Raw genomic sequence first — 57,671 nt, 5'->3', positions numbered from 1 at the left:
TCTGGTTGGCGGGGTACTCGCTGCCGAGCGCGACGATACGAAGAACGGCCAGGGGATCTCCGTCAGCGGCAATCGCGACCGCACGGGCGAAGTCGGCCATGCTGCGGGCGCGTGGGTCGCCTGTCGCCGTGGCGGTCGCCGTGACGAGATCCAGCTGGGCGAGGTCGACGTCGCCGATCAGTGCCCTGCACGTGACGACCAGGGCGTGCAGGCGCGCGTGGTCCGCGGTCCCGGGCTCTGCGGCATCGAGCGTCCTCAGCGCCAACTCCATCGCCTCGAGCGGGTACGGGACCATGAGTGCTTCCGCGATCGCCGCACCGAGAGCCGTTGGGTGAGTGTCGCCGAGCTTCGCGGCGTACTCCTCGATCAAGCCGGGCCGACCCGACTGGAGCTCCAACAGCACCGTCCTGGCCTCGAGCTCTCCCGCTTCGGGGAGAGTGTGCGTGGCTCGGGCGGCTCTTCGACGACACAGGTCTGCCCCGGCAAGGAAGTCAGCCTGGGCCAGCACGTCCCACAGGCGCTCGAACGTGGTGTGGTCCACGTCGTCGAGCTCACCGTCGACGAGCAGCTCGCGGAGGCGACCGACCTTCCGAGAGGCCGTGTGCGACTCGATTCCGGCCGCGACGAGACGAGCCCACGTCCCTGGCTCCTGACGACTTCGCACCGCACGCCACGCTCGGTCCGACGCGAACACCAACTCGTGCGCCTCCGCGCGCAACACGCCTGAGTCGATGCTCAGCTCGACGGCCTCGAGGAGTGTGATGGCCGGTTGCCCGAGGGACGCGGCGACCTCGTTGAGGGTGAAGCGGCGGCCGAGAGCGGCACCGGCCGCCAGGACGGTCTCCGCCCTCGGATCGTGATGTGGGGCGTCAGGTGGAGCCGTTGACGACGCGGGAGGTGTCGTCGACGAAGACTCCGCGGACGTCCCGGCCGGCGGATCTTCGATGACGACCCACAGCACCGGAACAGATCCGAGGTCGGCTGGACGCAGCTCGGCGAGGACACGAGTGGTCGCGTCGCAAAGAGACGGTTCCCGGATGCAGACGACCACAGCGCTGGCTGCGTCCGCCGCGCTGGGCTGCGTGTCCTGCACGAGCTGGTACACCGACAGCGGATGCCCGGGTGAGGCATGGACGAGGTGCACGTCGCGTCCGGTGAGGTCTTCCTCAAGCGACGCCACGTAAGCGAGCTGGGCGTCACCGGTGACCCGGGCATGGTGGACACCGCCGCTACCCCGCACCAGGTCGGCGATCTTCGCGGACACGTCATCCCCGAGTCGCAACGGCTGCCTCTCCTCCCCACCAGCGCGATACAGGTCGCATGGCATCGACGACACGTGAGGCGACCCGAACCGCCATCCTTGGCCTCTACCCTAGAAGCACGAATCTTCCGTGGGCGGCCGAACTCACGTGGCGGGGTCGGGTCATTTGACTCGTGTGAGGTCACGGTGTCGGAGGCCATGCTGCCCGCATGAATCGCATCGTGGTGGTGGGTGGGGGATATGCAGGGTTCTACGCCGCGTGGTTCCTGGAGCGTCGCCTGCGCAAGGACGAAGCCGAGATCACGGTGGTGGACCCGCGTCCCTATATGACGTACCAACCCTTCTTGCCAGAGGTGGCCGCGGGTGCCATCGAGCCGAGGCACACGGTGGTCTCCCTGAGGCGGCACCTGCGCCGGACGACGCTGGTCCCCGCGTCCGCGACACGTATCGACCACTCCTCCCGGGTGGTGGAGGCGGTCACCGACGACGGCGCTCGCATCACCGTGCCGTACGACGTCGTCGTCGTCACCGCGGGCGTGGTCACCCGGACGTTGCCCATCGAGGGCCTGCTCGAACGCGCGATCGGACTCAAGAACGTCGAGGAAGCGGTGGCAATCCGCGACCGTGTCCTCACGGCGCTCGACCGTGCGGCGGCACTCCCGCCGGGCGCGCAGCGTCGGAAGCTGCTCTCCGTCGCATTCGTTGGCGGAGGCTTCACCGGTGTTGAGGGGGTTGCTGAGGTGATGACGTTCGCGCGGGAGTCCCTGCGCTACTACCCGGAGCTCAGCGTCCACGACCTGTCGTTCCATCTCGTGGAGGGAACCGATCGAATTCTTCCCGAGGTCGGCGAGCGGACGTCTCGCTGGGTGGTCGCCTTCCTGCGCTCGCAAGGAGCCACCATCCACCTCGCCGCCCAGGTCGAGTCGCTCGCGGGCGGCTCTGTCGTCCTCTCGAACGGAGTCACGTTCGACGCGGACCTGGTCGTGTGGACTGCCGGGAATGCGCCGAACCCCGTTGTCAGCCAGCACACGGACCTGCCGCTGGACGAACGTGGGTTCGTCCGAGTCCAGCCTGACCTGCGGGTGGCCGATGACGAGGGAGTCGTCGTGGGCGCGTGGGCGGCAGGGGACGTCGCCGCGGTTCCGGACCTGACGGCCGACCACCGCATGCGGACGGTGCCCAATGCGCAGCACGCCGTACGTCAGGGTCGTCTGCTCGCCGAGAACATCGCTGCGACCCTGCGTGGCGAACCCACCAAGCCGTACGTCCACCACAATCTCGGCGTCGTCGCGACCCTCGGCCACGGTCACGGCGTCTTCCAGTACAAGCGGCTGGTCATCAAGGGCTGGCCGGCCTGGGCCATGCACCGCGGCTACCACGTCCTGGCCGTGCCCACCTGGGAGCGGAAGGTCCGGGTGATGTTCGACTGGTTCTCCGCATTCGTCGGTCGCCGAGACGTGGTGTCGATGCTCAACAACCGGAATCCGCGGGAAGCCTTCGTGACAGGGGGTGACGTCGTGCACCCTTACGGTCTCCACGAGGTCGACGCCGAGGAGCTCGGGGCGTGACGCGCCGCATCTTCACGCCGTACGAGCCGACCACCACCGCCGGAGAGATCGTCCGCGGCCTGGACCTGACCGGTCGCCGTGCCTTGATCACCGGAGGGGCTTCGGGGATCGGCCGCGAGACCAGCCGCGCACTCGCCGGATGCGGTGCGGACGTCACCATCGCCGTCCGCAACCTCGACCAGGGCACAGAGGTCGCCGCGCAGATAGCTGCCGAGACCCACAATCCGTGGGTGCGCGCCGTCCACGTCGACCTCACCGACCTCGGCTCCGTCCACGCCCTCGTCACATCCTGGGACGGACCGCTCCACGTGCTGGTGAACAACGCGGGCGTGATGGCGCTCCCGCAACGAGACCTGTCCGCCCTTGGCTTCGAGCAGCAGTTCATGGCCAACTTCCTCGGACACTTCGCACTGGCGAACGGTCTCCGACCGGCGCTCGCGCAGGAGAGTGGGCGCATCGTGTCGGTGAGCTCGTCGGCCCACCTGTTCTCGCCGGTCGTCTTCGACGACATCAACTTCGACTTCCGGCCGTACGACCCACGTCTCGCCTACGCCCAGTCGAAGACAGCAGTCGTGCTGTTCGCCATGGGCGCGCACCAGCGATGGTCACGAGATGCCATCACATCCAACGCCCTCAACCCCGGTGCCATCGCCACGCCGCTGCAACGCCATGTCGGTGGAACGCTCGCCACGCCGCCGGATCTGCAGAAGACGGTCGAGCAGGGCGCCTCGACCAGCATCCTCCTGGCAGCCAGCCCCGCGCTCGACGGAGTCGGCGGTCGCTACTTCAACGACAACCAGGAGGCCGAGACGGTCGACAGCAGGCCGGCAGACGTCCAGGACCTGAACAACGCGGTCGCGCGGTACGCCCTCGACTCCCGCAACGCGGATCGTCTGTGGGGCATGGCTGAGCGGGCAGTGGCGGCGGCCGCTACGTAAGATCCGCGCCGGCCATCAGCAGTGCTGTGTCGGCGACAGCCACCACGATCGCGGACGGACCGCAGCACACCACCTCGCCCGGGAACGCGTGGGTCACTGCGCGGCCGTCCGAGACACGAATGCGGCCGACCAGCACCTGAAGTGTCCGCAGCCCAGTGTGTTCCAGCGGCGCGGCGGTGCCGGCACGGAGCGCCACCAGGCTGTCTCCGTGTCGCGACGGCGACGGCACTCGGGCCGAGCTCAACCCGGCCGTGGAGTGCACCGCTCGTCGCAGCTCACGACGGGCCAGGCTCAACAGGCTGTACTTCACCGTTGCGACGTGGCCGTCGGCTTCCAGACCTGGAGAGGACCTCAGGGGCGAAACGTGCACGATGCTCTCCCTTCGCCTGTCGCGGACTCACTGAACCTAGAGGCCGTGTGACCGCACACGCCCAAGTCGATCGACCGGCGATGATGCAGGTCGAACGACCCTCAGCCCCTTGCCGCCGCAGACGCCACCATCGCCGCATGCAGACCTTTCCGATCGTGATCGCGTACGACGAATCGCCCGACGCTCGCAGGGCACTCATCTGGGCAGCAACCGAAGCCGTCGACTCGAAGCGACCACTCCTCGTGCTGATGATCGAGGACGTCCAGGAGACACCGACAGCTCCCGGCGTGGCCGGGAAGGTGCCCAGCCTGGTGCCGCACGCGCTGGAGGAAGCACGCACCCTCATCGCTGATCTCGGGGTGCCGTCAGTGCAGTTCGAGCACCGCCTCGGCCGCGTCGTGAGCGTCCTTCTGGGCATCGCGGACTCGGCTGCCTGCGTCGTGATGGGAAGCCACGGGCACGGACCATTCGGAGAAGCGATGCTGGGCTCGGTGAGCAACAACGTGGCCCGTCACGCGACCTGCCCGGTCGTCGTCGTCCGGCAACCGCGTGTCACCGGAGCCAGACGCATCGTGGTGGGAGTGGACGGCTCACCGCACAGCAACGCGGCGCTCGAGTACGCATGCGCGCGAGCCGAACGGACCTTGGAGAAGGTCTTCGCCGTCCACGCCACCCATCACGACGACCTGTCGGCTCTGGGAGAGCGGTACGAGTCGCTTCACGCCGACCAGGATCGGCTGCAGGAGACGATCCACGAAGCTGCCGCCTCGGCGCGGCGCAAGCATCCAGACGTCCACGTCGAGGTGGAGGAATGGCCCGGCGCGCCCGCACGAGCACTCGCCGATGCTTCGAGGAATGCCTCACTGCTCGTCGTCGGATCCCGGGGTCGCGGGTACGTCAACGGTCTGCTGCTGGGCTCCGTGAGCCAGGCCGCCCTGCACCGTGCGCAGTGCCCGGTGGCTGTCGTTCGCTAGACCTCGTCTCAGGACGTGTGCCACCGCCTGCGTGGCAACGCCGAACCTCCGCGTGAAAGGAACCACGAATGCTTCGCCATCTGCTCGCCCCGACCGTCGAGGTCTCCGCCCACTGCGACCTTCCCTGCGGCGTCTACGACCCCGCCCAGGCACGCATCGAGGCCGAGTCGATCAAGGCCGTCATCGCCAAGGTCAACGACAGCGACGACCCCGACTTTCGCACCCGCGCGATCCTTATCAAGGAGCAGCGCTCCGAGCTCGTCAAGCACCACCTGTGGGTGCTGTGGACCGACTACTTCAAGCCCCCGCACTTCGAGAAGTACCCCCAGCTCCACACGCTGCTCAACGAGGCCACCAAGCTCGCCGGCGCCACCGGCGCCAAGGGCACGATGGACGCCGAGGTCGCCGACCAGCTCCTCGCCAAGATCGACGAGATCGCGGAAATCTTCTGGGAGACGAAGAGGGCCTGAGTTGGTGTCTGGTCACGACACGCTTCTCCTACACCCGGTTTGACAGGCTGACTGCATGCGCGTCGTAGCACTCGACCAGGCTGTGCGGAATGTCGCCGAGCACACCTCAGCCCTTGGGGGCGGCCCTACGCCGAGGATCATCGCGAGCGGCAACTTCGCGACCCCGGTCTCTTTGCTCGAGCCGTTGATCATGGAGATGCCTCACGTCCGGCTGCACGCACTCAACGCTCAGCCCGATATCCCGCTCCACGATGGCGTCATCCCCGAGACGACGTTCGTTGGACCCGGGTTCCGGGGACACCCACGGTTGTCGTACGTCCCGTGCCGACTGTCGATGGTGCCGCGTCTCTTCCGTGGGCCGCTCGCGCCCGACGTTGTTGTCGTGCACACCACGGCGCCTCGCAACGGGCAGGTGTCGCTCGGGCTGGAGGTCAACGTGTTGCCAGCCGCGATCGAGGCGGCCAGGCAGCGGGGCACGCTCGTCGTGGCACAACTCAACCCCCGTATGCCGTGGACCTACGGCGACGCGGTGATCTCGGTCGACGACATCGATCTCGGCGTCGAGGTCGACGCACCACTGACGACCCACACGGCCCGGCCGCCCGGGGACGACTCGCGGCTCATCGGGTCGCGAGTCGCCACCGAGATCGGGGACGGCGCCACGCTCCAAGCCGGCATCGGCGAGGTGCCGGACGCCACCATCGCAGGCGTGCTCGAGCGGCGAGGGCTGAAGGTGTGGACGGAGATGTTCAGCGACAGCGTCCTCGCCCTGGAACAGGCAGGTGCACTGGACCGCGGCACCCCGGTGCGTACGTCCTTCGTGTTCGGCAGCCATGAGCTCTACGACTGGGTCAACGACAACCCGCGGGTGCAGATGCTGCGGACCGAGACCACCAACGCACCGGCCAAGATCGCCCAGCAGCCCGGTATGACGTCGATCAACACCGCCCTACAGGTCGACCTGTTCGACCAGGCAAACGCGTCACGCATCAGCGCCCGGATCTACAGCGGATTCGGAGGGCAGACCGATTTCACAGTGGGCGCGAGCCACGCGCCGGGTGGCCGGGCATTCATGGCGCTGCGCAGCTGGCATCCACGAGCGGACGTGTCGACGATCGTGCCGCTGATCGACGAGCCGGTGACCTCCTTCCAGCACAGCGCCGTCGTCACCGAGCAGGGGGTCGCGTGGATCTGGGGACGTGACGAACGGGCCCAGGCCCGCAACCTCATCGAGCACGCCGCCCACCCCAGCGTGCGCGACGACCTCTGGGAGGAAGCGCGGGCGCTCGGGCTTGCCTGAGCGCAGCAGGCTGGAATGTCCTCGTGCGTGGCACGCGTGGGTGGCCCACTGCAGCCACTCGAGTCGGTCCAGTCTCAGGGTCGTTCGACCGACCTCCGGGGTCGTGGCTGCACTCCGGCGCGCCGCCTACGACGCGCTGATGGCGAGACCCATACGGGCGATAGCCTCAGACGACGTCCTCGCAGGGCGAGCGACTTGAGTCGTGGCACGCTTATGGACCGTAAACCCCGGCAAAGTGCATCTAGTGTCGCCACTCGTCGACAGAGGGTGCGCGTTGGCCCGTGGCGCCGATCAGGTCCTTTGCGCAGGTCAGAGCCCTAGCCAGCGCGACATCACAAAGCCGGAGCCCGTGGCTGGAACCGCTCGATGAATATCAGGGGGTCGCAGGTTCAAATCCTGTCAGCCCGACCGAATCGAAGCCCCTGACCTGCGGAGACGCGGGTCAGGGGCTTCGTCGTGCTCGGACCGGACATCCGGGGTGCTCTGAGCCGTTACTCGATGGGTCACCGTGGACGGACGGTTGGTCCGGTCGCTCGCGTCATCGGCTATGCGGCTCGCCTCGACCTCGGGTGCTCGAACCTGCCGCGCTGTACACGTTCGACGACACGACGGGTGGCGGCGATCACCGCAGCGCGTCGTGCCGCACGGACCGGGTCGAGGCGACGAGCTGTCATCGCTGGTTCCGCATCACGAACTGGACCCGATCGCCTTCCCCGGCCACGGCGTCGAGGAGGTGTCCGTCGAGACGCGGCTCGGCCTCGGGGTCGACGTACACGCGTGCGCCGTCGGTCTCCGCGACACGGTCACCGGCTTCGGGTGCAGCGACAGCGCGAACTGAGAGCCGGCCGGCACGAGACTCCCGACCGGCGATCCGCAGGCCCGACCGGTGCCCGATCCGAGGGTTCGCCGTGATGCGTCGTACGACGTCACGTGCGCGGGAAGTCATGGTGATCATGTCATCTCCTGTCGCTCCTGATGGACGTGGTCGCGGCCCGTGCGCCGCGTTACGTCCATCAAGACACCCGCCTCCCGGCCGGCACAAGGAAGTCGACGGACGTGGACGAGAACGGGCGCGGCGTTGTCACCCGCCGGTCACAGGACCGTCATGTTCATCCGTCCGGGCATCCCAAGGAGGCGGAGCCCGTGCCTCCGGGCCGAAGTTGTTGCGGCAGCAGCTCGACGTAGTCGTCCGGACTCACGACGCCGCTCGCGAGAGCACCTCCGGGCAGGGGAACATCGACGTCTCGCGCCGAGGTGACGAACCTGACGGAGTCGACGTCAGGCGTCGAGGTGATCGAGAGCACCACCTGTCCGACCGCGAGAGGCAGCCGTTCGGCGTCCACGTCGTCCAGCGGGTCCAGCCCGACGACGGCTACGCCGCCCTCGATGCCGACGAGGGTGAGCTGAGCGGTCGACGGCACGGCCGAGGCGAGGCCCTCGCCGCGTGGCGCGCTGTCGGGAGAGGCCGAGAGCAGGCGCAGGAGGGTGCGGATGACGTCGGCTGTCGCCTGGTCGCAGGACAGGTCTGTCACCGCGGGCACCAACCGGTCGTCGGGGCGCAACCAGAACACGACCGGAACCATCCGGGCCACCTCGGGGCTGTCGGACGTCGGTTCCGAGCTGCGGTCGTCCGGGCGCAGCAGGTTGTAGGGCACGGTGGCGTCGTCGATCTCCCGGGCCCGCCCCTCGTCGGGAAGCCCGCAGCCACCGACGCCCAGCCCCAGGCCGAGCAGGATGCCCAGCGCGGTCGTCCTCCGTGAAGTCGTCCGGCCTGCCCGGCGAAGCGACCGCGTCACGAGGTCGGCTCCCGCTCAGGCTGCCGTGGCAGGCGTACGACGAACTGCGCGCCTCCGAGCTCGGCGTCCTCGCACCAGACCTGGCCTCCGTGCCTGCCGACGGTCTCCGCGACGATGCTGAGTCCGAGACCGCTCCCGGTGCCCACCTTCGTCCCACCCGCACGCGCGAACCGTTCGAAGATGCGTCGACGCTCGTGCGGCGCGACCCCGGGGCCTGCGTCGCTCACGACGATGTCGACGTGGTGCGGCGTGGCGCTGACGTCGACATGCGAGAGGCCTCCACCGTGCAGGTCCGCGTTGCGGAGGAGGTTGACCAGCGCGCGCACCATCTGCGGCCGGTCGACGACCACCCGTGCGATTGCGGCATCGCGCTCCCCGCCCACCGAACCGGGGGAGGTGCCCGCCGTCGCCAGCGCGTGCCTCACCAGGTCGCCGACCTCGGTCGGGACGAGAGCGGACTCGTTGATTCCGGCATCGAGCCTCCCCAGCGCGAGCAGGTCCTCCAGAGCCATGCGGAACCGAGCCAGCTCGTCCGACATCAGGGCTACGGCGCTGCGAGCCTGTGGGTCGAGGTTCCGGCCGCGCTGGAGGAGGGCCAGGCTGGTGGTCAGGGTCGTCAGCGGGGTGCGCAGCTCGTGGCTCACGTCCGAGGCGAAGCGCGCGTCCCGCTCGATGCGCTCGCGGAGCGCGTCCACCATGTTGTTGAAGGAGGCGACGAGCTCTGAGAGGTCCGGGTCGTCGGTATCGCGCAGCCTCCGTTCGAGGTCTCCGGCCGAGATGGCCACGGCGGCACCGGTGACGTCGCGCAGGGGCGCGAGCACGCGTCTGCTGGCCGCGCGACCCAGGGCAGCACCCGCGACCGTGGTCAGGGCCGCCCCGATCGCGAGCGCCAGCGCCAGCGTGTGCAGGGTCGCGTCCAGCTCGTCGGCCACCGCCACCTCGAAGTACTCGGCGTCGACAGTCGGCAGGGGAATACCCACCACCACGGCGTGCGGGTCTGTCCGGTCGGTCCACCCGAGACCGACGGACCCGCCTGCGACCACCTCCCGAACCACCGCGGTGAGTCCTTCGCCGGACTGGTCGAGGGTCGAGGAGTACCACTGACCTCCGCTGCGGACGTACATGGAGGCACCCGCAGGCGGCGACACCGCGCCGAGGGCTTCGCTCACACCCTTGTCGGACGTGGCCAGCCCGTCACGGACGAGGGCCGCATCGGCGTACGCCTGACGAAGGGCGGTGCGCTCACGCTGCTCGACGAGCAGCTGCCTCGCAGAGACGTAGGTCCCGACGGAGAGGGCGATCGAGAGGAGCAGGGCGCCGAGCGCGAAGGCGGCGGTCACCGACGACCGCAGGCCATGGCGGCCGAGCTTGAAGATCACCGGACGTCGAGTCGGTAGCCCAGCCCCCGGACCGTGACCAGGGTCCGGGGCTCGCCGGGGTCGAGCTCAAGCTTCTTGCGCAGCCGTCGTACGTGCACGTCGACGATCCGGTCGTCGCCGAAGAATCCCCGCTCCCACACGTGATCCAGCAGGGACGTGCGACTGAGCACGCGGCCGACGTTGTCGGACAGCACCGTGAGCAGCTTGTACTCGGTCATCGTCAGGTGGATCTCGCGATCGCCGCGCCGCAGGTGTGCCGCAGCCCGGTCGAAGACGAGCGGACCGTCCACGGAATCGAGCACGACCACCTCACCGGCCAGCTCGTCACCCTCGCTCGCAGGACCAGCGCCGGTGCCCGTCGCCAGGGCGGGCCGGCGCAACAACGCGCGTAGTCGTGCCTGGACCTCCGCGACGTCGAACGGCTTGGTCACGTAGTCGTCTGCGCCCGCCTCGAGGGCTGCCACGATGTCCTCGACCCCGTCCCGCGCACTCATGACCACGATCGGCGCGTCGGTGAGCGGTCGGGCTCGACGGATGAAGGTGAAGCCGTCCACGCCTCCCAGCATCAGGTCCACCAGCATGATGTCCAGCCGTGTCGCCCGAACCACGTCGAGGGCGGACTCAGCGTCACCAGCCTCGTGCACGCCGTAGCCGTCGTCCTCCAGCAGCAGCCGCAGGGACGCGCGCAGTCCCACGTCGTCCTCGAGGACGAGCACCTGTGCACTGATACCGACCATGTGGCCATCGTGTCCGAGGACCGGGTGGCGGTGGTAGTGCCGAGCCCATTGTCACGCAACTGCAATGGCAGCGCGGAGCGATCGTCATGTCCGGCTGGCAGCGTCGTCGGCTCCAGCAACGGGACATGGAGGGGAGCGGGATGGTGTCCATCACACACGAGCTTGTGCCTCTGGGAGCGGGCTCGCTCGGCCTGGCTCGGGAAGAGGACGACGTACGCGGGATGGCCGTCCTGGACGTCCGCGACCACCGCGTGGGCGAGGTGGAGGAGATCCTCGTCGACCCCGTGGAGCGGCGCGCTCGCCTGCTGGTCGTGTCGTCGGGTGGGATCCTCGGACTGGACGACCACCATCGGCTCGTGCCGGTGGACGCCGTCTCACGTGTGCGCGCACACGTCAGGCTCGAGCGCAGCGACCTGCACGTCGAAGCGGGGTTCGAGTACCAGCCGGAGCCGCAGGGCCCGGTGGACTACTCGCCCGTGTACAGCTACTTCGGCTACGCGCCGTTCTGGGAGCACGGCTACCAGGAGCCGTACTTCCACGACCGTCGCCGGTGATCTGCTCGCCGCGTGAGAAGCGGCGAGCACGGGGGAAGAAGCCCTCGGGTTGGGGAACCCGAGGGCTTCGCCCCGCTGGGCCCGGACAGCCTTGACGCACCGCTCAGCGCAGTCCGTCGTCGGTCGGCTCGGGAGCTGTCCCGGGACCGAGGCTGGTCCGGTCAGCGGAGAAGGACGCGAGTGCTCGGCCAACGACCTCCCGGTGGACGGGCAGAGCGGCGAGGTACAGGTCCCGCAGCATGACGCCGAGCCGCCGCTGCACCCGGTCGACGTCCGCGCCCCAGTGTGCGATCTCGTCGACGGCCAGACCGATGAGGTCCGCGAGCCCCGGCTGTGGGACGTGCACCGCCAGTCGACCCGATGAGTCAACCGTCTGCCGTGGCGCGAGCGGTCGAGTCACGAGCCGGCGCAGGAGGTCGTGCAGCTGATCGATGACCTGGACTGCGGTGGTCGGGTCGTTGATCCCTGGAGAGAGTGCACGCTCGGCGATGTCGACGAGCTGACGCAGCCCGAACCCCACGTCCTCGTCGAGTGCGCGCTCCTCTCCGAGGTGGACAGCCGACCTGAGTGCGCCGTCGTCGGGTGGACGACCACCATGAACTTCCAAGAGCGGCGCCCCTCCGGGCACGAACTCGCCCACCGCGCGCAGCAGGCAGATGGTCGTCCCGTCCTTCTCGGCGAGGACGGCCAGCGCTTCGTCGTCGACCTGCTGGACCACTCCGGGTCGATTCGCGGTCACGCGGTGGGACGCGGTGCGAGGCACCGGCCGCAGAGCCCGTGACTCCGCGTCCTGGGGGTACCGGCTCTCGAGCACCGCACGGGTCTCCTCACCGATGCGGTCCACTATGGAGGCCGCGCGGATCGACTGGGCCACGTGGTCGATGTAGAAGAGGAAGACCACCACGCTGGCCAGCACGAACCCGAACGCCACCGTGACCGAGATCTGTGGCACCGACGCCTCGGTCTGGGCGGTGCCGCGCACGGAGCGAAGCACGACCAAGGCGTAGACGAACGTGGCGACGAAGACGCCGAGTGCGATCTGGATGATCCAGTCGCGCAGGAGCGTGCGGAGGACACGTGGGGAGAACTGGCTGCTCGTCAGTTGGAGCACCACGATGGTGATCGAGAACACCAAGCCGGTGAACGAGATCATCGACGTGATGATGGCCGAGAGCAGTGCTCGTGCCCCTTCGGGCCCTCCGGCAAAGAGGAACGGCACCGTCAGCGAGGTGTCGAACCAGTCATCCAATGCCGTGAGGGAGAGCCCGAGGGCTCCGGCGAGGGCGGCGCACAGGAGCGGCACCGCCCAGAACTTGTCCCGCAAGCGTCTCAAGCTGCGCATCATCTGCTTCTCTCCTGGTGCCGGCACCCTCGCCGAGGAGGGTCGAGGTCCCGGCGCTGTGGGACGCAACAAGAACTGTACCGACGAGCTCGTGCGCAGCCCGCCTCTCGCTCCGCAAAACGTGCGTCGGTCGCGCGACAATTGGACGTCAAGGCTGTGACAGACGTTGCAATCCGAAACTGGTCATTGATTGCATCGGCAGACGGCCCCGACGCGAACGTGGTGAAACCTCATGGCGACCAGTGACCAGTGGCAGTGGCTCTCGACCATCGAAGAAGCGATCAACTCAGCCTTCGACCCGATCGCCGACGCCGTCGCCTCCGTGATCTTCTACGCGCCCACGGTCGGCGGGGTCACCTTCCCGCTGATCGTCCTCTGGCTCGTCGTCGCAGCCGGCGTCTTCACGGTGTACTTCAAGGGGATCCAGTTCGTCTCGTGGAGCACCAGCTTCGGCCTGGTGCGCGGGAAGTTCTCGCGAGCGAGCGATCCCGGCGAGGTCACGCACTTCCAGGCGCTGTCCTCGGCGGTCTCGGGAACGGTGGGCCTCGGCAACATCGCCGGCGTTGGAGCCGCAGTCACGCTCGGCGGGCCCGGAGCGACGTTCTGGATGATCATGGCAGGGCTTCTCGGCATGTGCACGAAGTTCGTCGAGTGCACGCTCGGCGTGAAGTATCGCGAGGTGCACGAGGACGGGACGGTTACCGGCGGGCCCTTCCGCTACCTGCCGGTCGCATTCGAACGCTTCGGCCGGACTGCATCGCGCACGCTGACGATCATCTTCGCCGTGGCCCTGTTCTTGTTCGGCGCCGTTGGCGGCAACATGTTCCAGGCCAACCAGACCTACGCCCAGGCACGCGAGGTGACCGGTGGCGATGATGGCTACCTCGGGTCCTCGGGCTCGGCACTCATCTTCGGTCTCGTCCTGGCGTTCCTCGTGGGCGCCGTGATCATCGGCGGCATCTCCTCCATCGCTCAGGTGACCTCGCGACTTGTGCCGGCCATGGGTCTGTTGTACCTGGGCACCTGCGTCCTGGTCATCGCCGCCAACATCGTCAACGTGCCGGCGGCCTTCGGGGAGATCTTCTCCGGAGCCTTCGCACCTAAGGGCGTCGCTGGCGGCGCGATCGGCGTCCTCATCATCGGCTTCCAGCGGGCGGCCTTCTCCAACGAGGCCGGCGTGGGTTCGGCGCCGATCGCCCACGCTGCCGTGAAGACCAAGCACCCGGTGAGCGAGGGCTTCGTCGCCCTCCTCGAGCCGTTCATCGACACCGTCATCATCTGCACGCTCACCGCGCTGACGATCGTGATCGCAGACGCGCCCTACTACGCCGAGCAGCGTGAGGTGGTGGCCGGCGGCGGGCCCACTCCGGACGGAGTGGTGGTGACCTCGCGGGCGTTCGAGACGTTCCTGCCCCAGTTCCCGGTGATCCTCGCGATCGCGGTGGCGCTCTTCGCCTTCTCGACACTCATCACATGGTCCTACTACACGATGAAGGCGTGGACGGAGATCTTCGGTCGCTCGAAGCGGAGCGAGGCGACCTTCAAGGTCGTGTTCTGCACGTTCACCGTGATCGGCAGCGTGATCACCTTCACCTCGGTGCTCACGTTCGCCGACTCCATGCTCTTCGTGTGCGCGATCGTCAACCTGCTGGCCTGCTACCTCCTGCTGCCCAAGGTGCGTGAGGAGCTGCGGTCCTTCCGTGCGGGCAGGCGCAACGGCTCCATCACCGAGGTCCCGGTCGAGGAGCGAGCGACGACGTGAGGCCGTCAGGCTTCGGGGACGGTTCGTCCGCCGACCGCACCGACGTCCGCGGCGGCCGTCACGGGGCCTGCCAGCTGGGCGTAGGTGGTGACCGCCAGCGCGGACGCGAGGCCGATCCCGGCAAGCACGACGCCAGCGTCGAGGAAGCCGTCCCAACCACCATCGGGTCGGACTCCGGCCGCAACGAGCCCGGCGGAGGCCAGCACGACGCCGGTCGTGGCGAAGATTCGGTGCGGCCTCGCGGACTCAACACCCGGCATCCCGCCCCTGAGCGCGCCCCACACGGCCAGTACCGCGGTGCCCCACGCCAAGGACACCAGCAAGGAGCCGATGATGTCGGCGGGTCGGTGCCAGCTCGCCACGAGCATGGCGGCAGCGGTGACCGTGATGGCGGCTAAACCGACGAGGGAGACCGTCGTGCGAGACGCGTCCGGCGCCACGAGCAAGGCCGCGAGGACCAGCGAGGCGACGACGGTCGCATGACCGCTCGGGAAGCTTTCGACCGTCAGGTAGCCGAAGTCCGCACGGTCCGACAGCGCCTTGATCGCCTGGGTCGTGAGGTTGGCGCCCACGACCAGCGCCACGGCCGCGCCAGCAGCGGCATACCGCTGGCGGACCGTTGCCACACCGACCAGCAGCAGCACGGCAACGGCGATCGAGCCCAACGAGACGTAGCCCAGCACGCCCACCAGCCCACGCGTGGTGGCCTCGTCGCCGACGACCACGTCCATCCCGGCCTGGTCGAGCGACTGGCCCAGTCGGGTCTGCTGGCTTCGGCTGCCGAGCCAGACCAGTCCTGTCGTGGAGATGAGGGACACCCCGACGCACGCCGCTGTGCTCCGCCACCGGTGCCAGTGCCTGCGCAGGGGCGCGAGGTCCGGCCGCATGCCGACCATCATGACACCTCGTACGTCGGACGAGGACGCGGACGAGCTGGCTGCTCGAGCTTCCTGGTCAGACCTCGAGGTGATCTCACCTGCGACCCGTGGGTGGTCGCCCCTAGGGAGGCGGTCGCCCCCTGGGCCGCCGTGGCAGTGTGGAACGCGGCGGCGACGTCCATCGCGCCGCGGAGCCTCGTCATTCCGAGCTGGTGGACAGAGTCGTCAGGAGGTAGCCGTTGCTGCGGTTCTTCGTGATCGGGTTGCTGACGGCGGTGGCAGTCCTGACCACCATCGCCGGCGTCATCGGAGGCATGGCGTGGTGGGTCCTCGCTGTGGGCGCTCTGGGTCTGCTGGTCGTGGCGGTCCACGACGTCGCCCAGCGCCGTCACTCCATCTTGCGCAACTACCCGGTACTGGGGCACATGCGCTTCCTGATGGAGGACATGCGTCCTGAGCTCCAGCAGTACTTCATCGAGCGCAACTACGACGGCAGGCCCTTCGACCGGGACACGAGGTCGTCGATCTACCAACGCGCCAAGGGCATCAAGGAGGAGCAGCCGTTCGGAACCGAGCGGGACGTCTACCAGGTCGGCTACGAGTACCTCGTCCACTCGGTTGGCCCGGCGGAGGTGATGAGCTCTCCGCCACGGGTGCGCATCGGGGGCGCGGCGTGCGCCCAGCCGTACGACGTCGCGCTGATGAATGTCTCCTCGATGAGCTTCGGCGCGCTCAGCGCCAACGCCATCGAGGCCCTCAACAGGGGCGCAGCCATGGGCGGGTTCGCCCACGAGACCGGCGAGGGCGGGCTCAGCAAGTACCACCGCAATGGCGGTGACCTCGTCTGGGAGATCGGCTCAGGCTACTTCGGTTGCCGCACGCAGGGCGGGCGCTTCGACGCGTCGAAGTTCGCCGAGACCGCGGCCGACCCGCAGGTCAAGATGACCAGCATCAAGCTGAGCCAGGGCGCCAAGCCCGGCATCGGTGGGGTTCTGCCCGGTGCGAAGGTCACGGCCGAGATCGCCGAGGCCCGCGGTGTGCCCGTTGGGGAGAAGTGCGTGTCGCCGCCGTTCCACACCGCCTTCACGACGCCTCGCGAGCTGCTCCACTTCGTCGCGCGGATGCGCGAGCTCACGGACGCCCGCCCCGTGGGCTTCAAGCTGTGCGTCGGGTCGCGCACCGACTTCCTGGCCATCTGCAAGGCCATGCTCGAGGAAGACATCCAGCCGGACTTCATCATCGTGGACGGTGCAGAAGGCGGCACGGGCGCCGCACCTCTCGAGTACGAGGACCACGTGGGCATGTCGCTCACCGAAGGTCTGATGACCGTCCACGATGCCCTGGTGGGCGCCGGGCTCCGCGACAAGGTTCGCATCGGTGCCAGTGGGAAGGTCACGAACGGCGTCGACATCGTCAAGCGCATCGTCCAGGGCGCCGACTACACCAACTCCGCACGCGCGATGATGATGGCTGTCGGCTGCATCCAGGCACAGAAGTGCCACACCAACCACTGTCCGGTCGGTGTCACGACGCAGGATCCGAAGCGCATGCGGGCTCTCGACGTGCCGAGCAAGGCCGAGCGCGTGCGCAACTACCAGCGCGCGGTGGTCGACCAGGCGACCCAGGTGATCGCATCGATGGGGCTGACCTCGTTCGACCAGCTCGAGCCGCACATGCTGCGCCGACGACTCGCCGACGACCGGGTGGTGAGCTACGAGGAGCTCTACCCACGCCTCGAGCCCGGCGAGCTGCTCGCGGACCCCCCGCCCACCTGGGCGCGCGACTGGAGCGCTGCGGATCCGGACCGCTTCGTCCCCTGAGACCGACCAACCACAGGAGAGTGAGTGCATGACGACCGTCGCCGAGCTGATCATCGAGGCCCTGGCCGAAGAGGGGGTGTCGAGCGTGTGGGGTGTCGTCGGCGACGCCCTGAACCCGGTGACCGATGCGATCCGGCGTGAGGACCGCATCGAGTGGGTGGGCGTCCGGCACGAGGAGGCCGCCGCCTTCGCCGCGAGTGCGCAGGCCCAGCTCACGGACGAGCTCGCGGTGTGCATGGGCACGGTCGGACCCGGTGCCATTCACCTGCTCAACGGCCTCTACGACGCGAAGAAGTCGCACGCGCCCGTCCTCGCGATCGTCGGGCAGGTGCCGCGCGAGGACATCGGCACGGACTTCTTCCAGGAGGTCGACAACGATGCGCTGTTCGCCGACGTGTCGGTGTGGTGCCGCACGCTGACCGACGTCGCCCAGATGCCGCACCTGCTCGAGGAGGCGGTCAATACCGCACTGTCGGAGCGTGGCGTGGCGGTCCTGTCGATCCCCGGGGACGTGGGCGGGCTCGACCTCCCGTCGTCGACCGCGGTGCCGCGATTCGTGCGGCCAGCTCCTCCCGCTGCGGCCGACCCGGACCTCGTCGGGGAGGCGGCGCGTGCCCTGGACCAGGCCGATCGGGTCACCCTGCTGGTGGGGCAGGGCGCACGCCACGCCCGCAGCGAGGTGCTCGCCCTCGCCGAGCGGCTGCACGCGCCCATGGTGCTGTCGCTGAAGGCCAAGGACGGCTTCGAGGACGCCAACCCCTACGAGGTCGGGCAGTCCGGGTTGATCGGCAATCCCGCCACGGCGGAGGCGTTCGCCGCGTGCGACGCCCTGTTCATGATCGGCACCGACTTCCCCTACCGCGAGTTCCTGCCTCAGGGGAAGGTCGTCATCCAGCTCGACGTGCGGAGCACGCACGTCGGACGACGCACGCCGGTCGACCATGCTCTCGTCGGCGACAGCGCTCTCACGCTCCAGGCACTGCTGCCGCTGGTGGCCGAGAAGGAGAGCACCAAGCACCTCGACGCTGCTCGCACGGTCTACGAGGAGTGGGGGAAGGCGCAGGCGAGGCTGGCCGACCCCAGCCACGACAAGAAGCTTCTCGGCCGGCTGCGGGGAAAGGTCGACAACCCCGAGGGCCGCGTGCGTCCCGAGCAGCTCGCGGCGGCCGTCGAGCGGCATGCCGCCGATGACGCTGTCTTCACCACCGACACCGGGATGTCGACCGTGTGGCTCTCGAGGTTCGTCCGGATGACAGGTGGGCGGCGCCTCCTCGGGTCCTACAACCTCGGCTCGATGGCCAACGCGATGCCGCAGGCGTTGGGCGTGCAGTCGCTCGACCGCCGCAGGCAGGTGATCTCGTTCTCCGGCGACGGCGGCCTGACGATGCTCCTCGGAGACCTCATCACCGCCGTCACCCACGACCTTCCCGTGAAGATCATCGTCTTCGACAACGGCCGTCTCGGCATGGTCAAGCTCGAGATGGAGCAGGTCGGACTGGCCGAGTTCGGGACCGTCCTCCACAACCCCGATCTCGCCCAGGTGGCCCGCGCTCTCGGCCTGCACGGCGTGCGTGTCACCGATCCCGCAGACGTCGACGACGCCGTGCGCGAGGCTCTCGCGCACCCGGGACCGGTGCTGCTCGACGTGCTCACGAACCCGGACGAGGTCGCCGTGCCCGGCAAGCCGACGCTGGCGCAGGGGTGGGGCTTCGCGATCGCCAAGACCAAGGAGTTCATCGTCAGCCCGGAGTAGCCGGACATGACCCATCGCCACCACCCCGTCCTGCCGCACACGTCACCGACGCGGCTGAGTCGCACAAGGAGAGACACATGAGCAGGTTCACCAACCGGGTCGCCATCGTCACGGGAGGCGGTTCCGGCATCGGCGCGGCCACCGCACGGCTCCTCGCCATGGAGGGCGCGACCGTCGTGATCGCCGGCCGCCGGGTCGAGAAGCTCGAGGAGGTGGCTGCTTCCGTTGACGGCACCGTCGTTCCGCGCGGTCTCGACGTGACCGATCGCGCGGCCGTCACCGCTGCCGTCGACGAGGTCGCTGCCGAGCACGGGCGGCTCGACGTCCTGGTCAACAACGCCGGGATTGGGCCGTCGGGGTCCGTCGACGAGGTCGGTGACGACGACTGGGACCGGATGATGGCGACGGTCCTCAGCGGGGCGTTCGTCGCCTCGCGCGCGGCCCTGCCCCATCTGGCGCAAGGTGGGGGCAACATCGTCAACGTCTGCTCGGTGTCCGGGATCGGGGGTGACTGGGGAGGCGCTGCGTACAACGCCGCCAAGGGCGGTCTGGCCAACCTGACCCGGGCCATGGCGCTGGACCACGCCGGCGACGGCGTCCGGGTCAACGCCGTCGCGCCCACCTTCACCGAGACGGAGATGACGTCGGGGATGGGCGAGGACGATGACCTGATGAACCGGTTCGTGGACCGGCTGCCGATGGGTCGAGGCGGTGCTGAGCACGATCGTCACGTCGCTGGTCACGCTGATCACCCTCGTCCTGACGGCGATAACAGTGGCCGTGCAACTGGCGATGGCACAGTTCTCACCTCGGATCGTGGGAGCGTTGCTTCGAGACCGTTGGAGCCAGCCCACCCACGGCCTGTTCGCGGCCACCCTCGTCTACGCATCGCTCGCGACCCCGCAGATCGACGACGTGGCCGCCGGCGGCGACGGCTACATGCCCGGGCCGACGATGCTGATCGCCTACCTGTTGATGCTGGTCAGCATCGTCGCCCTGGTGCTGTACGTCCACCACGCCGGTCAGACGCTGCGGGTCGCCGGGCTGATCGACCTGGTCGGTGACCACCTGCACGAGGAGCCGGCGGAGGAAGTCGACGCCCTGGACATCGTCCATCGTCACGGTGTGGAGAGGACCCGGGTGCCTCCCAGGTGCATCACGGTCACGTCGATCTCGCGATGCCGCGCGTGGATGTCGCTGATGTGGCTCCCGGTCAGCGTGTCGCCACTGAGGTAGACGGTGCGCTGAACACCGTCGCGACGACGTGTCAGCAGGCTGCCCATGACGGGCGGGAGAAGGGCACCCATGACTCCGCGCGCGTGCAGTCCGGGCAGTGCCTCGATGGTCAACGTCTCGTCACCCCGAGTGAGCGTCTCCTGTTGCATGGTCTGCAGCCCGTGCGCGGCAAAGTTCCACGTCCGCAGCCGTCGCGCTGCGTTCGGGGTGGTGAACACGGGCTGGTCGCGTCCCAGGCCCGCTCGAGCGACTCGATCGAAGTGGTCGCCGTGGAGGTGGACCAGCACGATGGCGTCAAGGAGCGGGAGGTCGGCCGGTTGCATCGACGGTTCGGTCAGTCGCCGCGACCAGAGTCCCTTGCCGAGATAGGCACGTTGACCTCGGTGCAGGAAGTTGGGGTCGGTGAGCAGCGTGAAGCTGCCCAGCTTGATGATGGTGGTGGCTGTGCCGATGAAGGTCAGGGTGTCCACAAGGTGCCCTCCTTGGTCTCGCGACTCTTGAGCTGGCACGTTCGGGCGCGGGGTGAGCCCGCGGCCTGCGCCCGTCGATCTCGCCGGGGCGTGCCGGCGCCCCTGCGGCCGAGTCAGCCTCGGGTGCGCGGCCGGCGCGTGAGACGGTCCTCGGCCCGGGACTGCGCCCGGCTCCAGTGGGCCTGACCGTGGTGGACCGGTCTCATCAACATCTGTGACACATTCATGTGGCAGACCTGGAGGTCGGACGACGCCACTGCTCGGGTCTCAGATCGCCCGCAGCGCGGCAGTGACAAGGACTGCCACCACGGCGGACAACACTAGTGAGCAGCGACGCCAGAGCATCACCGCGGCCACTCCGACACCCACGGTGTGTGCACCCACAGACCATGAGCGCCCGGTGGCGAACACCGAAGTCACGACCAGCGCGCTAAGAAGCGCGGGTGCCATCAGCACGATGACGCGGGAGAACCAGGGTGGTAGCTCCCGGCCGCCGAGTAGCAACGGGCCGAGCGCCTTGATCAGCACGGTCAGTGTGGCCAGGCCTAGGATCAGGACCCAGACCTGGGTGTAGGTCAGGGTCACTTCGACCTCCGCACCAGTCCGACGAGGGTGACGGTGCTCGCCGCCAGGATTGGCACACCCGGAGGGCTGATCGGCATCAGAGCGAGCGCGAGAAGGCCGCCGCAGACGGCCACCCAGCGAGAATTCGGGTTCCGGAGTTCCGCGAGCAGGAGCGACAGGAAGAACACTGGATAGATCGCGTCCAGGCCCAGCCGGTGCGTGTCACCGAGAGCGTCTCCGAACAGCGCGCCCACGACCGCGCCCACCGACCAGGTCACGTACTGCGGGACCGTCGTACCGAACAACACCCACCGGTCGAAGGTGCCGTCCCCGCGATTGGCGAGCGCCCACGAGGAGTCGACGACGGCTTGTCCCTGCGCTGCGCGCTTCATCGGGCCGCCCGGCAAGGATGGCGCCAGCGCGATACCCATGGCTAGGAATCGCGCGTTCATCAGGCTCCCGGCGGTCAAGGCCGCGGGAATGCCGCCTCCGACAGTGATCACAGACAACGCGGCAAACTGCGCCGAGCCAGCGAAGACAATCATCGCCGTGACGATGGCCTGGGCCACGCTGAATCCTGCCTGTCGGGCCAGCACACCGAATGACGCGCTGAGGAATAAGCCGACCACCCCGAACGGGACGCCCAGCCTGAGGCCACGAAGGAACGCTTCTCGCGCTCCGTCGTCTCTCTCCAATGCCACCGGCGCAGGCTAACAACGCAGGCAGATCCCACCGCCGGCGCACACTCCTGTCTCACACATCGCCCGCAGGCGCGCACGGCTGGGCTCCGCAGGTTCCCCATGTCCCCGGCACGCGGAGGAATGTCGCATGTGGTCCGGTCCAGCGTTGTCGGGACTGAAGGAGACGACGGACAGGAGTCTGCTTCGCTCCGTTATCTGATGCGGACCATGACGGTGCCCGGGCGCCGGACGCCGTGGCTCGAGCTGGCCAGGATACTTGTCGTCGGCACCCTCAGCCGCAGGGTGAGCGAGTGGTTCCCCGACGTCAGCGTGTGGTCCGACTATGGCATCGGGTACGGCTTCGTGCCCCTCGTGCTGCCGCTCGCCGGGCTGATGTGGCTGCGCTCGCGCCGTCAGACCGGGTCGTAGACAGCACAGACAAAGCCCCGGTCGGCGGCGTTCTGGTTCGGGTCGTAGGTGAATACCGTCAGCCTCCCCAGGTTGCTGCCGATCGAGACTGTGCCCCGGGCGCCCTGCCCCAAGGTGCACACGGCGATGTCGTCGGCGTCGTAGACGACGCCCGGCACGGCGATGTCGTAGACGCCCGCAAAGGACCTGGTGACGGTCGGGGTGCCGGTGGCGGGTGCTCGGAACCTCGACCCGGGTCGCAACACCCCAGCGGCGTCCACCCGCACCACCGCGACGGGCACCAGGGCGGAGCTGGCCGCGGGGAACGTGCCGGCCGGACCGGCCGGACCGGCCGGACCGGCCGGACCGGACGGGCCCGCCTGACCGGCCGCGCCCGCCGGACCACGCAGGCGGGCAAGCTCGGTGGCCTTGACGTCCTTGACCTTGAGCGAGCCGTCCTTGACCTGGGCGGAGGTCACGCTGTTCCTGGGCAGGGCGCCGGCGGCGTAGCCGGTGCCACTCAGGGCGACGACTAGAGCGAGGGTGCTGGTGACGTTGGCGTACTTCACGAGGGCTCCTTGGCTCGGGGGCGTCCAGCGACACGCCGGTCGCCGGCTCGAGGGGGTGGGCTGCTCGGGCCGCACGGCCCGCGATCCGATCGTCTCGTAGAGTCGCCGCGATGTCACCGAGCGAGCCCGGCAGCGCCACAGCGCACGCCGTCTCGCCCGACTCCGGGGAGCACTGGACCGCACCGGAAGCGTGGCCGGTGGCCGAGGGCATCCACCGCATCCCGCTGCCTAACGACGGCCTGCGCTCCGTCAACGTCTACCTGGTGGCGACCGACGACGAGCGCGGCCGACGTCGAGTGCGCACGATGTGGCATTGCGCCGCCCAGATAGCCGCCGAGTCCGGCGGTGCCCATTCCGATCATGCCGAGACCGGCGTCGGGCGTCGGGCTGTGGGGCGTCGCTGGTCGCACGTATCGTTGCGGCGCCACGTGCGCGTGGGGCGTTCTACGCTGCCGCACTCACGGGGTGGGCGTGTTGGGTGGCGTGGCTCGGTGACTGCGCGCGGCGTACTCGGTGATCGCGATGAGGGCGACGATGGTTGCTGGTCCGGTGATGTTGGTGATGACGACGGCTGCGGTGATGGGCGCGAGGAGCGAGACGAGGATCGAGGTGGTGGCCTCGACCGCCAGGCCGGCCGCCCACATCAGGGTCAGACGTGCGTGCAGACGCCGCTGGGCGGGGTCAGTGTCGAGGCGCTCGTCGAATGCGTGGCGGTCGGCGGACAGGTCGCGGCGGATGCGTGCGATGAGGGGACGGCTCCAGGTCAGCGACCACAGGGCGAACGCTGCGATGACGAGCGTGATGACGCCGTCCTTGACGAGGAGGATGCGCGCGTTGCCGGTGAGCCACGCCAACGCGAACGACAGCCCGAACCGCAGCAGGACCAGGCCACCGAGCGCGTTGAACGGTTCCCCGCGGAGCCGGTCGACGGCCAGTGCCAGCACACTGACAGCAGCAGAACCGGCCAGCGCCCAGACCGGTGACCACCCGGCAGCCACCAGCAGCAGGTAGGAGGCGATGGGCAGGACGACGTTCTGCCCGACGCCCACCGCGGTGCCGACCCACTCCGGCCGACGGCTCACGGTTCTGAGCCAGACTCGGGCTCGTGTTCTGTCCCAGGCTCTTGCCCGACGAGGGCGCTACGTAGCTTGGCGAGCAGGTGGTGCAGCTGGGCTGTCTCGTCCGTGTCGAGGCCGGTCACTTCCTCGCTAGCGAGGCTGGCGACCAAGGGGCGTACGCGGGCCAGCACGTCGTGACCGTCGCGGGTGAGTCGGATGGGTGCCCGGCGGCCTCGCCCTCGAGGGCCGTGACGCTCGACGAGTCCGCGCTGGACGAGCGAGTCGATGAGCGCGGCCATGGACTGGGGGCGGACGAGGATGGCACGGGCGAGGTCGGACGAGCTCAGGTCGTCGCCGTCGGCCAGTGCGCTCAGCACACCGAACTGCTGACCGTTGAGTCCCTCAACAGCGAAGATGGTGTCGAAGCGGCGGCGTGCCAGGTGCCCGATCTGGACGACCGGCCACAGCACCGGCGGCCAGACCGCGGACGGCCGGGCCGTTGACTGCGCCGCGGGTCGGGACTGTCCGGTCACGTGGTGCTCCGGGTCAGGGTGCGGTAGCCGTGGATGAGGTTCGTCGCGGCGGTGAGTGCCATCCCGGCGGCTGGTCCGCTGGTGCGGGCCACCCACGTGGCCGGTCCGAGGGATTCGCGGATCCGGGGGCGTGCGCGCCGATCCACCACGTGGTGGTAATCCGCCAGAGCGACCGGGAGGGTCACCGCGCCAGACGTGACCCGGTCCACGGCACCAAGGAGGTCGGCGGCGTCCTCGATGGCGGTCGCGGCGGACTGGCCAGCGGTGGGTGGCATGGCGTGGACCGCGTCGCCGAGGGCGGTGACGTTCGACGCCGGCCACCCGAACGTCGGCGCGGTCGGGTCGGAGGCGTGGAAGCGGTAGGTGCCGATCTGGTCGGGCGGGGTGGTGGACATCAGGTGCCGTGCCCACGGCGCCCACCCGCGAGTGCGTGCTGAGGCCTCGACCAGGTCTGGCAGCCGGCGCTCGGACGCGGCCCGGGTCAGGATGAGACCCCAGATCCAGGACGGCTCCTCGATGTGTGCCGGGCCCGCTCCTGGATCGACGTCTGCTGTCGCGGGGTCATGGCGGCTGAGGAACAGCCCGACGCCCCGCGGACCGAACGCAAGAGCGGGCCCCGCGGTGAGGTACGGCGGCGCCTTGCGGTCAATGGCTGCGACGTCGAGATGGCGGCCGGCCAGGCCCACGAGACCGATCGGTGCAGACGTGGGGCGGCCGGCAGCCTGGCTGGCGATCGCCGAGCCGACCCCGTCAGCAGCGACCACCAAGTCGCAGGCGACCTCCGTGCCGGACCGCGTGAGCACGCGGACCGACGAACCCTCTCGGACGAAGCCGGTGGCTTCCTCACCAAGCCTCACGTGGGCGCCCAGGCCTGTCGCGAGCGTGACACGCAACGGGCGTCGGCCAACCAGCATGTGCCGGCCCCCCTCAGGCCTCACGCGCCCGAGCAGGCGCAGCTGCCGATCCGCGAGGTGCATCGCCGTGAACGACTCCGGCCCCGCGCTGGCAGCGCGCAGGGACTGCCACACCATGGGCGGCAGCTCGCGCGCGAGAGAATCGACTGCGCTCGTGCCCAGATGCAGGCGATAGCCACCCGTGTGCGCGAGGTCGGTGTCCCGCTCGAGCACGACAACGTCGAGTCCGCGCCTGACAAGCCCCTGCGCGAGCGCAAGCCCACCGATGCCGGCACCGACCACGACGACTCGCATCCTCGCACGATAGTTTCAGTATGCTGAAACTGTCGAGAGCGCTTCAGATCGCCACAAGTCGCGACTCACCGCCCACAGCCGTCGCGGCGCACGTACATCCGGACATCGGCTGCTTGTTTCATTGACGTAGGACCGGTGTCTGGCGAGGCTCGGTCCAGGCGCCCGGGTCGTCGCTCTCATTTCGGCTGCCCACGCTGGTCGTGTGGCTCTCATTTGGCCTGCGCGGTCCCGGGCGTCGCCAGGGCCAGGAGAGGCTCAAGAGGGGATTGCCCAGCTCGAAGCAGCGTTGCCCTCCCGACTCGACAACCAGTGATGGAGCGAGCATCGGAGGAGCTGATGAAGGACGAGAGCAGTCGTGTGGTGATCGGGATGGACCCGCACAAACGGTCGGTGACGATCGAGGTGATGACAGCCGACGAGACCGTCCTCGGTGGCGGTCGGTTCGGCACTGACGAGGTCGGGTTCGCCGAGATGGGGCGCTATATCAGCCAGTTCCCTGACCACGTCTGGGCGATCGAAGGATGCTCGGGGATCGGTCATCACGTCGCGGTCAGGCTGCTCGCCGCGGGCGAGGAGGTCGTCGATGTGCCGCCGAAGCTGACGGCGCGAGCCCGGGTGTTTTCCACCGGTCAGGGGCGCAAGACCGACGCCACCGACGCGCACTCCGTCGCCCTGGTCGGGACCCGGATGGCCGGACTGCGTCCGGTCGTCGACGACGAGCAGCTCGCAGTGCTGCGGCTCCTGGTCGATCGGCGTCGCTCGCTGGGCGAGGAGCACACCCGCAAGACGTCGCAGCTGCACCAGCTGCTGCTCGAGTTGATCCCCGGTGGCGCGAAGCGCGACCTGTCTGCGGCTCAGGCCAAGGCGCTGCTGGCCAAGATCCGACCACGCGATGTCGTCGGCAAGACCCGCCGCCGCGTGGCCGCCGAGCTCGTCGCGGACCTCGAGCGGATCTACGCCCGGAAGAAGGAAGCGAACAAGGAGCTCACCGAGCTCGTGAAGGACACCGGAACCACGCTGTTGGACCTGCACGGCATCGGACCCACCGGCGCAGCACGGCTGCTGGTCGAGGTCGGAGACATCACCCGGTTCCCGAACAAGGCCCACTTCGCGTCCTGGAACGGCACCGCACCCATCGACGCGTCCTCCGGTGACCAGACCCGGCACCGGCTGTCCCGCAAAGGCAACCGGCAGATCAACCGGGTCCTGCACACGATGGCCCGCGTGCAACTGCGCAATCCCACCCAGGGCAGGGCCTACTACGACCGCAAGAAGGCCGACGGGAAAGCACCCATGGAAGCCATGCGGTGCGTGAAGCGCCGACTGTCCGACATCGTCTTCCAGACCATGCTCAACGACGCCGTCCGCACCACCAGGACACCAACGAGGACGGGCCCGGGAGGGCAACGGAGCAACGACTCTGACTCCAGCGCGGCTGGCTCACAGCCCCACACCAACTCTTCGGACAAGCCACTTCCCGGACCCGCCAGAACCCAGCCTAAGACAACACTCCCGGCAGCTTCTTGACACAGAGGGGTGCCAGATCTGGTCGCTCGCCCAGGTGCAAGGCGGTGAGCCCACCCTGGCCCGGCTCGAACGGGCAGCCTCCCTCTCCGCGTGCTGGGCGGCGCTGTGGGGTGCAGCCACCGCCTAGGGCAAGGTCTGGTGGAAGGTAGCTCGGCGGGCGCGGGAGAGGCCACCGCGTTTCCGCAATTGGAGGATGCGGACGTTCATCGCGGTCACGGACAGGAGCGCGGTGATTGGCGACGTTGGCGGGTCCGCGGGCGTCGCGCGGGGCCTTCGTACGACCCCCCGCCTTGCACCTGCCGGTGGTCGAGTTCGACCTGGATCGGAACCGACAGCGGGATGAGTAGCGGGGGAGCGCGTGCGACGTGAGTCGTGGACCGTTTATGGACCGTAAACACTCTCGAAAATGCTCAAACTGCGACCGATTCAGTCAACGCAAACGGGCCGCCCTGACGCCGGCGTTCCGTGTCTTCGCAGGTCAGGGCCCTCTCCTGCAAGAGAAGTCAAAAGATGGACGGCCGTCGAAAGTGCGCGTTGAGTGTCAGGGGGTCGCAGGTTCAAATCCTGTCAGCCCGACCGAAATGAAGCCCCTGACCTGCGGAAACGCAGGTCAGGGGCTTCGTCGGATTTGAGCCAAATGCCCCGGATAGCCCGTTTATGGACCATAAACGCTTCGCGGCCGTCACAGTGCATCAGGTTGGGTCAAGATCGCGAAGGCCCCCGATTCGTGAGAAGAGCAGCGTTTGCGCAGGTCAGAGGTCTGTGCGGAAGATGAGCACCATCGTCGTGCAGGGACGATCTGACCCGTTGAGGTCTCGGGGTCGCAGGTTCAAGTCTGTTCGGCCCGACCGAGAAGAACCTTCTTGACCTGTGGAAACGCAGATCAGGAACCGTGGGTAGATTTGAACTGCAAAGCCCCGTGTTCTCGTCGATGTCTCTGGGACGACGCTGGTCCCCCTGAAGCCGTCCGCGGGTAGCAGGGGAGCGGCGCGGCTGGTGGGGGCTGTCGCTACTTCAGCGCGGTCGTCACCACGGCAATCACTACGACGGCGCGATGTGTCGCGGGTGTGCGGCGCTCGGCGCTCGGCGCGTGTGCCAACCGGCCCTGAATGAAGTCGCCCAACTCAGTGTCAGGTCTTTCGTGACCCTGGCGCTCGGTCCATCTGGTGCGCGGTGCGCAGGGCGCTTGCCCGCCGTGGGAGCGATCGTGGTCGTCCGAGGTGAGACGGTCAGTTTGGCTGGCTGGTCACCCCGCGATGTGGAGTCCGGCGAGCCCGTACGGAACGGAAGCAGCCTGCCCCTCTGTTGCGGGTGCGCCTTGATCGCTCAACACGCGGGCAACCCTGTGTAGGTGTCCCCGATGGAGGAGGTGGGTGAGGATGAATGGGCAGACCAGTCGACGAATTCGCTCGTCGAGACGCTCGCACTGTCGCGTCGCAGCGCCGCGCGTCACTGCTGAGGCGCGGCAAGAGACTCGAGAATCTAGCGGTCGACGTCATCAGCGCATTGGCGGAACGAGATTCGGCTGTGGCTCAAGCAGAACTCAGAGCTGGCGAGGCGATCCGTCAGATGACGCACGTCGAGGGCCTGAACGTCCGTGACGTCGTGGACTGGTGCGGGGGGAAGCTGAGCCTCCGCGAGGCCAGAAGGCTGCGTGGACTAGCAGCGTCCGGCGAGGAAGATCAGCCGGCACCCTGAGATGACGACATCCCTCTGCACCGGTTGGAGCCCGCGCCGAGGGCGACGATCTGACCATGATCAAGTTGCTTGATGTGGCGTGGTGGCTTCCGGTCTTGCCTCGCGAAGTTCAGCGTGCCTCGAGATCGAAGAAGAGGAAGCCGAGGAACTGGCCTCCGGGCTCGACGCCGCGAGGCAGCACCTCGACGGGGGTGTCGGGATCGGCCGGGGGTTCGTGGATTCCGACGATCCGGAAGCCACCCTCAGCGAATGATGTCGCCATGGTGCTCAGCGGCCGGTGGAAGAACGTCAGGTCGACGCTGCGGCCAGCGAACTCGTAGTCCTCTGTGTACTTGGTGACCCCGAAGTACTCGAGATCCGGGTGGACGATAGGGAACGCGCCTGGATGGTTCACCGAGATCAGCAGACGTCCCCTCGGTCCGAGAACCCGGTTGAACTCGGACAACGGGTCGGACCAATTCGGTAGGTAGTGCAGCACCAGTGACGCCACCACGATGTCAAAAGTGTCGTCGTCCCAGGGCAGCGGCTCGGCCAGATCGTGCACGCGCAGGTCCGCATCCGGCAGGTTGCGCCGCGCGATCTCGATCATTGCGGCACTGAGGTCGAACCCGCTGACCTCGCCGCCGGCTTCAGTCAAAGACACACTGGCGGGACCGGACCCGCACCCGGCGTCGAGGATCCGTTTCCCGCGGACATCGCCCAACAGGCGGAGCATCGCCGGTTTCTCGTACCAGGCATTGAAGAAGCCGCTAGCGTTTGCAGAGGCATAGGCCTCGGCGAACTGGTCGTAGTCGCTGTCCACCATGACCTTCAGCCTGCCATCTCTGCCAGATGGGCATCGACGGCGTCGGGGGGTATACACTCCTTCGGATCCGGCAATCCGTGGATGTGTCCATGTCTCAGCAGACCAAGAAGAGGTGGACAGTCGACCAGGACAGCATGAGCGAGCTCTTGCACGACATCAATCACCGCGATCGAAACATGAGCGGCAATCGCGACCACTCTTGAGGGGCAGCCCTCGTTAACACATGGCGGGTCCCAGCGCGACGCGCGTGCCTCGATCCGGGCATCCCTCGTCACGCTTCCGGCTTCGGCTCACCGCTACATGTTGATCCCATGTCGTGGCCAGGCACCGACCTCGGACGACTCGTCGTACGTGTTCGTGTTCGCGTGCCGCGCCGCATCGTCGGTAGCGGCAGCCGTTTCACTGAAGACCCGGTCCGCGAATTGTGCCTCTTGCACACCCAGTCAGGTCGATGGGGTCGGCGCGCACGCCGCTCGATCCCGCATTGTGTTGACCAGGTCCGGGTAGTCCGTCGATGTGGCCGACTCTGCGACGACTGGAGACGCGGCAATGAGGTGAATCTGGCCTGCTGAACGGGCCAGTCGAGTTGCCTCGAGTTGCAACATGTGTAGGCAACCGGCGTCGATTGATGTCACGCCTTGGGCGTCAACGTCGACGACATTGCAGTTGCGGCGTCTGAGGAAGGTGAATACGTCAGAGAGACGTTCGGTGGCGCCATCATCGAAGTCGCCGGCCAATATCAGACGAGCGCCAGAACGCAGAAGGATGCAATTCAGTACGGGTCGCATGCGAGACCCCCCGTTCAGGACAAAGACGCCTGGTCCCGACGCCATCAGTGCTGAATCTACATGCAATAGAGGAAGCGCTCCCTCGGTCGTCAACCATCGACGTGCCAAACGACAGCGGAACTGCAGCGTTCACAGCTCTTGGCAGATGGCCCTACAAAGGACACGCTGAGGCTGCAGAGTCGTGAGTCGCGGGTCGATCGTGAAACGTAGCTGTGAGGTCGCTGACCGCCGCGCGCAGCCAAGGGCGTAGATGTTCCACGCCTTGACCGCGGCGTCGGGTCGGATGTCCGTACAGGGTCTGCGACAAGCGGCTCATCGCGACGCCAGGAAGATCGCATCGAGACGGTCGCGCTGTGCTCGTTGGCCGCGCCTGTGGGCATGGCGAGACGCCTTGCTCGTTCGCGCTGTGGTGCAGCGGAGGTTGGCAGTCGGGTGACCGTCTCATCGGCAGCAGCCTCATCACTCTTCCGTCGTGAGTCGCGGGCGTCGGTGGGCGGGGGGCACTCGCCAGCCTTCATGCATGGGGCTGCGCATGGTGGGCTCATCCGGGGGTACTTCGCCGCAGGCTCCCGTGACGTCGCGACGTCACCGGGGCTCAGGCCCGGGTGGTCATGAAGCGGCCACCCGGGCTGTCTAGAGCGTTCGGAGTGTCTACGATGCTCAGCATCGCTTCACATGGGAGGGCAACAGATGTCGGATCGAGGCAACTTCGCCGAACGTGTGGCAGAGGCCTCGCGAAAGTTGACTGGCAGGTCGGGCAAGGACGACACGCTGCTCGGGATCGCCGAGGCGGCTGTCGAACTCGTCTCCGGCTGTGACGTCGCCGCGGTGTGCGTGCTCCGGCACGGCCGCCACGACACGTGTGCCCACACGGACTCGTCGGTCCAGCAGCTCGATGACCTTCAGCGTGAGCTGGGAGAGGGTCCGTCCATCACGGAGCTGAACTCGATGGATGTCATCTACGTGCCCGACCTGATGGCTCCGCTACCGTGGCCCAACTGGGGCAAGAAGGTGGCAGGCGAGGCGGGAATCCGCTCGTACCTGGGGTTTCGTCTGTTCACGGATGCAGACAGCATCGGAACGCTGAACCTGTACGCGTACGAGATCGATGCGTTCAGCTATCAGGACCGTCTCGACGGAATGGTGGTGGCCGCGCACTCGGCTGTGGCCCTGGACTCATCGGTCGAGAAGGAGCAGCTCCACACCGCACTGACGAGTCGCCAGCTGATCGGTGAGGCCACCGGCATGCTTCGGGTCCAGTACTCGCTCACGACGGAACAGGCATTCGGCGTCTTGAAGCGGATCTCCTCCGAGCAGAACATCAAGCTGTTCTCGGTGGCCGAGCAAGTCGTCGAGACGGGGTCGTTGCCCGGCTCCCCGGTGTGAGCTCGAAGCCGCCGCAGCTCTTGGCGTCGCGGTCAGAAGACGCTACAGGCTCACCCGGGCAGACCTCTCCAGGGGTGAGGTGCACTGGCGGCGCTCACGCGATGCTGAAGTTCAGCAACGATCACAGATCGGGGCCTGTGAACCTCCACACCTGATCGAAGTTGGGAACTGATGGCCCTGCACCTCGCCGCTGCGTCCGATCGGTCCCGGGTGGTGCTGGTCGTCGGCGGCACGTCCGGGATAGGTCTGGCGACAAGCGCCCTACTGGCGGATTCGGACGTCCGTCTCGCGATCGCGGCCCGAGACGAAGTGGCGTTGGCGCGCGCGGCCGCCGCCTTGTCGGGCGATCCATTGCTGGTGCAGGTTGACCTGACCGATGATGCGTCGGTCGCGGCCGGTCTCGACGCCGTGATGACGACGTACGGACGCATCGACGGCGTGGTCTCCACAGCCCAGGTGATGGCCTATGGACGGGTCGAGAAGATCCCCGCTGATGTCTTCGACGTGGTCGTGCAGACGGCGATCCAGGGAACGGCGCACCTGGCACGTGAGGTCCTTCCGATCTTCCGGCGACAGGGCCGTGGAACGTTGGTCGTGGTCAGCTCGCTCCTCGCACACATTGCCGTGCCTGAGATGGGTGCCTACAACGCCGCGAAGTGGGGCCAGTTGGGGCTGGTCCGCGCGCTTCAGATGGAGCTTCGAGGCGAACGCGACATTCATGTCTGCCTGGTGTCTCCGGGTGCCGTCGACACCCCGATCTACGATCAGGCGGGTTCGTATGCGGGCAGCGCGGGTTCGGCTCCGCCTCCTGTTGTGCCTGCAGCGCGGGTGGCCACAGCGGTGGTGGAATGTCTCGAGCGTCCGCGGCGCCATGTCCACGTCGGTCCCGCCAATGTGGCCGCTATCGGAGCGTTCCGTTTCCTCACCCCGTTGTACGACCGCGTCGCGGGATCGCTCGTACGGCGAGTGGTGCTGCGAGGGCCAGCGGTGGACAGGCACAGCGGGAATGTTCTGGCGGCTGTTCCCGAGCAAGAGTCCGAGTCGGCGGGCTGGACTTTCGGCGGTCGTCGACGAGGCGCCAACGGACGTCCTCGCTGGCGCCGAGGTGCGTTGCGGTGACGAGTCCCGCCGGCCCTCAGGTCGTCCTGGTCACGGGCGCCTCGAGCGGCATCGGTCGTGCCACAGCACTCGAGGCAGCGCGTCACGGTGACCACGTGACACTCCTCGCCCGCGGTGAGACCGACCTGCTGGGTCTGATGGACGAGTGCCTCGGCGCCGGAGCTGCGTCCGCCTCTGTGGCCGCGGCAGATGTCACCGACGACGATCGCATCGCCGAGGTAGTCGCGGACTTGGTGGCAGCCCATGACCGAATCGACGCCGTGTTCCACTGCGCAGGCGTCGTGACCTACGGTCGCGCCGAAGAGGTCCCGCACGAGGACTTCGCTGCTGTCGTATCCACCAATCTCATCGGGTCTGCAGTCGTGGCCCGACACGTCGTACGCGCCTTCCGCCGACAAGAACACGGGGTCTTGGTGCTGGTCGGTTCACTGCTGGGGCACATCACGATCCCGGAGATGACGCCCTACGTGGTCTCCAAGTGGGGCGTACGTGCGCTGGCGAAGCAGCTCTCGCTGGAGAACCTCGATCTTCCGCACATCCACGTCGCACACGTCGCGCCCGGCAGCGTCGACACCCCGATCTACGACAACGCGCTCGACTCTGCCGGGGCGGTCAATGCTCCGCCGCCACCCGTCATCAGCCCGGAGCGGGCGGCACAGGTCGTGTACCGCCAACTTCGGTCGCCGCGAGCCCAGTCGCAGACGGCGATGACCAACTATGCGCTCATCTGGTCGCACGATCTACTGCCCTTCGTGTGGCGGCGCTTGGTCGGCCCTGTGTTCCATGCCGTGTCTCGTCGTCACACCGAAGTGAAGGACAGGCAGTAGTCGTGCCTGTGCTCCCGCCGCTGCCCGACGTCGACGACACCCTTGGGATGAGAGCCTGGGTGGGCGCGCACCTGGGTCATCTCCTGTTGGAGGGACCTGATGACGTCCGAGGTGGTGGGCACCGGGGAGGCCAGGCCGCGGCCGATGCCGCCCTCGCGGCGTTCGACGTGACCGCCTACGCGCGCTCACGTTCGACGGTGCTGCCTGAGCGCCGTCGCGGTGCCAGCCGGCTCTCGCCGTACGTCCGGCACGGGCTCCTGAGCCTGCCGGAGGTCTGGGACGCCGTGGCCGACGGACCGCCGCAGGACCGCCGGCGGTACCGCGACGAGTTACTGTGGCAGGAGTTCGCTCGCCACCTCTACGCCCGCCTCGGACCGGCCCTGGCCGAGCCGCTGCGCTTCCATCCTCCCGAGCGGCTCGTCGAGCAGGAGTGGGACGAGGACATGGCCTGCGTGTCGTGGGTGCGGGCCGAGCTCGAGAACGACGGCTGGCTTGTGAACCAGACCCGCATGTGGTGGTCCTCGCACTGGACGGTCCGACACGGACGCAGCTGGCGGGAGGGGGAGGACGACTTCTTCCGCCACCTGCTCGACGGGTCACGCGCGGCCAATCGACTCGGCTGGCAGTGGACGATCGGTTCGGGGACGGGCAAGCCGTACGGTTTCAGCCGCTGGCAGGTCGAGAAGCGTGCGCCACAGCTGTGCCGCTCGTGCCCGTTGAGTCACGCCTGCCCGATCCAGGACTGGCCCGATGCGCCACGAGGCCCCGCGGTCGAGCGCAGCCTCGTGTCCGAACGGACGGAGGTCGCGGTGCCGGGCGCCGGACCGGACGCTCCCGTTGTGCGAGGCGACCCGGAGGCGGTCTGGGTGACCGCCGAGTCACTGGGCGACCGCGATCCTGCGCTGGCTGCACACCCCGACCTGCCGGTGGTATTCGTGTTCGACGAACCGCTGCTGTACTCGCTGCGGCTGTCGGGCAAACGACTCGTGTTCATCGCCGAGTCCTTGGCTGACCTGTCCGGGCGCCGCGACGTCGAGGTTCGACTCGGCCAGGTGCCGCAGGAGCTGGCCGGCACGCCACTCGCGACCACCTTCGCCCCCGTGCCCGGGTTCGCGCGGCACTCGTCGGCGATGACGCTCGCAGGCTTGTACCCCTGGCCGTGGCTGGCCGCGCCCCGCAACCAACGACTCAGCTCGTACAGCGCGTGGCGCAAGGGTGTGGACCGGTGACGGTGGCGACCTCGACGAGAGCCTTGAGGAAGCCGAGAAACAGTCTCGAGGGTCACGTGAACATTGCCCCGTGAGGAACGGGTATCCGCGAAGTGGCGGAACGTCCGTCACTTGAACCGCGGAGACCTGTGCTTTCACTGACCTACCTGAGCTCGACCGACCACACGTTCACCAAGGACAAGCTCGACGACCTCGTGCGGGTGTCTCGCGCCAGGAACGAACGACTCGGCGTGACGGGGATGATGCTGTACTCGGGCGGCATCTTCCTGCAGACCCTCGAGGGACCCGATGACTCGGTCGACGCCCTGTTCACGCTCATCGACGCCGATCCTCGTCACCGAGACCTGTTCATCGTGCGCCGAGAGAGGATCGAGACGAGACGCTTCACTGCGTGGTTCATGGGGTGCCGCGTCATCGCGAGGGATAAGGCGGCGATCATCCCCGGCTTCACCGACTACCTGCGCACGGGTGAGATCGAAGAAGTGGCTGCTCGTCAGTCATCGGGTGACTCTGACGTCTCGGCGCGTCTTCGACGAGCTCGTCGCCTAGGACGTCCCGCACTGAGGGCACACGTCCGTAGGGGGGAGCACACGCTTCGACCGCGGGTGGCAAGGTGGAGGAACGTCCTTGCTGGAGACCACGGTGAGCACCAGACGATCGGCAGGAGTAGTGCCGTGGTCCCCGTCTCTCTCGTCTGCGAGCCGCAGACTCCCTCCGCATCGCTGACCGCGCGCCAACATCGCCAGCAGCGCACCGACGCCATCGCCGCGGAGCTTCGACATAGTTGTCATGAGTCAGTTGACCGCGCGCAGCTGGTCGATGACCTGATCTCGACCAACATCCCGATGGCGCGTGCCCTGGCAGCGCGGTACCGGAACCGTGGGGTGGACCTCGACGACCTGGAGCAGGTTGCCATGATCGGACTCGTCAAGGCAGCGCGGCGCTTCGACGCAGACGCCGGACACGACTTCATGTCGTTCGCCGTTCCCACCGTGCGAGGGGAGCTCCGTCGGCACTTCCGGGACTTCGGCTGGACGATCCGTCCACCCCGCCGGATCCAGGAGCTCCAGTCCACGATCGGACGCGCTCGTCTCGTTCTCGAACAGCGTTGGGGTCGCGCGCCGCGCCCGAGCGAGCTGGCTGCGCATCTTGACGTCGACGTGCGTGACGTCGAGGAGGCGCTCGCGGTGGATGGGTGCTTCACGCCGACGTCGCTGGACGGAGCCTCCGGTTCGACTGCTCCGGGCGATGTGGTGGGGGACTGGGACGGTGCATTCGATGCGGTAGACGCACGGGTGGTGCTGGCTCCCGTCATGGGGCGGATCTCCGCCCGGGACCGGCGAATACTCCTGCTGCGGTTCTACGAGCAGCGCTCCCAGCAGGAGATCGCCGATGCGGTCGGCCTGACGCAGACGAGCGTCTCTCGAGTCCTGACTCGCATCCTGCGCGACCTGCACCGGTACCTGGTCGAGAACGACGCGGCCGCATGAGGTGCGTTCACCGACGAGCCATCGGACGGACGCATGCCGCGTCCAGGTCGGGGCACTGGCAGGCACGAGCGCAACGCTCGGAGGAGACGGATGAGAGCAAGATGGTGAAGTCGGAGTTGAGATCATGAGGATGCCGAAGCCGCGCGGCCCACTGAGCGATTGGGTCGCGGCGCGGCTCAGCGAGTCCTCCGACCGGGAGATAGCGCCCGCCGCACCCGCAGCGGGGTCGTGGGACGACGAGTGCCTGGCGCTGTGGACGCTGCACGAGCTGTCCTACCGCGGCTTCGAGGACGCCGTCGACGACGCAGAGGAGGTCGTCGACGTCCTCGTCGTGCGCCGCGCGCTCGAGGTGGCGCTCGAGCAGCGCCTGCGCGGGCGATGGTCGTCAACCGACGACGTCGAGCCGGCCGGCGTGCCCGCAGCGCTCCAGTCGATGGTCGCCGACGACGACGGTCCCTCGCTCGCCGACCACGTCCGGCGGCACGCCGATGTCGAGGAGGTGCTCGAGCTGCTGCGGCAGCGCTCGGTCTACCAGCTCAAGGAGGCCGACCCCACCACGTGGGCGATCCCGCGCCTGCCGACACGCGCCAAGGCTGCGCTCGTCCAGCTGCAGTACGACGAGTACGGCGACGGTGACCCGAACCGGATGCACGCGCACCTCTTCGCGCGCGGGATGCTCGACGTGGGACTCCGCCCGGAGTACGGCGCCTACCTAGACGACGCGTTGCCCGAGACCCTCGAGCTCAACAACGCGCTGTCGATGTTCGGCATGGTGCGCCGCTTACGGGGAGCCGCGGTGGGCCACCTGGCGGCGTTCGAGATGACAAGCTCCCTCCCTGCCCGGAAGATGGTCCAGGGTCTCCAGCGACTCGAGCTGACCGGTGCGATGGTGGGCTACTTCGACGAGCACGTCGAGGCCGACGCCATCCACGAGGTTTTGGCCGCGCGCGAGATCTGCGGGTCGCTCGCGGCTGACGAGCCGGCGCTGGTCGGGGACATCCTCTTCGGCGCCTTCACCTGCCTCGACCTAGAGGCGAGGTTCGCCGGTGCACTGTTGCGGCAGTGGGGAGTCGAGGCGTGACCGAGCGCGACTTCCCCCACCCCGACGTGGTGCTCGAGCCGCACGGCCCCATGCTGGTGCGGGGAGCGACCTCGATCGAGGACGAGGAGGGCACGGTGCACGCCGTCGACCGTCCCGTGGTGGCGCTGTGCAGGTGCGCCAAGTCGAGCCGGTTGCCGTGGTGCGACGGGACGCACAAGGTCCTCCGGCGCAACAGGTCCTGACGGGGTCCTGACGGGGTCCCGACGGGGTTCCGACGGGGTTCAGGGCGGCGGGGCCGGTGTGGCAGCGGTGCTGATGGTGGAGGCGGTGGTGCGCGCCCACCCGTGCGGCACCCGTCGCACGAGTCCCAGCCGTTCGAACTCCTGCAGCCACCCCGCCATCGGCCACTGGCCCCAGCGCTCCGCGTAGATGCGTCCGTTCCTCAGGATGTCGTTGAGGTGCTCGACGGGCGGGCTGCTGACCGGATGGTGCTGGTGGTAGGCGCGGGCATCCCCGATCCAGCCGAGACCCACCCCGGCGGCGATCGCGGTCCGGGCGAAGTCGGTGTCCTCTCCGCCGTAACCGACGTAGTCCTCGCAGAACCCGCCCGTGCGTTCCCAGGTCGCGCGGTGCGTCGCGAACGACAGTGACCAGAAGAGGTCGGGGTCCGTCGCGTCCAGGTGCTGGCCACGGTCCGGCATCGGGCGCGCAGGGTGTGGGTCGTCCCAGTCCTCGAGCTCCCGCGGGTCGTCGGGGTAGCCATCGGGGGGCGGTGGAGGAAGGTAGGTCACCGGCCCGGACCAGATCGACTCCGGCCTGCGCCCCACGACGTCTGCGTAGGCCGCCACCAGCTCGGCGCCGGGGAGGCAGTCCACGTCCAGGAGGACGACGACATCCGCGCCACCCTCGATCGCCCTCCGGACGCCGAGGTTGCGCGCGGCGGCCAGGGGCAGGCCACCGTGAGCCGTAGGGCCGTGGTGGACGACCGTGCGGTGCAGCGATCCGACGGAGTGCTCGGTGATGCCGGGATCGTCCATGGCGACCACGACGTAGGAGTCCGGGAGCTCGGTCCCTGACGCCAGTCCGAGGTGCTGCGCCGCGAGGTGCTCGTGGCGTCCGTGGGCGATCGTCACGACGGCGACGCCACTCATCCGGAACCGCCGCCGCGGACGCGCTGGCGGGTGGCCAGGACGACGTCCGCGAACCGATCGGCGGCACCGCCGTCGCACCAGCCTGCCCAGCCGCCTGCGTCCAGGGAGGCAGCCCGGGCGAGGACGGCGGGCCACTGCCCGGTGGGCCAGGTCCGGCAGACCACGGCGGGCCAGTCCGCCGCCAGGCAGTCGGCCGTCACGTGTTGCTCGTGGTGCGGACGCGACTGAGGGATGACGACTGCCGGCCTCCTGGCGGCTGCCGTCTCGGCGATCGCGTTCTGACCGGCATGGGTGACCACGACGTCCACCCGGTCCAACGTCGGCGACGGGTCCTCGACCCAGGTGTGCTCGTCAGCACCGAGGACGTGCCACTGCCAGTCGGGGGTCGCTGCTCGCGCTGCAGCGACGTCCTCGGCTCTCACCTGGTGTCCGCCGGAGCCGAGCATCAGCGCGACGGAGCGCGGGGCCACCGTCCTGGGGCGGGCGCGCGGCTCGCGCACCGGGTGGCGGGAGAGCGCGCCGACCGGCACGAGGCGCCGGGCGACGGCTTCCGGCAGCCCGGGGGACATACCGCGCGCGTCGGCGGGCCAGAACGCGACGAGCGCCTCCGCGGTTCCGAAGCCCAGGAGGTGGGCAGCGTCGTCGCGCTGTCCGGGCAGCACCACCGCGATGGTCGGCACTCCGTGCAGCCGCGCCAGGAGGAGGACCTCCACCGACACGTCCACGACGACCAGCTCCGGGCGCGCGGACTCGATCCAGGACGAGATCGCCGCGGCGCGAGCCCGGGCTCCGTCGTGCAGCAGTGGAGCCCAGTGGAGGTGGCCGTTCGCACCAGTGTCTCGAGGGTCGCCGTCGTCGTCGCGGGGGAGCTCGACCCAGTCACCGATCCATCGGGCCGGTCGCGGGAGGGTCGACAGTCCGGTCACGGCGACGCCGTCGCGGGACAGCCGGGCGGCGAGCACCTCGGCGCGTCGTCGGTGCCCCTCACCGACGTGGTGCACGTAGTAGCCGATCCGGTCGGTCACGCCGCGTCCTGCTGGCGGCCGAGATCTGCGTAGAGGTCGAGGTAGCGCGCGATCATGCGGTCGGCGCTGCACGTCGCCTCTGCGTGTGCGCGTACGGCCCCTCGGTCGAGCTGCACGGCGCTCGCCACGGCGTGGGTCAGCGCATCCACGTCGCCCGGTGCGGCCAGCACCCCTGCCTCGGGTGCCACCACCTGGGCGAGTCCTCCTCGCGCGAAGGCTGCCACCGGCGTCCCGCTGGCCATGGCTTCTGCTGCCACGAGGCCGTAGGGCTCGTCCCACACGGGCGTCACGACGGCTACCGACGAGCGACGCAGCAGGGCGGACAGTGCCTGCCCGTCCAGGTGGCCGGCATACCTCGCGCGTTGGCCGAGGCGTGGCGCGACCTCGCGCCGGAAGTACTCCTGGTCCTGGACGGGCCCCGCCAGCACGAGGGGTACGCCTGCGGCGCGGCACGCCTCGATCGCCAGGTGTGGTGCCTTCTCGGGGACGATCCGGCCCGACCAGACCGCAGGTCCGCCTCCTTCGCCCGGGGGCCAGTCGCGCAGGTCGAGGCCGTTGAGCACCACCTCGCTGTCGACCACGTGACGCCAGGCGTCCGCGGTCCACCCGCTCACCGCGACGAACCGCCCTGGCCGCGGGGACAGCGCGAGCGCGGACTCGAGCATCGGCAGCGGGGGAGTGTGCAACGTGGTCAGGAGCGGCACGTCGAGCGCGGAGGCCATCGCCACCGGAAGGTGGTGGAGGCTGTTGTTGTGGACGACGTCGTAGTCGTCCGTCCCGGTGCGGGACAGGGTCAGCATGAGGTCGAGGTAGGCGTGGTGGTCGGCGATCCACTCCGGGTGCGGTGCGTTCACGTCCGCCAGAGCAGCCGCGCTCAGCTCGACGGTCGCGAGCGGGAGCACGCGAACCGAGGGGTGCGAGGTGGATCCCGGACCGGCGAACAGGGTCACCTCGTGGCCGCGCTCGGACAGTCCGCGCGCCATGGTGTGCGTCATGGACTCCAACCCGCCGGCGAACGGCTCGGTGATGGGGTAGCGGCTGGACGCGATGAGGCAGATCCTCACCGCGCACCGTCGATCAGCGACTGGTAGATGCGGGCGTGCGCCGATGCGAGCTCGGTGCGCTGCCTGCGTCGTTGCTCGACGCTCGGCCCGGGGGCAACCCGACCGTCGTACGCCTCCTGCACGGCGGCGGCGAGGCTGTCGGCGTCGAGGTGGTGCTCGTCGTGCCCGTAATCGAGGACCGGTGCCTGGTCGGCGTAGTAGCCGCAGCTGGGGGCGATGACTGCGGTCCCGAGGTCGCGACACGCCTCCAGCCATCCGCTGTGGGTGCCGAACCTGTAGGGGAGGACCGACACGTCGAGCGAGGCGAGGTAGGCCCACAGCTCGTCGTCGCCGAGGTAGTCGTGGACGCGGAGGTCGATCCGACCCTGGTCGGCGTGCTCCCGCAACATGGACGCGAGCCCGGCGTCGTACCTGGCACCGTCGGGGTGCAGGACGTCGTGGTGTCCGTTCACCTGGAGCACGGCGTCCGGGAGGTCCCGTATCGCGTCGAGCAGGACCGGCACCAGGGGCTGCGGGTCCATGGCTGCCCTGAGGCTCTTGACGTGCAGGCCGACCCGGAACTGTCGAGCTCGGGAACCGCTGCGGCGTACGTTCCGCATCGTGGCTGCACGCCGCATGACGTCCAGCGGGACGACGTGCGGGTGCGGCAGCACGTGGGCTGTCCGGCCCCATCGCCGCTGGATCTCGTCGGCGGCGCCGCGCGTCAGGGTGATCAGTGCGTCGGCCGCCGGGACGAGGACGTCGAGGTGCCGGTCGTGGGCCGCCCGGTCGGCGTGGTGCGGGTTGCGCAGGTCGTGGATTGTGAAGACGAGGGGCTTGCGACGGCGCTTCAGCGTCGCGACCAGCTCGCGCAGGTCTGCCTCACTGCGCGCGTCGAAGCCGAAGTGCAGGTGGAACACGTCGAACTCGTGGGAATCAGCCCAGGACGGCTGCAGCATCACCGGCGGCCACCAACGCTGGGAAGCCGCGGCCCGGCCGTCAGGGTCGGGGTCGGGGAGCCTGATCGGCCCTGGTCCGTCCTCCGGGGACAGGTGGCGGACATAGACGTGGTTCGCCGGCACCGAGGCCACGACCGGCTGGTGCGCGCGCCGGCGACGTGGGGCAGGGGGGACGACCGCCTCCGTCCCGGTGCGGAGGCTTGCTTCAGACGTGGTCACGGCCGCAGGTACCCCGTGGCGAGCACCTCATGCTGGTCCGGCCGGACTTCTTGGTGGCCATCGACGCGCGGCCGACATCTCACGGTCGATGCGCGCTGCGGTTGGCTTCCACGGGCGCGTGGAGTCCGTGTGTCAGCGCCCACAGCACTGCCTTCGTACGGCTCTCGACACCGATCGCTCGGTAGGCTCCCCGGATGTAGGACTTCACCGAGTTGATGCTCAGGTTGTAGCGGTCGGCGATCTCGTGGTTGCTCATGCCGGCTGCGATCAGGGTCAGTACGTCCGACTCGCGCGCGGTGAGCCCGGAGAGTTGTCCCGGCCACTGCTCGCGTGGACGATCGTTCTCCGGTGCGACGACGTGGTCGCCGCGGTGGATGGCGTGCAACGCCGTGACCAGGTCGCGGCGCGGCAGGGCGGTGCTGAGGTAGCCGGCGTACCCGCGGGCGAGGAACGCTCCAGCGGTCCGTCGTCGGAACGCGCCGGTGAGCACCGCGACCCGGTGGACCTGGGGGTCGGCCAAGAGGCGGGAGAGGCGTGCGGGCTCATCGTGCGGTTGGTGCGCTGGGTCGACAAACATCACGTCGATCGCGCTGTGTGCGCGTGAGGGACCAGGCACGACCTGGATGTCGGAGCCCTCTCGGCCGACGATCGATGAGACACCCGCGACGACCACGTCGGAGTGGTTGAGCAAAGCGATGCGCATGATGGAGATCGTCCTTCCGAGGAACATCAGCTGGAGGACGCGAGGCGGGGGTCAAAGGCGCGCGAGGACTCCAACTTATCGGGCGGCGGGGGCGCTGCAGGCGTCGGCCCCGTTGCACGACGACGCGCCCTGCGAGCGGGACCCGTCTTCCGGACGGACCGGACCGCGAGGTCTGGGCGGTCCGGTCCTCGACGTTCGAACCGGCAGGGGACCGGTCGACGTCGTGCGCTGGAGTACCCGGTTGTGGGGCGTTGACCCTGCGGAGTGGTGGGCGCGTGATGAGTCGATAGACCCACCCGCGAGGGCGATTTGCCGAAGATGCTTGACAGGTACATTCTTCGCCGTCTTCGAGTGACCTCACCACTACCGGGTGGTGGTTCCACCCGCGATGGGTGATCGTTGACAGTGCGACCTGGCCCCGGAAGAAGGCCAGGTCGCACCCATGCCTTCAGGACGCTACGGCGTGCCACCGACAGTGGGCCGCAGTCGAGATCCGCGGCGCCTGTGGTCAGCGTGCGGGTTGCGGGAGCCACAGCGTGTGCGGCCCCCGCTCCCCGGATGGTGGGATCAGACGTGGGCGGAGCTGCGGCGCTGCGTCATCTGCCAGATGACCAGGGCGATGACCGCACCGAGGATCGAGCCGATGATTCCGGCGGGCTGGAGGAAGCCGTCGCCGGCGTCCTTGCCGAAGAGCAGGTAGCCGAGGAAACCGCCGACCAGCGAGCCGACGATGCCGAGCCCGATGGTCGCCACGATCGACATGTCCTGGCGTCCGGGTACGAGCAGCCGGGCCACGAAGCCGGCAATGGCACCGACCACGAGGATGGTGAGGATGAGTCCGAGCATGTGAGTGCCTTCCGTTCGAGGGCCGCTGTGGCGGCCCTTGGGGTACACGAAAACACCCCAGGGGGAGGTCAAACACACCCCGGGGTGGGTTAGGCTCACCTCTGTGACCCCGCCTGCCCGTCCCATCCAGGTCGCGATCGTCGATGACTACGACGTCGTGGTCGTCGGTGTCGCGAACATGCTCGAGCCCTACCGCGAGCGTGTGGTCGTGGCCGAGCTCGACACCAACAAGCCGCTGGTCGACGAGGTGGACGTCGCGCTCTACGACTCCTTCGCCCAGCCGGAGTCCGACCACGACGAGGTCAGGACGCTCATCGACAACCCGCGTGCCCACAAGGTGGTGATCTACACGTGGAACTTCCACCCCGACCTCCTCGACATGGCACGCGAGCTCGGCGTGGACGGATACCTCTCCAAGGCGCTGTCGGCTCGTGAGCTGGTGGCGGCGCTCGAGGCCGTCCACAGCGGCGAGACCGTGATCAACGAGCCCTCCACGAGGACCATCCGCACCACCGCCGGCGACTGGCCCGGACGCAGTGAGGGCCTGTCCGACCGCGAGGCCGAGATCCTCGCCCTGATCACCCAGGGCAAGAACAACGCCGAGGTGGCGGCGCTGACCTACCTCAGTCCCAACACGGTCAAGTCCTACATCCGCGGGCTCTACCGCAAGATCGACGTCGAGAGCCGCACCCAGGCCGTGCTGTGGGGCGTACGCCACGGGTTCATGCCCGACCACCGCCGCATCGACCACTGGCGCGGCGGCCCGTGAGCGCCAACCGTTGGCTGCAATCGCGATCCTGCGAGGCGGAACCTCGACCGGAAGCTCTCGCCGTCTGCTGCGTCGATGCGCCCAACCATTCGACAAACGGCGAGTTCACCCGGATCGTCACCCCTGGGTCGGCCCGGCCACGCCGCCGTGCAGCCGGGTGATGCGATGCCGACTGCCGCTGCGGACGCCGACGAGCGTCAGGCCGACGTCTCCACCTTCGTGCCCAAGTTGGCGTTGAGGACGAACGCGGTTGCCGACAGGCGCGGTGGGGCGAATCAGCCGATGCGGACGGTTGCGGTGCCGGTACGTTGCGTGGACCGTCCGGTGACCCTGATGCGCGCCTCTCCGGGCTCGAGGGTGCGGGGAAGCTTGACCCGCAGCACGAGGGTGCTGGCGTCGGCGCGCACGTCAGTGCGGCTGAGGCGCTGACCGGCGACCGTGACCACGTAACGTTCGCCGAACCCGAGCCCGTCCACCCGGAGTCGGATCGTCTTCCCGGGTGTGGCGCGCGACGGTGCCTGGACCGTGAGCTGGGCGGGTGCTCGCACGGCGACGACCGATGTGCTCGCGCTCGTGGAGCCGAGCTCGTTCGACGCGATCATCCGGAAGGTGTGCAGCCCGGCGCGGTCGAGCCTGACCTTGATGGACCCGTTCGCAGGGATGGGCGCGGTGCCGTACGCGTCGCTCAGCAGCTTCTGCAGCGCGCCGGTCGCACGCAGGGTCGCGTCTCCTTGGCTGGTCCAGCTCACGGTGGCCGTGCGGCCGCGCCTGATGGTGGGCTCGCCGTCAGGGGTCAACGCGGCCTCGCGGGAGCCGTTCGGGACCTGGATCGACAGCTCGACGGAGGGGGCTTGGTTGGTGGCCACGGCCGCGGTGCTGCTCGAGCGAGTCGACGCGTCGGTGTAGCCAGGCCTCGTGGCGACCACCATGACGCTGATGCGCTGGCCTCGGTGGGCGGGGGTGAGGAGCAGGGACTCGCCGGTGGCTGCAGCGATCGGGGTGTCGTCGGCGAACCAGGCGAAGCGATACGTCGTGGCTGCGGGCGTGGTGGGCCCGGTGGTCGCGGTGAGCACCTGCCCGACCCGTGCCGTACCGCTGATCGCGGCCGACGGAGCGGTGGCAAAGGACGCAGGCGCGACGGTTGCAGTGGCCGCGGAGGAGGCAGTGATGTCGACGTAACCGTCGCGGGACGCGGTCACCTTCAGGGTGATCTGCTTGCCGACCAGGTCCGGGCTCAGCACGAGCTGGTCACGGTCAGCAGCCACGACCGGGCTGCCGTCTGCGAACCAGCTGTAGGCGTAGGTGTCGGCGGCCGGCGAGGGCGCGGAGACGACCGCCTTCAGAACGGCGTCCACCACGGCGTTGCCGCTGAGTGCGACGGCAGGCGCCGTCGTGAAGACAGCGCCGGTCACTGCCTCGGTGGGCTCGGAGGTGTCGGTGGCGTCGGTGTAGCCGTCGCGGACCGCGGTCACGGTGACGGTGATGGTCTTGCCCACCATGGCCGGGGTGAGGTCGAGGGTCCGGGCGGTGGCGTCGGCGATGGGGGTGCCGTCGGCGGACCAGGTGTAGGTGAACGACTCAGCGGACGGGGTCGTCGTACCGAGCTGTGCGGGCCCGGGGGAGGCCGTCAGGGTGCCGCCCACCACGGGCGTGCCGGTGATCATGGCGTTCGGGCCGGTGGCGAAGGCGGCCTTCGCGACGGCAGCGGTGGGGTCGGAGGTGTCGGCGGCGTCGACGTAGCCGTCGCGGACTGCGGTCACGGTGACGATGATGGTCTTGCCGGCCATGGCAGGGGTGAGGTCGAGGGTGCGGGCGGTGGCGGCGGCGATCGTCGTGCCGTCGGCAGCCCATGTGTAGGTGAACGAATCAGCAGCAGGCGTCGTCGAACCCAGCTGCGCCGGGCCCGGCGTGGCGGTCAGCGTGCCGCCCACCACGGGCGTGCCGGTGATGGCCGCGGTGGGGCCGGTGGTGAAGGTCGGCTTCGCGATGACGTCGAGCGTGACCGGCCCGTCCACCCGGCGGACCACGTTGTTGCTGGAGTCTGCGAGGTAGAGGTTGCCGGCTGCGTCGATGGCCAGGCCCTCGGTGTCGTTCAACTGGGCGGACCTCGACGGTCCGCCGTCCCCGGTGTAGCCCGCCGTACCAGTACCAGCGACGGTCGAGATGACCCCGTCAGGGGCGACCTTGCGCACCTGGTTGGTGCCGAACTGGTTGAAGAAGACGTTGCCCGAGGCGTCCACCGCCATCCCGCCCGGGGTGCTCAACCGGGCGAGGGTTGCCTGACCCCCGTCGCCGGTGGATCCGGCAACTCCGGTCCCCGCGTAGGTGGAGATGATCCCCTGTGGCGTGACCTTGCGGATCACGTGGTTGGAGATCTCGGCGAAGTAGACGTTGCCCGCCGCGTCGACCCCCACGCCGTAGGGCGACCGAATCTGCGCCGAGGTGCCCGGGCCCCCGTCGCCGCTGTAGCCCGACGTGCCGGTGCCGGCGATCGTGGTGATGATCCCGTCCGGGGTGATCTTGCGGACGTAGCCGTTGCCCTGATCGGTGAAGTAGACCGTGCCGGCCGCGTCGATGGCCATGCTCGCCACGCGCAGCCTGGCCAGGGTTGCCGGACCCCCGTCGCCGCTGAACCCGCTGATGCCGGTCCCTCCGTAGGTGGTGATCGTCCCCTGGAGGTCGACCTTGCGGATCCGGTTGTTGCCGTCGTCGCCGATGTAGAGGGTGCCTGCCGCGTCGACGGCGATGCTGTAGGGATTGTTGAGCTGGGCCGAGGTCGCCGGTCCGCCGTCCCCGCTGAATCCGCCGGTCCCGTTCCCGGCGACGGTGGTGATGGTGCCGTCAGTGGCCACCTTGCGGATCCGGTTGTTGCCGTTGTCGACGACGTAGACGTTGCCCGCTCCATCCACGGCCAGGTTGGACGGGTAGATCAGTCTGGCCGAGGTCGCGGCGCCCCCGTCGCCGGAGAAGCCCGGCGTGCCGGTACCGGCGATCGTGCGGATCGGGGTGGTGCCGTTGTCCCCCGACGCGCTCGGCATCAGGTCATTGGTGCCCGAAAAGGCCGCTCTCACCCGGTACCTGCCGATGGCGAGCGTCGACACCGACAGCACGGCCTTGCCGTTGACGACGGCGGCTGAGCCCAGCACCGTGGATCCGGCCCGGAACTCCACGGTCCCGCCGTCGATCGCCGGCCCGGTGCTAGAGACGGTCGCGGTGAACTCCACCGGCTCTCCGACGTAGACCTGGGATGCCGATACGACCAGCTTCGTGGCGGTTGGCACCTGAGCCATCACCGCAGCCGCGACAACCTGGCTGGACGGTCGCACCACCGCGGCCTGCGCCGAAGCTCCTGGCCCTCCCACCGCGAGACCGGCGGCGACCACCGCGACGACGGACAGCACTGCGGTGCGAGGCGCAGACGACATGAAAGAACTCCCCGGGGTACGGCTGCACGCGCAGCGGCGTCACATTAAGCGGCGGGAAACACCCTCCGCAGGCAAACCGACAAGCCCGTCCAGGCCACGGTTGGCAATGGGCCGCGGGTAGTGGCGGAGGTCATGTGCGACGACCCGGGCCAGAGAGGCCACGTGGCGGGGGTGGCCCCCGGCATCGTCCTGGGGATGCCGGGTACCCCCAGGTCCATGACGGGACGGGTGAGGCTGGTGGCGCGCATCCTGGCCAGGGCCACGCGCCTCGTGGGATCCGTCGTGCGGATGTCCTCGCACGCGAGGAGCGCCGCCCGCCGACGACGCGCTCCGGGCCCGGACTCCGGGACGGGGCTCGGCCGACTCACCGATCGCGAGCTCGTCCGCGCGTGGGAGCACACGTCGCGCTACCTCGCCACGGACCTCGAGCCCACGCGACGCCTGACCCTGGTGATCACTCGTCAGCACCTGCTGGACGAGCTGCGGGAGAGACGCCTGGACGCCGTGGCGCGGTCCGGTCGGCGGCCCGGTCGGCGGTGAGCAGCTCGCGCAGCGGGCCGATGCGCGCGAGGGCGGCGTCCAGCATCTCGGGGCGTGCGCGGTACCACGCCAGGTGCGCCGCCTCCACCGTCCCGGGCGCGATCCGGCGCCACTCGACGGTCCAGTCGGCAGTGGGTGGGACGTCGAGCCCGTGGGCGGCCACCACCTCGGGGTGGAGCGGCGCGTGGATGGAGGTCAGCAAGGGGCGCTCGACCGCTGGTGCACACGCGTCGAGGCCGAGCGCTGCGCGCAACCTCGCCGCGACCGGCTCGAGCAGCGCGTTGCCGGGATGGTTGATCGTCCGCATCGTGTCCGCCGTGGGCCGGGTGAGCAGGTCGCTCACCACGACGGTCCCGTGGGCGCGCTCGCGGCGCGACAGCTCCCCGACCGACGCCGCCGCCACCGCGTGCACGGCAGCGGAGGTGAGCCCGAGCGGGGCGCGTGCCGTCCGTCCCGCGCGCAGGTCGTCAGCGGCGAGCACCGTGCGGATGTCGTGGTACGGCACCACTGGAGGGTCCGGGCGGTCGAGGTCCGGCGGGTGCACGAGCAGGTGGAACGGGTGCAGTCCGGCGTACCTCAGGCTCGGGACCAGGGCGACGCGTGCACTCGGCGGGAGGACGGCACGCAGCTGCGAGGTGCCGAGGGGCAGGCCGCGGTAGTCGTCCGACGTCGGTTGAGCGACCAGCAGGTCCGCTCGTGACAGGAGCCCATGCAGCGCGACGACGTCTGCGGAGGTCATCTCGTGCAGTGCCGGGAGCCTCAGCGTGCGGACGTCGCCGGCGTCGAGCAGCAGGCGGAGCGACTCGGCCTGGCAGTTGCCCACGATGACCAGGAGCGGTCGGTCGTCGCTCACGGGCGCCACCCGCCCAGCCACGACTCCAACGTGTGGTCGGCGGCCCACGGTCGGAGCCCGGTGCGGACCGGCGGCCCGGCGGGCGCGAGCGCGGGCCGGCCCCAGCGAGCGGCCCGGCGCAGGAGGCGCAGGTCGTGCAGCTCGGCGCAGCCGTCAGCGACCGCTGCGCGTGCCGAGGAGCCGTCCAGGGCGGTGAGCAGTGCACCCCAGGCCGCGGCGTCACCGGCGAGGCCCCGTCGGACGACCAGGTGCAGGCGAGCGGTGTCGGGGACGGCCTGCCCGGCCGGCAGGAGGCGCGGGTCGTCACCCACGACGGCCCGGTGGTGCGCACCGAGCCGCACCGCGGCCCGGGGGAGCGCGGCGAGCACCGAGTCGAGGGTGACGAGCAGCTCGGTGTCGGTGAGCCCGGGCTCGCAGGTCACCACCAGGTCGGCCGGGCCGCGCGCGAGCCCGCGCCAGGTCGTCCCGGCAGCCGAGGTCCGGTCGGCGACCGCCACGGTCTCCTCCAGGTGGGCATCGGGATGGCGGCCGCGTGCTCCCGCGTCGGGGCCGTCGTGCCAGGCGACGGCGTCGGGGCAGTGGGCGAGCAGGCCTCCGGCCGTCCACGACCGGTGCGCGAGCTCCCAGTCCTCGCCGCCGTAGGCGCGGAACGTCTCGTCGAAGCCGCCGACCTCGTCGAACCACCACCGGCTGCAGGCGAGCACCGCCCCGATGACGAACCGGTGTGCGGTCGCGTCGGCGTCGAGCAGGTCGCGGGTCTCGGCGTAGGCCGCGCGGAGCCACTCCGGCTCGGGCAGCTCGGTCAGCGGCGCCACGTCCTCGACCGGGTCACCGGGAGGCACGCGGGACAGGTCGGCGTGGCGACGGCGGCCCACCACGAGGGCCTCCGGGACCGACTCGGGCAGCCGCACCATGCGCTCGACGAACCCGGGCTCGGGCGTGGTGTCCGCATCGAGCAGCACCACCACCTCGCCGGTGCTCGCGGCCACCCCCAGGTTGCGCACGGCCGCGGCCCGGAAGCCCTCGTCGGCCTGTCGCACCAGCTGCACCCCGGCCGGGACCGTCGGGCGCCGCCGCGAGCCGTCGTCGGCGACGACGACCTCGTCCGGTGGGCGAGTCTGCCGGCGCAGCGCTGCGAGGGTGCGGTCGAGCGCCGCCTGCTGCTCGTAGTGCGCCACCACGACCGACACGGTCCGGCGAGGTGCTCGTCGTGGTGCGAGGTCCCACCGGTTGCCGACCACGCTCGTCCCGTAGGGCGGCGTCGTCACCCGTTCACCGAGAGCCACCAGGCACGATAGGCCGCCGCCGTGTCCTCGAGCCCCGGCCCGAGATCGGTCCCGGGCGGGGTCCACGTCGAGGCCGGGCTCTGCAGCGCAGCCTCCAGGGCGGGGACGAGCGACCCGTCGTCGAAGATGGTCGTCGTCCCGGGTCGCAGCTCTGCCATCTCGCGTGCGTAGGCCCCGTCACGGACGAGGGGCCGGCGTCCGGCGGCGATCCACGAGTTGAGGCTCCCGGACGCCGACACGTTGCGGTGCGCCACCACCGGCACCGTCACGCGTCGCAGAGCACGCCGCAGGTCGTCCTCCCGGACGCGGCCGGTGACGTCGACGGGCACGCCCCGGGCGCGGCTGGTCCGCAGGAGCGCCTCGACCTCGTCGTCGTGCCCGGGGGCGGCTCCACCGAGGACCCGCACCTGCACCGATCGGCCGGAGCGCCGCAGCGCCGCTGCCGCACGGACCACCTGGCGGTGCCCCTTGCCGGGGTACACGAAGCCGAAGACGCCGAGCACCGGGTCGACGTCGCGCTCGATGGTGTCCGGCTCCTGTGCGGGCCCGCGGAAGACCGGGAGCGGGATGACGGACCCACGCGGATCGTCGCTGCACCACCGACCGACCAGCGAGTGCTCGTGCCAGGAGTTCGTGACCCAGGCGCGAGTGGCCCGGACCATGCGGCCGTACGCCGCGGCGCGGGCCCGGAACACCGGCCCGTCCGTGGGCTGGGGGACGTCGTGGAGCGTCAGCGTCAGCGTCACCCGCCGCGCCAGGAGCTCGACCGCGGACGCTGCCTCCGCCGGGTCGCGGGAGAGCAGGCGGTCCGTGACGTGCAGGTGGACGGGAGCACCGGGTGCCAGCTCGTCGACGTGGCGCGCCACGGGAGCACCGGCGGCGCCGGCCACCTCGCCGGCGTAACGCGTCACGCCGTGGGTGTCGGGGCCCAGCAGGAGGTGGTGGGGCGTCACGTGGTCGTGTGCGCGGAGGGCGGGGGACTGCAGCACCCCGGCATCCTTCCCGTTCGCGGGCGGACCGGGCTCCCCCCAAAGCGTAGGAGGGGGCGCAGGTGCCGGCGGATCCTCAGACCCCGAGCGTCGCCGGGTCGGTGTTGGCGCCGCAGACCACGACGGCGACCCGCTCGCCGGGTGCCGGCACGTAGGCACCCGAGAGGAGGGCGGCGTACGCAGTGGCGGCGCCATGCTCGGAGGCGATGCGGTAGTCGCGCCACAGCGCCTCTCGCGCCGCGACGATGTCGTCGTCGGGCACGAGCACGGAGACGGGCGGCTCGGCCACCTGCGCGGCGAAGGCGAGGTCGCCGACGCGCCGCGCTCCGAGGGAGTCCGCCGCCACCCCGGAGACCTGGACGTCGACGGGGGCACCCGCGGCCATGGCGGCGTGCAGGGTCGGGATCGTCGCCGGCTCGACGGCGACGACCTGCGCGCGACCGCGCGCGGCCGCAGCCACACCGGCGTAGAGCCCACCGCCCCCGACGGCCACCACGATCGTGTCGATGCCCGGCTCGTCCTCGAGCACCTCCTCGGCCAGCGTGCCGGCGCCGGCCACCACGTCGGGCTGGTCGTAGGCGTGTGCGAAGACGGCTCCCTCGGCCTCCGCGAACGCGACGGCGGCCTCGTAGGCCTCGGCGTACTCCTGGCCCACCCGTCGCACCAGTGCGCCGTAGGCCTCGATCCGGGCGACCTTCACCACCGGCGCGGTCTCCGGCACGATCACGGTCGCGCGGATGCCGAGCGCGCGGGCGGCGTAGGCCTGGGCGAGGCCGGCGTTGCCGCCCGAGGCGACCACGATCCCGGCGTCGCCGAGCTCTCCTCGCTCGAGCGCGCCGAGCTGCCGGTTGAAGGCGCCGCGCGTCTTGAAGACCCCGCAGTGCTGGAGGTGCTCGCACTTGAGCCAGACGTCGTCCGAGCCGGCCGGGGCGAGCAGAGGAGTACGTCGCACACGTCCCGCGATCCGGTCACGGGCGGCCAGCACGTCGTCGCGGGTGATCAGCACGGGGCCAGTATTCGCGACGGTCGGCAACCGGATCAGCGCAGGGTCAGGGTCGCCGACACGACGCACAGCGTGGCGCAGATGGAGCCCCAGCCGGCGAGCTTGAGCAAGGGGATCCGGAGGCCCGCCGAGCGGCAGCGCTGGAGCCACAGGAGGGTGGCCAGGGAGGCCCACGGCGTGATGAGCGCGCCTGCGTTGACGCCGATCAGGGTGGCCACGAGCCGGCGCACGTCGTCTGCGGCCGACGGCTCGACGAGGAGGTAGGCCGGAAGGTTGTTGACGAGGTTGGCGATGAGCGCGGAGGCTCCCGAGAGGTGCAGGAGGTCGAGCGTGCGAGTGCCGGTGCCGACCGCGGGCGCGAGCCAGTCGAGCAGGCCCTCGGACTGGGCGATCCGCAGCAGTCCGGCGACGAGGACGAACACCCCGGCCATCAGCCAGGGCGGGCTGACCTCGCGGAGCAGCGACGGCGCCCGCCACGCGGTCGCGGCGAGCAGGACGCCGGCGGACGCGAGGGAGACGACCGCGGGCTCGAGGCCGATCGCGAAGAGCGGTCCGATGGCCAGGCACACGACGCCGCTGATCACGAGCAGCGCACGGTCGTGGGGCTCGGCCGGCGGGTCGACGTCGTAGGTCCCGCGCAGCGCCCGCCGCTGGAGAACGGCGATCAGGACGAGCGTCACCACGATTGCGGTCACCGCCGGCAGGGCCGCGGTCCGGACGTAGTCGGCATGTCCGGCTCCGAGGTCCTCGAACCGGTGGACCGCGAGCAGGTTGGTGAGGTTCGAGACAGGGAGCAGGAGCGAGCCGGTGTTGGCGATCCAGAGCGTCGTGAGCGCGAACGGCATCGGCGCGATGCCGGTCTGCTGGGCGATCGCCAGGCCGACCGGGGTCAGCAGGACCGCGGTCGTGTCGAGGCTCAGCACGATCGTGCAGACGACCGCCAGCGCCGCGAAGGTGAGCCACAGGAGCAGGACCCGGTGGCGGGCACGACGAGCCATCGCGTGCGCCGCGACGTCGAACACTCCGGCCAGCTGGGCGATCTCGGCGGTCACCGTGATGGCGACGAGGAAGATCGCGACCGGGAGGACCTGCACGACGACAGGGTGGAGGGCGTCTGTCACGGGGATCAGGATGACGGATCGGGCTCGGGGAGGGGCCCGAACACCTGGTTGCAGGTCCAGCCGGCGCAGGTCACGAGCTGCGCACGCCGTTGCTCGAGCGCGGCGACGACGTCGGCGTAGCGCGGGTCGTCCACGACGTTGACCATCCCGTCGGGGTCGGTGAGGCGGTCGTAGAGGAACGCGTCGGTCCCGTCGGTGCCGTAGAGGTAGCGCTCGGTCCGCACGCCGCGGTGGGACCAGCCGTCGCCGAGGGTGCGCCCGGTCTGGATGAGCGTGGTGTCGCGGAAGGGCTGCTCGTCGCCCATCAGCGTCGGGACCAGCGAGGTGCCGTCGATCGTCCACTGGGGTTGTACGCCGGTGAGGTCGGCGAAGGTCGCCGGGAGGTCGACCAGCGTGACCGGCAGGTCGGAGGTGGTGCCGGCCGGGATGCCCGGGCCGCGGACGACGAGCGGCACCTGGAGCGCCTCGTCGGTCAGCACGTCCTTGCCCGTGTAGCGGTGCTCGCCGAGGGAGTAGCCGTTGTCGGAGGAGAAGACGATGTAGGTGTCGTCGAGCACGCCGGCCTCGTCGAGGGTCTGCACGAGCGACCCGACGGCCCGGTCGACGGCCTGCAGCGACTCGAGCCGGGCGGAGTTCTCGGCGTGGACCTCCTCCCGGTCGACCGGCGGGAGGTTGCGCAGGTAGCGGGGCTGGTCCGAGACGTCGGCCTCGTCGAAGGCCGGGTCGTCGAAGGACGCCGGGCGCTGGTCGGCGAAGGTGCCGCGGTCCTGCGGCATCGGCGGCGGCAGGCTGCGTCCGCCCTCCGGCGTGATCCGGTAGTGGGGCGCGAGGTGCCAGGCGTAGACCACGAAGGGGTCACCGGTCGCGGCGAAGTCGCGGATCGAGGTGTCGGTGTGGTCCTCGATCACGGTCGTGATGTAGCTGTCCGTGTAGCGCGTCGGGGTGCCGTCGCCGGTCATCGAGAAGTTCACGTAGTCGTAGGTGCCGCGGGTCAGCGCGTCCCACCGCCCCCAGCCCGCGGGGCGGACGCTGCTCGGGTGGTAGCCGTTGAGGAACTTGCCGGCGAAGCCGGTCTGGTATCCCGCGTCGCGGAACCACACGCTCGCCTCGCGGGTCGGGTCGAGCGCCTGGAAGCCGCCGTGCTCACCGCGGTTGTGCTGCACGCCGTTGTTTTGCGCGTACTGGCCGGTGGCCAGCTGCGCGCGAGCGGGGCAGCAGAGCGGGTGCGGCGAGATGGCGTCGGTGAACTCCATGCCCTGGTCGGCGAGCAGGCGGCGGGTGATCGGCATGTGGTCGAGGTCGTCGTCGCGCATGTCGTCGGTGAGGACGAAGACGATGTTGGGCCTCGACGGGACTGCCGCGTCCGTGGGCGTCTGCGTGCCCTGCGCCAGGCTCACCGATCCCGCACCGGAGGTGCCCGACCCGTCGGTGATCGTCACGGTCGCCAGGGTGGCCACGAGGACGACCAGCAGAGCAGCCGCGATTGACTGTGCCCACGCTCGCATCTACGCATTCCTCGCCGGGCCCGTGAAGGACCTGTGTCTCGCCCTGTGTCGGCGCAACAGTAGGCGGGTCGCGGGCCCTTCCCAAGACGACACGACGACTGGGGGAAGGTCGTCGGAACCGTTACGCTTTGACCTCGCCGACGCCTGCGACCCACGACCAGAAAGAGCACCAGCGCCGACCATGGACGACAGTCAAAGTCCCCGCACGACCGCACTGATCCTCGGGTGCGCGTCGTGACCCCCCTCCTGCTGCTGCTCGTCTCGCTGGCCCTCGTGGCCGCCTGTGGACTCTTCGTCGCGGCCGAGTTCTCGTTCGTCACCGTCGACCGGCCGAGCGTCGAGCGCGCCGCCGCATCCGGTGACGAGGGCGCGCGCGGAGTCCAGCTCGCGCTGCGCTCGCTGTCCACCCAGCTCTCCGGCGCCCAGGTCGGCATCACCGTCACCAACCTCGCCATCGGCTTCCTGGCCGAGCCGGCGATCTCCGACCTCGTCCGCGGCCCCCTGACGTCCGCCGGGGTCCCCGAGGGCGTCGTCACCCCGCTGTCGCTGTTCCTCGGCCTGGCCCTCGGCACGGTGATGACGATGATCTTCGGCGAGATGGTGCCGAAGAACATCGCGATCGCGAAGCCGCTCGAGACCGCCCGGACGACGCAGGGCTTCATGCGCGGCTTCACGGCGCTCACCAAGCGCCCGATCCGGATCCTCAACGGCTCCGCCAACGCGATCGTGCGCCGCCTCGGGATCGAGCCGCAGGAAGAGCTCCGCTCGGCCCGCAGCTCCCAGGAGCTGTCCTCGCTCGTCCAGCGCTCGGCCGACCAGGGCACCCTCGACGCCGACACCGCCGAGCTCGTCGAGCGCTCGGTCGAGTTCGGCACCCGCACCGCCGGCGAGATCATGACGCCGCGCGTGCGCACGACGACCGTCGAGGACGGCGACCGCGTCTCCTCGGTCATCGACCTGGCCCGCCAGACCGGCCACTCGCGCTTCCCCGTCCTCGACGCGGAGGACACCGTCGTCGGCACGGTCCACGTCAAGCACGCCGTCGCCGTCCCGGTGCACGAGCGGGCCACGACCCGGATCAGGCACGTCATGGTCAAGCCCGTCGTCGTGCCCGACAGCCTCCGGCTCGACCCCCTGCTCGCCCTGCTGCGCCAGGACGGCTTCCAGATGGCCATCGTGCTCGACGAGTACGGCGGCCACGCCGGCATCGTGACGCTCGAGGACGTGGTCGAGGAGATCGTCGGCGACATCTCCGACGAGCACGACCGGCTGGGGGCCCGCATCCGGCAGCGCCGCGACGGCAGCTGGACGCTGTCCGGGCTGCTGCGTCCCGACGAGGTCGAGGACGTCACCGACGTCGAGCTGCCCGACCACGAGGACTACGACACCGTGGCCGGCCTCGTCATGCGCGAGCTCGGCAAGATCCCGGCGCCCGGCGACCGGATCGAGCTCGCGGTCCCGGACCGCAGCGACCCCCACGAGCCCCGGCAGCGCCTCGTGACGCTCACGGTGGAGCGGATGGACGGCCTGCGCATCGACCGCCTCGACCTGCGCGTCGTGGCCACGACCCCGGTGGGAGGCTCCGATGAACGGTGACCTCTTCGGCGTCGTCCTCGCCGTCGTCCTGCTCGCTCTCAACGCCTTCTTCGTGGGCGCCGAGTTCGCCCTGCTCGCCGCCCGGCGCAGCCAGATCGAGCCACGCGCCCAGGAGGGCTCCCGCTCAGCCCGCACGACGCTCCGCGCGATGGAGAACGTCTCGCTCGTCATGGCCGGCGCCCAGCTCGGCATCACCGTCTGCTCGCTCGGCCTCGGTGCGATCGGTGAGCCCGCGGTCGCCCACCTGCTCGAACCGCTCTTCCACCAGGCGCGCCTGCCCGACGACCTGCTCCACCCGGTGTCGTTCGTGGTGGCCATGTCGATCGTGGTCTACCTCCACGTCGTGCTCGGCGAGATGGTCCCCAAGAACATCGCGCTGGCCGGCGCCGACCGCGCCGCGATGGTGCTGAGCCCCCCGATGATGGTGATCGTGACCGTGCTGCGCCCGGTCATCGCCGTGATGAACATGATCGCCAACGGCGTCCTGCGCCTGCTCCGGATCGAGCCCAAGGACGAGGTCCACTCGAGCTTCACGCGCGAGGAGGTCGCCGCCCTCGTGGAGGAGTCGCGCGGCGAGGGCCTGATCGAGGCCGAGGAGTACGACCGCCTCGCCGGCGCCCTGGGCTTCACCGAGAAGGCCGTGTCGTCGATCCTCATGACGCCCGACACCCTGGCGACCGTGGCCCCCGGCTCGACGGTGGCGGACGTCGAGGCCGTGTGCGCCTCGACCGGGTTCAGCAGGTTCCCCGTCGCGACCGCCGACGGGTCGCTGCTCGGCTACCTCCACATCAAGGACGCCCTGGAGTCCGACGACGACAGGCGATCACGGGTCATCGAGGACAAGTGGATCCGGCCCTTCGCGACCGTCCACCCCGACGACCTGCTCCACGACGCCCTGGAGAGCCTCCAGGTCAAGGGCGCCCACATGGCCCGGGTGGTGCAGCGTGACGGGGAGGTCGTCGGCCTGGTGACGCTCGAGGACGTGCTCGAGGAGCTCGTCGGCGAGATCCGCGACGCGGCGCACCACGACGTGGCGCCGCTGGACGCCTAGTCCCTCGGTAGGGTTCGACCGTGCCAGAGGAAGCGTCCCGCGTCTGGA

The 57,671-nt window shown here is 69.5% G+C and carries 52 protein-coding genes and 1 pseudogene (2 of these 53 cut by a window edge); 24 read left to right on the top strand and 29 right to left on the bottom strand.

What is annotated here, in order from left to right:
• On the bottom strand, positions 1–1,264 hold the 5' portion of the coding sequence (locus BLV76_RS18660) for a helix-turn-helix domain-containing protein (protein ID WP_175539744.1). Its footprint begins 1,136 nt before the window's first position; 1,264 of the gene's 2,400 nt are visible here — the first part of the coding sequence; it begins with the start codon at positions 1,262–1,264; its stop codon lies off the left edge, out of view.
• Positions 1,265–1,470: 206 nt separating this feature from the next.
• On the opposite strand from BLV76_RS18660, the gene BLV76_RS18655 reads away from it, so the two are divergent.
• Both BLV76_RS18655 and BLV76_RS18650 read left to right on the top strand, forming a co-directional pair.
• Positions 1,471–2,829, top strand: coding sequence for an NAD(P)/FAD-dependent oxidoreductase (locus BLV76_RS18655; RefSeq protein ID WP_090971055.1), 1,359 nt, complete (start codon positions 1,471–1,473; stop codon positions 2,827–2,829).
• Entirely contained in the window at positions 2,826–3,767 is a 942-nt protein-coding gene (locus tag BLV76_RS18650; RefSeq protein ID WP_090971053.1) for an SDR family NAD(P)-dependent oxidoreductase, read from the top strand. Before BLV76_RS18655 ends, BLV76_RS18650 begins: the two co-directional genes overlap by 4 nt.
• Here the strand turns inward: BLV76_RS18650 and BLV76_RS18645 are convergent.
• Entirely contained in the window at positions 3,760–4,077 is a 318-nt protein-coding gene (locus BLV76_RS18645) for a hypothetical protein (protein ID WP_139306630.1), read from the bottom strand. The genes BLV76_RS18650 and BLV76_RS18645 overlap by 8 nt on opposite strands.
• Before the next feature lie 197 nt (positions 4,078–4,274).
• Here BLV76_RS18645 and BLV76_RS18640 point away from each other — a divergent pair, with 197 nt between their 5' ends.
• The 3 genes from BLV76_RS18640 to BLV76_RS18630 all read left to right on the top strand — a co-directional run bounded on the left by BLV76_RS18640 (position 4,275) and on the right by BLV76_RS18630 (position 6,881).
• Positions 4,275–5,111 carry a universal stress protein gene (locus BLV76_RS18640; RefSeq protein WP_175539743.1) on the top strand — a complete coding sequence of 279 codons (837 nt, stop codon included), beginning with the start codon at positions 4,275–4,277 and terminating at the stop codon, positions 5,109–5,111.
• 68 nt (positions 5,112–5,179) lie between these two features.
• A complete protein-coding gene (gene sodN / locus BLV76_RS18635; RefSeq protein ID WP_090971049.1) occupies positions 5,180–5,581 on the top strand; it encodes a superoxide dismutase, Ni in 402 nt (133 codons plus the stop codon).
• A gap of 190 nt (positions 5,582–5,771) precedes the next feature.
• Positions 5,772–6,881 carry an acetyl-CoA hydrolase/transferase family protein gene (locus BLV76_RS18630; RefSeq protein WP_245734946.1) on the top strand — a complete coding sequence of 370 codons (1,110 nt, stop codon included), beginning with the start codon at positions 5,772–5,774 and terminating at the stop codon, positions 6,879–6,881.
• Between the two features lie 670 nt (positions 6,882–7,551).
• Here the strand turns inward: BLV76_RS18630 and BLV76_RS22245 are convergent.
• The 4 genes from BLV76_RS22245 to BLV76_RS18610 all read right to left on the bottom strand — a co-directional run bounded on the left by BLV76_RS22245 (position 7,552) and on the right by BLV76_RS18610 (position 10,793).
• Entirely contained in the window at positions 7,552–7,836 is a 285-nt protein-coding gene (locus BLV76_RS22245; RefSeq protein ID WP_139306628.1) for a hypothetical protein, read from the bottom strand.
• A gap of 154 nt (positions 7,837–7,990) precedes the next feature.
• Positions 7,991–8,677, bottom strand: a complete 687-nt coding sequence (locus tag BLV76_RS18620) for a GerMN domain-containing protein (protein ID WP_090971043.1) — start codon at positions 8,675–8,677, stop codon at positions 7,991–7,993.
• Complete coding sequence (locus tag BLV76_RS18615; RefSeq protein WP_090971041.1) at positions 8,674–10,056, bottom strand: sensor histidine kinase; 1,383 nt, start codon at positions 10,054–10,056, stop codon at positions 8,674–8,676. The genes BLV76_RS18620 and BLV76_RS18615 overlap by 4 nt, the downstream gene beginning before the upstream one ends.
• On the bottom strand, positions 10,053–10,793 hold the full coding sequence (locus tag BLV76_RS18610; RefSeq protein ID WP_245734755.1) for a response regulator transcription factor: 741 nt from the start codon (positions 10,791–10,793) through the stop codon (positions 10,053–10,055). The genes BLV76_RS18615 and BLV76_RS18610 overlap by 4 nt, the downstream gene beginning before the upstream one ends.
• 86 nt (positions 10,794–10,879) lie before the next feature.
• On the opposite strand from BLV76_RS18610, the gene BLV76_RS18605 reads away from it, so the two are divergent.
• Positions 10,880–11,347, top strand: a complete 468-nt coding sequence (locus BLV76_RS18605) for a PRC-barrel domain-containing protein (RefSeq protein WP_090971039.1) — start codon at positions 10,880–10,882, stop codon at positions 11,345–11,347.
• A 103-nt stretch (positions 11,348–11,450) separates the two neighbouring features.
• Here BLV76_RS18605 and BLV76_RS18600 read toward each other — a convergent pair whose 3' ends face one another.
• Positions 11,451–12,830, bottom strand: a complete 1,380-nt coding sequence (locus BLV76_RS18600) for a DUF2254 domain-containing protein (RefSeq protein WP_175539742.1) — start codon at positions 12,828–12,830, stop codon at positions 11,451–11,453.
• Between the two features lie 91 nt (positions 12,831–12,921).
• On the opposite strand from BLV76_RS18600, the gene BLV76_RS18595 reads away from it, so the two are divergent.
• Positions 12,922–14,451, top strand: a complete 1,530-nt coding sequence (locus tag BLV76_RS18595; protein WP_090971038.1) for an alanine/glycine:cation symporter family protein — start codon at positions 12,922–12,924, stop codon at positions 14,449–14,451.
• 5 nt (positions 14,452–14,456) lie between these two features.
• On the opposite strand, the gene BLV76_RS18590 is transcribed toward BLV76_RS18595, so the two are convergent.
• Positions 14,457–15,182, bottom strand: coding sequence for a phosphatase PAP2 family protein (locus BLV76_RS18590; RefSeq protein WP_175539741.1), 726 nt, complete (start codon positions 15,180–15,182; stop codon positions 14,457–14,459).
• Positions 15,183–15,568: 386 nt separating this feature from the next.
• On the opposite strand from BLV76_RS18590, the gene BLV76_RS18585 reads away from it, so the two are divergent.
• The 4 genes and pseudogenes from BLV76_RS18585 to BLV76_RS23480 all read left to right on the top strand — a co-directional run bounded on the left by BLV76_RS18585 (position 15,569) and on the right by BLV76_RS23480 (position 20,138).
• Positions 15,569–17,149, top strand: coding sequence for an FMN-binding glutamate synthase family protein (locus BLV76_RS18585; RefSeq protein ID WP_217630392.1), 1,581 nt, complete (start codon positions 15,569–15,571; stop codon positions 17,147–17,149).
• Between the two features lie 28 nt (positions 17,150–17,177).
• Entirely contained in the window at positions 17,178–18,902 is a 1,725-nt protein-coding gene (locus BLV76_RS18580; protein ID WP_090971034.1) for a thiamine pyrophosphate-dependent enzyme, read from the top strand.
• Positions 18,903–18,979: 77 nt separating this feature from the next.
• Positions 18,980–19,609: pseudogene (locus BLV76_RS23485) on the top strand (SDR family NAD(P)-dependent oxidoreductase); the annotation flags it as partial.
• Between the two features lie 4 nt (positions 19,610–19,613).
• Positions 19,614–20,138, top strand: coding sequence for a DUF2254 family protein (locus BLV76_RS23480; protein WP_425433743.1), 525 nt, complete (start codon positions 19,614–19,616; stop codon positions 20,136–20,138).
• Here BLV76_RS23480 and BLV76_RS18570 read toward each other — a convergent pair.
• The 3 genes from BLV76_RS18570 to BLV76_RS18560 all read right to left on the bottom strand — a co-directional run bounded on the left by BLV76_RS18570 (position 20,021) and on the right by BLV76_RS18560 (position 21,801).
• Positions 20,021–20,608, bottom strand: coding sequence for an MBL fold metallo-hydrolase (locus BLV76_RS18570; RefSeq protein ID WP_090971030.1), 588 nt, complete (start codon positions 20,606–20,608; stop codon positions 20,021–20,023). The two genes, BLV76_RS23480 and BLV76_RS18570, sit on opposite strands and share 118 nt — an antisense overlap.
• Before the next feature lie 267 nt (positions 20,609–20,875).
• On the bottom strand, positions 20,876–21,193 hold the full coding sequence (locus BLV76_RS18565; protein WP_245734754.1) for an AzlD domain-containing protein: 318 nt from the start codon (positions 21,191–21,193) through the stop codon (positions 20,876–20,878).
• Entirely contained in the window at positions 21,190–21,801 is a 612-nt protein-coding gene (locus BLV76_RS18560) for an AzlC family ABC transporter permease (protein ID WP_245734945.1), read from the bottom strand. The genes BLV76_RS18565 and BLV76_RS18560 overlap by 4 nt, the downstream gene beginning before the upstream one ends.
• Before the next feature lie 270 nt (positions 21,802–22,071).
• Here BLV76_RS18560 and BLV76_RS18555 point away from each other — a divergent pair, with 270 nt between their 5' ends.
• Positions 22,072–22,281: a hypothetical protein gene (locus BLV76_RS18555; RefSeq protein WP_090971028.1), complete on the top strand. Its 210-nt coding sequence runs from the start codon at positions 22,072–22,074 to the stop codon at positions 22,279–22,281.
• Here BLV76_RS18555 and BLV76_RS22690 read toward each other — a convergent pair.
• From BLV76_RS22690 to BLV76_RS18540, 4 genes are all read right to left on the bottom strand, one after another.
• Positions 22,266–22,829 carry a hypothetical protein gene (locus BLV76_RS22690; protein ID WP_175539740.1) on the bottom strand — a complete coding sequence of 188 codons (564 nt, stop codon included), beginning with the start codon at positions 22,827–22,829 and terminating at the stop codon, positions 22,266–22,268. The two genes, BLV76_RS18555 and BLV76_RS22690, sit on opposite strands and share 16 nt — an antisense overlap.
• Positions 22,830–23,287: 458 nt before the next feature.
• On the bottom strand, positions 23,288–23,911 hold the full coding sequence (locus tag BLV76_RS22685; RefSeq protein WP_175539739.1) for a VC0807 family protein: 624 nt from the start codon (positions 23,909–23,911) through the stop codon (positions 23,288–23,290).
• Positions 23,908–24,420, bottom strand: coding sequence for a MarR family winged helix-turn-helix transcriptional regulator (locus tag BLV76_RS18545; protein ID WP_090971025.1), 513 nt, complete (start codon positions 24,418–24,420; stop codon positions 23,908–23,910). Before BLV76_RS18545 ends, BLV76_RS22685 begins: the two co-directional genes overlap by 4 nt.
• The gene (locus BLV76_RS18540) at positions 24,417–25,628 is read right to left on the bottom strand and encodes an FAD-dependent oxidoreductase (protein WP_090971024.1); all 1,212 of its coding nucleotides are present in this window, start codon (positions 25,626–25,628) and stop codon (positions 24,417–24,419) included. The genes BLV76_RS18545 and BLV76_RS18540 overlap by 4 nt, the downstream gene beginning before the upstream one ends.
• A 336-nt stretch (positions 25,629–25,964) precedes the next feature.
• Here BLV76_RS18540 and BLV76_RS18535 point away from each other — a divergent pair, with 336 nt between their 5' ends.
• Complete coding sequence (locus BLV76_RS18535; protein WP_090972957.1) at positions 25,965–27,155, top strand: IS110 family RNA-guided transposase; 1,191 nt, start codon at positions 25,965–25,967, stop codon at positions 27,153–27,155.
• Between the two features lie 1,807 nt (positions 27,156–28,962).
• Here BLV76_RS18535 and BLV76_RS18530 read toward each other — a convergent pair.
• On the bottom strand, positions 28,963–29,658 hold the full coding sequence (locus tag BLV76_RS18530; protein ID WP_090971022.1) for a class I SAM-dependent methyltransferase: 696 nt from the start codon (positions 29,656–29,658) through the stop codon (positions 28,963–28,965).
• Positions 29,659–31,121: 1,463 nt separating this feature from the next.
• Between BLV76_RS18530 and BLV76_RS18525 the strand changes: the two genes are divergently transcribed.
• The 7 genes from BLV76_RS18525 to BLV76_RS18495 all read left to right on the top strand — a co-directional run bounded on the left by BLV76_RS18525 (position 31,122) and on the right by BLV76_RS18495 (position 37,781).
• Positions 31,122–31,832: a GAF and ANTAR domain-containing protein gene (locus tag BLV76_RS18525; RefSeq protein WP_090971020.1), complete on the top strand. Its 711-nt coding sequence runs from the start codon at positions 31,122–31,124 to the stop codon at positions 31,830–31,832.
• Between the two features lie 171 nt (positions 31,833–32,003).
• The gene (locus BLV76_RS18520; protein WP_090971018.1) at positions 32,004–32,951 is read left to right on the top strand and encodes an SDR family NAD(P)-dependent oxidoreductase; all 948 of its coding nucleotides are present in this window, start codon (positions 32,004–32,006) and stop codon (positions 32,949–32,951) included.
• Positions 32,948–33,778, top strand: coding sequence for an SDR family NAD(P)-dependent oxidoreductase (locus BLV76_RS18515; RefSeq protein ID WP_175539738.1), 831 nt, complete (start codon positions 32,948–32,950; stop codon positions 33,776–33,778). The genes BLV76_RS18520 and BLV76_RS18515 overlap by 4 nt, the downstream gene beginning before the upstream one ends.
• A 59-nt stretch (positions 33,779–33,837) precedes the next feature.
• A complete protein-coding gene (locus BLV76_RS18510) occupies positions 33,838–35,007 on the top strand; it encodes an FAD-binding domain-containing protein (RefSeq protein ID WP_245734753.1) in 1,170 nt (389 codons plus the stop codon).
• Positions 35,008–35,135: 128 nt separating this feature from the next.
• Positions 35,136–36,497, top strand: coding sequence for a sigma-70 family RNA polymerase sigma factor (locus tag BLV76_RS18505; RefSeq protein WP_139306627.1), 1,362 nt, complete (start codon positions 35,136–35,138; stop codon positions 36,495–36,497).
• Between the two features lie 124 nt (positions 36,498–36,621).
• Positions 36,622–37,578, top strand: a complete 957-nt coding sequence (locus BLV76_RS18500; protein ID WP_090971011.1) for an iron-containing redox enzyme family protein — start codon at positions 36,622–36,624, stop codon at positions 37,576–37,578.
• Positions 37,575–37,781 carry a CDGSH iron-sulfur domain-containing protein gene (locus BLV76_RS18495; protein ID WP_245734752.1) on the top strand — a complete coding sequence of 69 codons (207 nt, stop codon included), beginning with the start codon at positions 37,575–37,577 and terminating at the stop codon, positions 37,779–37,781. Before BLV76_RS18500 ends, BLV76_RS18495 begins: the two co-directional genes overlap by 4 nt.
• 39 nt (positions 37,782–37,820) lie before the next feature.
• Here BLV76_RS18495 and BLV76_RS18490 read toward each other — a convergent pair whose 3' ends face one another.
• The 6 genes from BLV76_RS18490 to BLV76_RS18465 all read right to left on the bottom strand — a co-directional run bounded on the left by BLV76_RS18490 (position 37,821) and on the right by BLV76_RS18465 (position 43,485).
• On the bottom strand, positions 37,821–38,690 hold the full coding sequence (locus BLV76_RS18490) for a glycosyltransferase family 2 protein (protein WP_139306626.1): 870 nt from the start codon (positions 38,688–38,690) through the stop codon (positions 37,821–37,823).
• A complete protein-coding gene (locus BLV76_RS18485) occupies positions 38,687–39,715 on the bottom strand; it encodes a glycosyltransferase (RefSeq protein WP_090971009.1) in 1,029 nt (342 codons plus the stop codon). Before BLV76_RS18485 ends, BLV76_RS18490 begins: the two co-directional genes overlap by 4 nt.
• Complete coding sequence (locus tag BLV76_RS18480) at positions 39,712–40,779, bottom strand: glycosyltransferase family 4 protein (protein WP_217630391.1); 1,068 nt, start codon at positions 40,777–40,779, stop codon at positions 39,712–39,714. The genes BLV76_RS18485 and BLV76_RS18480 overlap by 4 nt, the downstream gene beginning before the upstream one ends.
• Entirely contained in the window at positions 40,776–41,678 is a 903-nt protein-coding gene (locus BLV76_RS22920; protein WP_245734751.1) for a glycosyltransferase family protein, read from the bottom strand. The genes BLV76_RS18480 and BLV76_RS22920 overlap by 4 nt, the downstream gene beginning before the upstream one ends.
• Before the next feature lie 337 nt (positions 41,679–42,015).
• Positions 42,016–42,639, bottom strand: a complete 624-nt coding sequence (locus BLV76_RS18470; RefSeq protein ID WP_175539737.1) for a helix-turn-helix transcriptional regulator — start codon at positions 42,637–42,639, stop codon at positions 42,016–42,018.
• A gap of 567 nt (positions 42,640–43,206) precedes the next feature.
• Positions 43,207–43,485 carry a GlsB/YeaQ/YmgE family stress response membrane protein gene (locus BLV76_RS18465; RefSeq protein ID WP_090971001.1) on the bottom strand — a complete coding sequence of 93 codons (279 nt, stop codon included), beginning with the start codon at positions 43,483–43,485 and terminating at the stop codon, positions 43,207–43,209.
• 103 nt (positions 43,486–43,588) lie between these two features.
• Here BLV76_RS18465 and BLV76_RS18460 point away from each other — a divergent pair, with 103 nt between their 5' ends.
• Positions 43,589–44,254: a helix-turn-helix transcriptional regulator gene (locus BLV76_RS18460; protein WP_245734750.1), complete on the top strand. Its 666-nt coding sequence runs from the start codon at positions 43,589–43,591 to the stop codon at positions 44,252–44,254.
• Positions 44,255–44,529: 275 nt separating this feature from the next.
• Here the strand turns inward: BLV76_RS18460 and BLV76_RS23380 are convergent, their stop codons facing one another.
• The 7 genes from BLV76_RS23380 to BLV76_RS18425 all read right to left on the bottom strand — a co-directional run bounded on the left by BLV76_RS23380 (position 44,530) and on the right by BLV76_RS18425 (position 54,976).
• The gene (locus BLV76_RS23380; protein ID WP_139306625.1) at positions 44,530–47,544 is read right to left on the bottom strand and encodes an NHL domain-containing protein; all 3,015 of its coding nucleotides are present in this window, start codon (positions 47,542–47,544) and stop codon (positions 44,530–44,532) included.
• A 589-nt stretch (positions 47,545–48,133) separates the two neighbouring features.
• A complete protein-coding gene (locus BLV76_RS18445) occupies positions 48,134–49,072 on the bottom strand; it encodes a WcbI family polysaccharide biosynthesis putative acetyltransferase (protein ID WP_139306624.1) in 939 nt (312 codons plus the stop codon).
• A complete protein-coding gene (locus tag BLV76_RS18440) occupies positions 49,069–50,340 on the bottom strand; it encodes a glycosyltransferase (protein WP_175539736.1) in 1,272 nt (423 codons plus the stop codon). Before BLV76_RS18440 ends, BLV76_RS18445 begins: the two co-directional genes overlap by 4 nt.
• A complete protein-coding gene (locus BLV76_RS22235) occupies positions 50,337–51,347 on the bottom strand; it encodes a glycosyltransferase family protein (RefSeq protein WP_139306623.1) in 1,011 nt (336 codons plus the stop codon). Before BLV76_RS22235 ends, BLV76_RS18440 begins: the two co-directional genes overlap by 4 nt.
• Before the next feature lie 76 nt (positions 51,348–51,423).
• Complete coding sequence (locus BLV76_RS18435; RefSeq protein WP_217630390.1) at positions 51,424–52,353, bottom strand: threonine/serine dehydratase; 930 nt, start codon at positions 52,351–52,353, stop codon at positions 51,424–51,426.
• A 32-nt stretch (positions 52,354–52,385) separates the two neighbouring features.
• Positions 52,386–53,471 (bottom strand): ArsB/NhaD family transporter, encoded by a 1,086-nt coding sequence (locus tag BLV76_RS18430; protein ID WP_090970991.1) that lies wholly within the window; start codon positions 53,469–53,471, stop codon positions 52,386–52,388.
• A gap of 5 nt (positions 53,472–53,476) precedes the next feature.
• Positions 53,477–54,976 carry a sulfatase family protein gene (locus BLV76_RS18425; protein WP_090970989.1) on the bottom strand — a complete coding sequence of 500 codons (1,500 nt, stop codon included), beginning with the start codon at positions 54,974–54,976 and terminating at the stop codon, positions 53,477–53,479.
• 234 nt (positions 54,977–55,210) lie between these two features.
• Between BLV76_RS18425 and BLV76_RS18420 the strand changes: the two genes are divergently transcribed.
• The 3 genes in view from BLV76_RS18420 to clsA are tightly spaced (at most 20 nt apart) and all read left to right on the top strand, a layout consistent with a single transcriptional unit that may run on beyond the window.
• On the top strand, positions 55,211–56,572 hold the full coding sequence (locus BLV76_RS18420) for a hemolysin family protein (RefSeq protein ID WP_090972949.1): 1,362 nt from the start codon (positions 55,211–55,213) through the stop codon (positions 56,570–56,572).
• A complete protein-coding gene (locus tag BLV76_RS18415) occupies positions 56,562–57,623 on the top strand; it encodes a hemolysin family protein (RefSeq protein ID WP_090970987.1) in 1,062 nt (353 codons plus the stop codon). The genes BLV76_RS18420 and BLV76_RS18415 overlap by 11 nt, the downstream gene beginning before the upstream one ends.
• Positions 57,624–57,643: 20 nt before the next feature.
• Positions 57,644–57,671: the 5' portion of a cardiolipin synthase ClsA gene (gene clsA, locus BLV76_RS18410; protein WP_090970985.1), read on the top strand. The gene runs 572 nt beyond the window's last position; 28 of the gene's 600 nt are visible here — the first part of the coding sequence; its start codon is at positions 57,644–57,646; its stop codon lies off the right edge, out of view.

The organism is Nocardioides exalbidus (assembly GCF_900105585.1).
In the GTDB taxonomy this organism is placed as follows: domain Bacteria; phylum Actinomycetota; class Actinomycetes; order Propionibacteriales; family Nocardioidaceae; genus Nocardioides; species Nocardioides exalbidus.
Note: the sequence above shows the minus strand (reverse complement) of the source record. Positions and strands in the feature narration are given on the sequence as shown.

Bases quoted from the DNA above. Each gene is read 5' to 3' on its own strand.
- BLV76_RS23380 (WP_139306625.1), bottom strand. From the start codon at position 47,544: ATGGCTCAGGTGCCAACCGCCACGAAGCTGGTCGTATCGGCATCCCAG.
- BLV76_RS18590 (WP_175539741.1), bottom strand. From the start codon at position 15,182: ATGGACGTGGTCGTCGGCGACGAGGCCACCACGCGTGGGCTGGTGGGC.
- BLV76_RS18500 (WP_090971011.1), top strand. From the start codon at position 36,622: ATGAGGATGCCGAAGCCGCGCGGCCCACTGAGCGATTGGGTCGCGGCG.
- BLV76_RS18655 (WP_090971055.1), top strand. From the start codon at position 1,471: ATGAATCGCATCGTGGTGGTGGGTGGGGGATATGCAGGGTTCTACGCC.
- BLV76_RS18415 (WP_090970987.1), top strand. From the start codon at position 56,562: ATGAACGGTGACCTCTTCGGCGTCGTCCTCGCCGTCGTCCTGCTCGCT.
- BLV76_RS18605 (WP_090971039.1), top strand. From the start codon at position 10,880: ATGTCCGGCTGGCAGCGTCGTCGGCTCCAGCAACGGGACATGGAGGGG.
- BLV76_RS18470 (WP_175539737.1), bottom strand. From the start codon at position 42,639: ATGCGCATCGCTTTGCTCAACCACTCCGACGTGGTCGTCGCGGGTGTC.
- sodN (WP_090971049.1), top strand. From the start codon at position 5,180: ATGCTTCGCCATCTGCTCGCCCCGACCGTCGAGGTCTCCGCCCACTGC.
- BLV76_RS18610 (WP_245734755.1), bottom strand. From the start codon at position 10,793: ATGGTCGGTATCAGTGCACAGGTGCTCGTCCTCGAGGACGACGTGGGA.
- BLV76_RS18640 (WP_175539743.1), top strand. From the start codon at position 4,275: ATGCAGACCTTTCCGATCGTGATCGCGTACGACGAATCGCCCGACGCT.
- BLV76_RS18530 (WP_090971022.1), bottom strand. From the start codon at position 29,658: ATGGTGGACAGCGACTACGACCAGTTCGCCGAGGCCTATGCCTCTGCA.
- BLV76_RS18580 (WP_090971034.1), top strand. From the start codon at position 17,178: ATGACGACCGTCGCCGAGCTGATCATCGAGGCCCTGGCCGAAGAGGGG.
- BLV76_RS18555 (WP_090971028.1), top strand. From the start codon at position 22,072: ATGCGGACCATGACGGTGCCCGGGCGCCGGACGCCGTGGCTCGAGCTG.
- BLV76_RS18540 (WP_090971024.1), bottom strand. From the start codon at position 25,628: ATGCGAGTCGTCGTGGTCGGTGCCGGCATCGGTGGGCTTGCGCTCGCG.
- BLV76_RS18595 (WP_090971038.1), top strand. From the start codon at position 12,922: ATGGCGACCAGTGACCAGTGGCAGTGGCTCTCGACCATCGAAGAAGCG.
- BLV76_RS18520 (WP_090971018.1), top strand. From the start codon at position 32,004: ATGGCCCTGCACCTCGCCGCTGCGTCCGATCGGTCCCGGGTGGTGCTG.
- BLV76_RS18525 (WP_090971020.1), top strand. From the start codon at position 31,122: ATGGGAGGGCAACAGATGTCGGATCGAGGCAACTTCGCCGAACGTGTG.
- BLV76_RS18630 (WP_245734946.1), top strand. From the start codon at position 5,772: ATGGAGATGCCTCACGTCCGGCTGCACGCACTCAACGCTCAGCCCGAT.
- BLV76_RS18425 (WP_090970989.1), bottom strand. From the start codon at position 54,976: ATGCGAGCGTGGGCACAGTCAATCGCGGCTGCTCTGCTGGTCGTCCTC.
- BLV76_RS18465 (WP_090971001.1), bottom strand. From the start codon at position 43,485: ATGCTCGGACTCATCCTCACCATCCTCGTGGTCGGTGCCATTGCCGGC.
- BLV76_RS22245 (WP_139306628.1), bottom strand. From the start codon at position 7,836: ATGATCACCATGACTTCCCGCGCACGTGACGTCGTACGACGCATCACG.
- BLV76_RS18490 (WP_139306626.1), bottom strand. From the start codon at position 38,690: ATGAGTGGCGTCGCCGTCGTGACGATCGCCCACGGACGCCACGAGCAC.
- BLV76_RS18535 (WP_090972957.1), top strand. From the start codon at position 25,965: ATGAAGGACGAGAGCAGTCGTGTGGTGATCGGGATGGACCCGCACAAA.